Below are 47,818 nucleotides of genomic sequence, written 5' to 3' on the forward strand. Positions count from 1 at the left end.
ATAATGGCTTAGACAACCGCTTAGATTAAGAAGGAATTTACTATGACTACTGAAATCAAAAAAGTAACAAAAAGTGATTTGAATGCGGTTGTTCGTCGTTCAAACTTATTCCAAGGTTCATGGAACTTTGAACGTATGCAAGGCTTAGGTTTTGCTTACTCAATGGTACCGGTTATCAAACGTTTATATCCGGATCAAAACTCACAAGAACGTAAAGATGCGATTAAACGTCACTTAGAATTCTTCAATACTCAACCATTCGTTGCTGCACCGGTATTAGGTGTGACGATTGCGATGGAAGAAGAGCGTGCAAACGGTAAAGAGATCGACAATGCGGCAATCAACGGTATTAAAGTTGGTTTAATGGGACCGCTTGCCGGTGTGGGTGACCCAATCTTCTGGGGTACTGTACGTCCGGTATTTGCAGCGCTTGGTGCGGGTATCGCATTAAACGGTTCAATCCTTGGTCCGATTTTATTCTTCGTATTATTTAACCTTGTTCGTTTAGCGACCCGTTACTACGGTGTAACTTACGGTTATAAAAAAGGTTTAGACGTAGTACAAGATATGAGTGGCGGCTTGTTACAAAAATTAACTGAAGGCGCATCAATCCTTGGTTTATTTATCATGGGGGCATTAGTTCAGAAATGGACAAGCATCAATGTACCACTTGTAGTTTCTACGATTCAAATGCAAGACGGTACGGAACAAACCACTACCGTACAACAAATTCTTGATAGTTTAATGCCGGGTTTATTACCATTATTATTAACATTTGCTTGTATGTGGTTACTACGTAACCGTGTAAATGCACTTTGGATTATCGTAGGCTTCTTTGTTATCGGTATCTTAGGTGCAGCAACAGGTGCATTAGCTTAATATTGCTTTTCCACGGAAACCGATTTACTCTAATCATATAGATATAATTTGTGTTTCCGTGGTTTTATTTTACAAGCGGTAAAATTTGCGGATTTTTTACAAAAATTCAATAAATTTTGACCGCTTGTTTTTTTTGCGAACACCGTATTACTTAGTGGTAAATTTCAATGACAAACATTATTCTTTTTATTGGTATCGCAGCAGTGCTTGCTTTTGCAATTTACGATCAAGTGATTATGCCTAAACTGAAAGGTGAAACGAAATTGACCGTACAATTACAACGCCAAGTAAAAGGAGATGCGTGGATCTTAATTGGTTTGATTACGCTTACGATGGTTTATGGAGTACAAAATGGAATCGAATCGTTAACCATTTATTTATTGGCGTTTTCAATTATACTTTGTGTTTATGTCACTTTTTTACGTTCGCCACGTTTGTTATTAAAAGAACAAGGGTTCTTTTTTGCCAATGTCTTTTTTGAGTATGCTAATATTCATCAAATTAACTTAGCTCAATCACAAATTATTGTGATTGATTTAAAGAGCGGACGACGTTTACTAGTACGTATTCAAACGCCTGAAGATATAGAGAAAGTTGTAAACTTCTTTGGAGGATACAAAAAATGATTTTTAAATTAAAAGGCAAATTTCAACATTATGATTGGGGCGGTTCAACTTTTATCCCTCATTTTTTGAAGTTGGATGCGCCCGAACAAAAACCGTATGCGGAATATTGGTTAGGAACCCATCCCTCGGCGCCCTCGGATATTTTATTTGAACAAAAATGGCTCCCCTTGGATCAAGTTATTCAAGTCGCTCCTGAATTATTAGGTGAGAAAAGCCGAAGCCAATTTGGTGATAATCTTCCTTATTTATTGAAAATTTTAGATATAAAACAACCGCTTTCTATTCAAATTCATCCTACTAAAGCCGAAGCTGAACATGGTTTTGCCTTAGAAAATCAGCAAGGTATTCCTCTTACCGCTCCTCAACGTGTTTATAAAGATCGCAACCATAAACCGGAAATGATGATCGCACTTTCTGACTTTTGGGGATTACATGGCTTCAAACCGATCGCTGATATTAAAGCGAGTTTAGAACAGCATGATTCACTTAAACCGATTGCCAAAGCTTTAGATGAAAAGGGGTTACCTTTGGTTTATGCCGATATTATGCAGGCGGACAAGCAACAAATTGCCGAGTGGTTGTTACCGATTATTGAAGAAAAATTTGAAGAATACCAAGCCGGAAAACTGAAACCGGATAATCCGGATTATTGGATATGCTACATTTCTGATGCGATGAATTCACCATTACACAGTTTAGACGGTGGTATTATTTGTTTTTATTTCTTTAATATTGTTTATCTCAAAAAAGGTGAAGGCTTATATCAAGGTGCGGGCTTACCGCACGCTTATTTGCGCGGACAAAATATTGAATTAATGGCAAATTCGGATAACGTTATTCGGGGTGGATTAACACCTAAACACATTGATATTCCCGCTTTACTGCATTCGATTGACTATCGTCCGGTTACACCTAAAATTATTCCAGCTTATCGGGAAACCGATGGCTTTATTCACCTTTACCCAACACCGGAAGCCAAAGATTTTGCCTTACAGCATCTTGAATTTAAACCTTTTGATGAAGAAAACTTTACCGCAGATTGCGCAAGTATTCTGTTAGTTATGAAAGGTAGCTTATACATTGATTTAGGCAAAGAGGCGATTCATCTACAGCAAGGCGAGTCAATTTTTATCGCAGCGGAAAGCCAAGTGGATATTATTGCGGAAACAGACGGCTATGCAGTGATTGCAACCTTGCCGTAAATTTGACAATATATATTTTAATTTATATGGCTAAAGGTTTTTAGCCCTAGCTATTGAGGTAAATTATGAAATACTCAACATTACTTACAAGTATGGCAATGTCTATGCTTTTAGCAGTGAATACTTATGCGCAAGGTAATCAAATTCAACCGACAGTCGAGCATAAAACCGTGACCAAAAATGCACCGCTCTCAGCCAAAGAGGCAAATCAAAAGCGTTTTAATGATAGCGTTTCGTTACGTTTCTTTGGTTATGAGCTGGCACAAGATCCGCAAGGTCAACCAATGCTCAGTTTCAAATATAGTATTGAGAATAAAACAAAGCGTAATATTCGTATTGTGCAATGGGCGGTAAATTATATCCATGATGGTAAAATTATTCTGACACAGGATACGCCGGTCACGTTTAAAGATAATTTAAAACGTAGAACAACAGCTGAATTAGTGTTCTCTGTGCCGGTGGCAGAATTACCGGCTGAAGCGCAAGCTGTGTTCCAAGATCCTCAAGCGAAACTCAATGCACAATTTGATGCTCGCCAAATTGTCTTCTCAAACGGCGCAAAAATTATTGTAGCTAAATAATTTTTTTAGATAAAAAAGCGGTCGGATTTCACTAAAATTTTGTAAAAAATCAGTGAAATCCGACCGCTTATTTTTTTATTTTACTTCTATGTTTGATGGAAGAAGAGGATGTTTTTAAATTTCAATCAAATCTTATGTTTTGTGAGCTGCTTCACGGTATTTTTTGCTTATTTATTGTAAATTAATATTGAAAAGCGAATGTGATAAGCACAGTTCGTGATGTTTTGTTGGTTTACACTCAAATAAGGTTTTGATTATGAAATTTGGAAAACTTTCTTTAGCGATTTCAACCGCATTACTTGGTGCAGGCTTAATGTTTAGTTTGGCAGCTCAAGCAAAAGGGCGTTTAGTGATTTACTGTAGCGCAACTAATGTGATGTGCGAGAATGCGGCAAAAACATTTGAAGAAAAATATGATGTAAAAACCTCTTTTATTCGTAATGGTTCCGGCAGTACATTTGCGAAAATTGAAGCGGAAAAAAATAATCCGCAAGCGGATGTTTGGTACGGCGGGACTTTAGATCCGCAATCGCAAGCGGGTGAATTAGGTTTATTAGAAGCATATCGTTCGCCGAATATCGACCAAATTATGCCGAAATTCCAAGATCCGGCGAAAGTAAAAGGAAACCTAAGTTCTGCGGTGTATATCGGTATTTTAGGTTTTGCGGTAAATACCGAACGTTTGAAAAAATTAGGCATTGAGAAGATTCCGCAATGCTGGAATGATTTAACTGATCCGAAATTAAAAGGTGAAATTCAAATCGCCGATCCGCAAAGTTCAGGCACAGCCTATACCGCTATCGCAACTTTCGCTCAACTTTGGGGCGAAGATAAAGCGTTCGATTACTTTAAACATCTTCATCCGAATATTTCTCAATATACCAAATCCGGTATCACACCAGCACGTAATGCCGCTCGTGGCGAAACCACAGTCGGTATCGGTTTCTTACATGACTATGCGTTAGAAAAAGAGCAGGGTGCGCCACTTGAAATGGTTGTGCCGTGTGAAGGTACCGGCTACGAGTTAGGCGGCGTAAGTATCTTAAAAGGTGCAAGAAACTTAGATAACGCTAAATTATTTGTAGATTTCGCTCTTTCAAAAGAAGGTCAGGAAACCGCATGGAAAAAAGGCCAAGCGTTACAAACGCTAACCAATACCACGGCTGAGCAATCGCCACTTGCGTTTGATCTCACCAAACTGAAATTGATTGATTACAATTTTGAAAAATACGGTGCAAGTGATGAACGTAAACGCTTAATCAATAAATGGGTTGATGAAGTGAAATTAGCGAAATAATCGCCTTTTATAAGCGGTCGTTTTTCGTAAAAATTTTGCAAATAAATCTACGAAAAACGACCGCTTGTTTTTCGATATTTTTTATTAGTTGTTGTGAGGCTATATGGATTCTTCTATTACAAATAAAAGATCGCTGTTTGAATCTAGCCACTTTTGGGTTCTGCTCTCACTTGTTGCATTTATGGTTCTACCTTCTAAGGCGCTTAATTACGGCTTATTGGAAAGTACCGCTGATGAATTTTTAGATGCGATGGGTTGGTCTTCAGTTAATCTAACTATTCTGTGGTTTTTACCTTTAGTAGGTTTTTGGTTACTTCCTTTCTTTAAACTGTCAAACGAAACACAGGCAAAACTAGAACTGGCATTGGTGAGCTTTATTTTGCTGTTTGCATTTATTTCGGCAACGATTTACCAAGTCAGCATGGGCTATTCAGTGATGGTGCTGATTGCGAGCCTAACCGCACTTGCCACTTTTGCCTTCGCTAAGTTAAAAATGATGCAAGGCGATAAATTTATTATTGCGGCATTACTCAGTATTATCTTGCTGATTTTCTTCTTTATCGTTTATCCGACTGTTGCGATTTTTATTTCGATGTTTTATGACGGTGAAACGTTCGCACCGGAACAAGTCGTCAGAATCTTAGGGCAGGGTTATATCGTTCGAGTCATCGGTAACTCTTTGTTTCTTTCTGGCTTTGTTGGCATTGTTTCAACCGTTTTCGGTTTAGCCTTTGCGCTTTATACTACTCGTATCGCTCGCCGTACCGCCTTTATCGGGAAAATTTTCTCAATCCTACCGATTGTGACTCCGCCATTTGTGGTGGGGCTTGGCGTGACCTTAATGCTTGGTCGTTCAGGTTACGTAACCGAATTTTTAGATACTTACTTCGGCTTTAAAGATCATAACTGGCTGTATGGTTTTAACGGGATTGCGATCGCACAGATTCTCGCTTTTGCACCGATTTCATTTATGATTTTAGACGGTGCGTTGAAATCCATTCACCCTTCGATTGAAGAAGCATCTTATACGTTACGAGCCAATCGTTATCAAACGTTCTATAACATTATTTTCCCGTTATTACGTCCGGCATTAGCAAATTCGTTTTTAATCGTGTTTATCCAATCGCTCGCCGATTTCAGTAATCCGTTGGTTTTAGGCGGTAGCTTTGACGTAATCGCCACCCAAATTTATTTCTATATTGCCGGCTCACAATTAGATTATGCTTCAGCAAGTACATTAGGCTCGATGTTGCTGATTTTCTCATTGCTGATCTTTATCATTCAATATATGTGGATTGGTAACCGTTCTTATGTCACTGTTTCAGGTAAATCTTATCGTGGCGATGTGCAAGATTTACCAAGCGGTTTGAAAGCCACGATTATTGCGATGTTAGGTTTCTGGGTCGTGTTTAACTTTGCATTATACGGCAGTATTTTCTACGGCAGTTTCACGGTAAACTGGGGGGTAGATTACACCTTAACGCTAAATAACTATGCAATGTTATTCGGACAAGGTTTAAGTGACGGGGCGTGGCCGTCTTTAATCAATACCATGATCTACGCCGGTATTGCCGCACCGTTAACAGCGTTATTCGGCTTACTCATCGCCTATATTGTGGTGCGTAAAGATTTCCAAGGTAAGAAAACTCTTGAGTTCTTAACTATGCTGTGCTTTGCCGTACCGGGTACGGTTGCCGGTGTGTCTTACATTCTCGCCTTTAATGATGCGCCAGTGTATATTACCGGCACCGGTATCATCATTATTATTTCAATGGTGATGCGAGATTTGCCGATCGGTATGCGTGCGGCGATTGCCGGACTTGGTCAGTTGGATAAATCGTTGGATGAAGCCTCATTATCATTGAAAGGCAGTTCACTAAAAACCATTTGGTTTATCGTCTTCCCGCTACTCAAACCGGCATTGTTATCCGCATTAGTTACCAGTTTCGTACGTGCGATGACAACCGTGAGTGCGATTGTTTTCCTCGTAACTGCAGATACCCGTGTCGCAACCGCTTATATTTTAAATCGTGTTGAAGACGGCGAATACGGGGTGGCTATCGCATACGGTTCAATCTTAATTGTTGTGATGATGGCGATTATTTTATTCTTCGACTGGATTGTCGGAGACACTCGTATCGCAAAATCAAAAGCGAAAAAAGCAGATTAATTCGTCCACGGGCGGTATATGTGCTGCCCGTATATAAAAGGCAAAATATTATGAATAATGATTTCTTAGTACTGAAAAATATTACCAAATCTTTTGGTAAAGCAACGGTAATTGATAATTTAGATTTAGTGATTAAGCGTGGCACGATGGTAACCTTATTAGGCCCTTCCGGCTGCGGTAAAACCACCGTATTACGCTTAGTGGCAGGGCTTGAGAACCCGACAAGCGGTCAAATTTTTATTGATGGCGAAGATGTAACTAAATCTTCGATTCAAAACCGAGATATTTGTATCGTGTTCCAGTCATACGCACTATTCCCACATATGTCGATTGGCGATAATGTCGGTTATGGTTTACGTATGCAAGGCGTGAGTAATGAAGAACGTAAGCAACGGGTTAAAGAAGCCTTAGAGTTAGTAGATTTAGCTGGCTTTGAAGATCGTTTTGTTGATCAAATTTCCGGTGGTCAGCAACAACGTGTTGCATTAGCCCGTGCCTTAGTGTTAAAACCGAAGGTGTTACTATTCGATGAACCGTTAAGTAACTTAGATGCGAACTTACGCCGTTCCATGCGTGAAAAAATTCGTGAATTACAACAGCGTTTAGGCATTACCTCACTGTATGTAACGCATGATCAAACCGAAGCGTTTGCCGTGTCCGATGAAGTGATCGTGATGAATAAAGGCAAAATTATGCAAAAAGCACCGGCAAAAGATCTTTATTTACGTCCAAATTCTTTATTCCTTGCCAACTTTATGGGTGAATCAACCATTTTTGACGGTAACTTAAATCAAGGTACCGTAACAATCGGAGCTTATCGTTTCCCGCTTCATAATGCCGCTGATTTCGGTATTACAGACGGCGAATGTTTGGTCGGCGTGCGTCCAGAAGCTATCCAGCTTACTGCCACGGGTGAAGCTAGCCAACGTTGCCAAATCAAGAGTGCGGTTTATATGGGGAATCACTGGGAAATCGTGGCGAATTGGAGTGATAAAGACGTCTTAATTAATGCAAATCCGGATCAATTTGATCCCGAATTAAGAGAAGCATTTATCCATTTCACCGAGCAAGGTATTTTTTTACTTAAAAAATAATAAACCATAGAAAGTAGTAAGCGGTCATTTTTGCTAAATTTTTTGCAAAATGACCGCTTATTTTTATGTTTGCATACCTATTTATAGTATTTATATATTACATAATGTAACGCTTTGTTTGTAAATTTTTGAATAAATATTGCATAAGGCTATGTTTTCTTTACATAATGTCGTTCTGATAAATGTAAGTTATGGTCGAATACAATTTTCATTCATAAGAGGGCGCTATGCTTAAACAAATTATATTGTTTGCACTCAAGTTGATAAAGAATAACACAAATCGCTTTAACAAATGGCTATTCCGTACCAAACAGACGTATGAAGATTGGTTAATTTTAGCTGATATTCTAAATAGTGAGATTTACTTACAAAAGTACGGATTAGAGAATTTCTATCAGCTACTTGAGTGCCAGCCACAATTAATACGGTACGTGAGGATAAAAGAGGAATATAACTTAAATAGTAAGTTTCTCGTTTATGAGCGAGATATGCTACTTCCAGACGAATTTGAATACTATATGCTTAAAATTGCTAAAAATCTGAAAGAAAGTTTATTTTTTCGTGAGTTAAGTTATGTTCAATTGGATAGTATTACTCAAGAAACGGCTTTTAGTTACGATTTAGAAACAGCTTTTAAATTTATTGAGGAGAAAGGCGATAGGCTCAATATTATTTTCATTAATGATAATGTGGTTTACGTTTGTGCTACTTAATATAAAAATCATATTTTTTAATATTATTGATAGCTTTCATAAAGCGAGCATCGTTTAATAACTTATTTACCCCATTTAATTAGGAATATGTAATAAAAAAGGAAGCTTTAAGCTTCCTTTTTTATTTTGAACGGATTTATTTAACTGTTACACGGGCAAATTTACGTTTACCGACTTGGTAAACAAAAGTACCTTGTTGTGCGTTTTGGCGAACGTTTTCTACTTTTTCGCCATCAATTTTTACGCCACCTTGTTGTGCAGAACGGATAGCTTCTGAAGTTGATGCGACTAAACCGGCTTCTTTTAACAAGGTTGCTAAACCGATTTCACCTTCAAAAGTAAATTCTAGCATTTCATCTGGAATTGCGCCTTTTTGGAAGCGATTGATGAATTCTTGTTCTGCTGCATTTGCTGCTACTTGATCGTGGAAGCGTGCAATTAACTCTTTCGCTAATAAAACTTTCACATCGCGTGGGTTTTTACCTGCTGCAACATCCGCTTTTAATTGTGCGATTTCATCTAATGGGCGGAATGAAAGTAGATTATACCAATCCCACATTAATTCGTCCGAAATCGACATCACTTTACCAAACATATCGCTTGGTGCGTCTGTCACACCAATGTAGTTGCCAAGTGATTTGGACATTTTTTTCTCACCGTCTAGGCCGACAAGTAGTGGTAATGTCATTGCAACCTGCGGTTTTTGACCTGCTGATTTTTGTAATTCACGACCGACTAATAAGTTAAAGGTTTGGTCGGTACCACCTAACTCAATGTCCGCTTCTAAAGCGACTGAGTCGTGGCCTTGTAGTAACGGGTAAATAAATTCGTGAATTGCGATAGATTGGTTATTGGCAAAACGTTTTTTGAAATCGTCACGCTCAAGCATACGTGCAACTGTGTAATTTGATGCAAGGCGAATCATACCTTCCGTACCTAATTCACCTAACCATTCAGAGTTGAATACCACACGAGTTTTATTCGGATCTAAGATCTTGAATAATTGTTGTTTGTAAGTTTCCGCATTACGTAATACGTCTTCGCGCGTTAACGGTGGGCGAGTTGAGTTTTTACCTGAAGGGTCGCCTACCATACCGGTAAAATCACCAATTAAGAAAATCACTTCATGACCAAGCTGTTGGAATTGGCGGAGTTTATTTAAAACAACGGTATGACCTAAGTGAATATCGGGTGCTGTTGGGTCTGCGCCTAATTTAACGCGTAACGGACGATTTTCTTTTAACTTTTCAATTAAATCTTCTTCAGAATAAATATTTTCAACACCGCGTTTCAGTTCGGCTAATGTTGCTTCAATAGATTGAGCCATTTGCTTGATTCCTTATATCTTGTTTTAAATATGAAAATAAAATCTATTATAACGAGATACGTTGTGATTGATAAGGCTTAATCAACGGTAGGCAAAAAAAAACGCCTCATTTTGTGGGGGAATGAGGCGTAAGAGTTGGAGTGATTACCTATTATTTTTGAAGTGAGTTAATGATAATAATTCTCAAATAGTTAAGCAAGAGGCTTTACAAATTCTTACAAATGAGAATCTTTATCATTTAACTTTGGTGATAATAGAATTTTTTAAATGTTGATTCAAGCTAAAAACAAACTAACATGGATCCAAAAGTTACAAGTATTTGCGTAATGAAACTTTTACTGATGTTTAGCTTTCTCGACAATTTAGCCAAGGCACTCGAACACCATTGATATTGCGATAATAAGCAGAACTTTGCTCACGAGCGATTAACTCAACATAGCTGCCTTGAATCGGATTGTATGAGCGATAAGTCACTTCAAAACGAGAGCCTCGTGCATTGAGCGTTTTATTTTCAATATGATCAAACGGCTCAATTTTTCCGCCGTCCAATTGGAAGTAGAAACCAAAGTTATCTTTCATACGACTTTCTCTTGAAAGCGGAAAGTAGCTGGATAAGTAAGAACTTGTGCCGGTTTCAAAATTGCTGCAAAGATAATGATAGCGCTTATAGTTAGCTCGATTTGCTAATTCGATTTGACTAATATTATCCTTTAAATAACCTGTTCTCGCTTTTTTAGTTGGCGAAGGGGAGCAAGCAAATAAAGTTGTCAGTGTTGAAATTAAAAAAATAAGTTTAAGTTTTTTCATGTAAATAAGTTCCGATAAAAATAGCCTAGTTTCGGCTAGGCTATGATAGTTCAAATTTTAGCGCTGACAAGCGGTGGAATTTGTAAAAAATTTTGCAAAATTGACCGCTTATTCGTTATTTCTTATGTTTAGCTGCTGATTTCTTAGCTTTTTTTGCGGTTTTACGAGCAGCTTTTTCCTTTTTTGGTTTCGCTTTTGTCACTTTGATGGTTTTAGGTTCTTTGAAAACCGGTTTGTCGCCTGCATTTTTCTTCGCTTTCTGCTTCGCTGTTTTGCCCACAGCAATGCCTTTACGGAGATTATTAATTAATGCAAAATCGATTTTCTTATCATCTAAACTCACATTGATTACTTTCACTTTAACCGGATCACCTAAGCGATAAATAATACCGCTACCGCCAACTAAACGTTGTCTGCCCGCATCATAATGATAGTAATCATTATCCAATGTTGAAATATGCACTAAGCCGTCAATCAATAACTCATTGATTTTGACGAATAACCCGAAACCGGTCACGCTTGAAATCACCCCTTCGAAGGTTTCACCGAGATGATCTTGCATAAACTCACATTTCAGCCAATCTGCCACTTCACGGGTTGCTTCGTCCGCACGGCGTTCAGTTGCCGAGCATTTGTCGCCGAATTGGTCGATGTCGTCCAATTTATAGTGGTAGCCACCACCGTCCGTATAATTGCGAGTATTACCTTTTTCTTTTTCAATCAAATACTTAATTGCACGGTGTAACAGTAAATCCGGATAACGACGAATCGGCGAAGTAAAGTGCGCATACTCGGTTAACGCTAAACCAAAATGCCCCACATTATCCGCCGCATACACAGCCTGTTTAAGTGAACGGAGCAACATGGTTTGAATTAACTCACGATCCGGACGATCAGCAAGCTGTTCAATCAGCTCGGCATAGTCTTTTGGTTCGGGATCCAAACCTACATTCCACGTTAGTCCACATTCTTTAATAAAGGATTTAAAACTCGTCAGTTTCTCTTCGCTTGGTTTATCGTGAATACGGAATAGTGCCGGCTCATTTACTTTTTCGACAAAACGGGCTGAAGCGATATTCGCTAAAATCATACATTCTTCGATAATTTTATGTGCATCGTTACGAATCAGCGGTTCGATTCGTTCAATTCTGCCTTGCGGATTGAAAATAAATTGGTTTTCCACCGTTTCAAATTCGATTGCGCCACGGTTTTGACGAGCTTTTACCAGTACTTGGAACATTTCGTTCAAGGTTTCCAAATGCGGCACAAGTGGCGCATAACGCTCACGTAATGCTTCATCGCCTTCTAACATTTTCCAAACTTTGGTATAAGTTAAACGGGCGTGTGAGTTCATTACCGCTTCATAAAATTTATAGCCGGTCAGTTCGCCTTTTTTGGATACGCTCATTTCCGCTACTAAACATAAGCGGTCAACTTGTGGATTCAATGAACATAAACCGTTTGATAAAATCTCTGGTAGCATCGGAATGACTCGATTCGGGAAGTAAACCGAGTTACCACGATTTGCCGCTTCTAAATCAAGCGCAGTTTTTGGGCGGACGTAATAGCTTACATCGGCAATCGCTACCCATAAACGCCAACCGTCAGCTTCTTTTTTGGCAAAAATGGCATCGTCAAAATCTCGTGCGCTTTCTCCGTCAATCGTAACTAAAGGTAAATCACGTAAATCAACCCGTCCGAATTTGGCTTCTTCCGGTACTTCTTCATTAAATTGGCGAATCTGTTTTTCTACGCCTTCCGGCCAAACGTGCGGAATATCGTGATTACGCAATGCGATTTCGATTTCCATGCCTGGTGCGAGGTTATCGCCTAAGATTTCAGTAATAAAACCCACTGGACGATTGAAGCTAGCCTTACGTTCTTGCAGTTCCACTACAACCACTTTCCCCATTCTTGCGCCCATACGCTGATCGTCAGGAATTAAAATATCTTGAGTGAAACGGCTGTCGTCCGGCACGACAAAACCGATACCGCTTTCAAGGAAGAAACGACCGACAATTTGTTTTTTACGTGCTTCTAAAACACGGACAATGCGCACTTCACGACGACCTCGGCGATCGGTTCCGTTTGGCTGAGCAAGTACAAAATCACCGTGCATTACACGGGTCATTTGGTTATTCGGGATAAACCAGTCATCACCTTTTTCTCCGCTTTCTACTTGTAGGAAGCCGTAGCCGTCACGGTGACCGACAACCGTACCTTTAACCAAGTCCATTTTTTCCGGCAGGGCATAACGTTTACGTTTGGTAAAAATTAATTGCCCGTCATTTTCCATCGCACGTAAGCGGCGACGAACCCCTTCGATACGCTCTTCGTCATGAATATGAAAAGCTTCGAGCAGCTCTTCACGGCTCATCGGCGCATCAAATTCTCGAATAGTATTTAAAATAAACTCCCGACTCGGCACGGGATTCTCGTATTTCTCAAGTTCTTGTTGGTAATTTGGATCGACTATCATAATGTTCTCTATATGCTAAAGCGGTCTGATTTGCAGAAAAATTGACAAATCAGACCGCTTGAATTTTAAGTTAGGCTACTCAGCCATAAACGGGCTTTAAGCCCCCAATAGCTTGTCAGCCCTGTTGTGTGCTGTACGACCTTACCGTCTTTAATGATTAAAATCGTTGGTGTGGCTTGGATGTTCCAGCTTTTTGATATTTCGCCATCAGGATCATTGATGACAGGGAAGTGGTAATTTTCTTGGTTAAGATAATCTACAACCTGTTGCGGACTGCCGGATTTGAGTGCAACACTTAGCACTGCTACGTTATCGCCCATCAATTGTTGAACCACAGGTGAAGTGAATTTACAGTAGTTACACCAACTGCCCCAAAAGTAGAGCAACATCGGTTTTTGATGGCTTAATTGTGCAATTACTTTCGGCTGTTGCTGCAAATCGTAGAAAATTTGTTGAGCAAACGTATTCGGCTCGCTGGATTTGCGATACCAATCAACTGCAATACTTAGCGCGATAAACATTAGCCCGTAAACGAGCAAATTTTTACCGAAACGGAAAAGCATAGCGTTTTTGTTTTGCATTATTGGTGATCCTTTGTATGGCTATAAGTGTAAGAAGCCGCACCACGAGTAAGCATTCTGAGCTGCATAATCACTCGTTTTTTCAGTTTTTCACGCTCTTGCGTGTTCATATCAAGCGCATAAGCGCCGGCAGTAAACACAATCGTCATCAGCCCTTCCGCCTGGATATGCGCAATTTCACGGCTACTGTTGACATCTTTACTCATAATATAGTCGGTCAATTCCGCAATAAAATGCTGAATTTCTCTTGATGCTGCCGTACGGAATGCCTGTGATGTACCGGAACTTTCACGGAGTAACAAACGGAAAACGTTTGGTCGGTCTGTAATAAATTCAAAGAACGTTTCGGTTGAAACCGCAACCACGCTGCCGCCGTTTTCAATACGTTTACGAGCTTGGCGCATGAGCTGACGAAGCAATAAACCCGATTCGTCCACCATAGCTAAGCCTAATTCGTCCATATCTTTAAAATGGCGATAGAACGAAGTCGGTGCAATACCGGCTTCTCTTGCGACTTCTCGTAAACTGAGATTAGAAAAACTTTTCTCTGCGCTTAATTGGTTAAATGCTGCATCGACTAATGCTCGACGGGTTTTTTCTTTTTGCTGTGCGCGAATACCGATGTTACTCATTGATGTTCTCTTGCTTCATAATATTAGCAACTTCTTTTGCAAGACGTTCATAGCGAAGGCGTAATGGTGAGCCTGGGCGATAAATTAGTCCCACAGAACGATATGGTTTCGGAGCGTTAAAGGCGAGGTATTTTAAGCCTTCACAAGATTTAGCCGCTAATTCCGGAATCAGTGAAATACCGGCATTTGCCGCCACCATATTACGTAATGTTTCTAGATTGGTCGCTTTAAAGTGCGTACTTTCTTTTGCGCCGACCGATAAACAGTAATCTAAAGTTTGGGTACGTAAGCAGTGACCGTCATCTAAGAACAGCAATTCTTTGTCTTTTAGCGCGCTAATATCTAAGCTTTTTTGACTCGCCCATTCATGTTGTTGTGATACGGCTAATAACATTTGTTCGTTAAAAATAGGTACTTCAATAAACGGTTCGCTTTCTTTTACAAACGCTAAGATACCGCAGTCTAGTTGACCGGACTCAAGTTGATCTACCAATTGTGAAGTTTGTAGCTCGTAAATATAAAGTTCTAGTTCGGGAAACGCCGATTTTAACGCTGGCAATACAAATGGTAAAAGATACGGGCCGAGCGTTGGGATAATGCCGACATGAAGTGGGCCGGACATTTCTTTACCTTGGTTACTCGCCATCTCTTTTAGCACTTTTACTTCACGTAATACGGCTTTAGCTTGCTCAACTAAGGTTAAACCTGCTTGCGTAAATAAGACTTTACGACTGGTACGCTCAAGTAAAACTGTACCTAATTCGTCTTCTAATTTGCGAATTTGACCGCTTAATGTCGGCTGGCTCACATTACAGGCATCAGCCGCACGGCGGAAGTGTTTATAATCTGCTAAGGCAATTAAATATTCTAAATCTCTAATATTCACAGGAACTCCCAGTTAGCGAAGAATGACCATTTTTCCTATTAATCAAATAGGCTGAATTATGGCATATTTAGGTGTAGAATGCGTACAGTTTTTGAAAACATTATGTAAAACAGGAGAATTTTTTATGTCATTTAAAGATATGACTGGGCAAAAAGTGCCTAACGTAACCTTCCCAACTCGTAAAGGTGGCGAATGGGTTAATGTAACTACTGCAGATTTATTCGATAACAAAACTGTTGTAGTTTTCTCTTTACCGGGTGCATTCACGCCAACTTGTTCATCAACTCACTTACCACGCTACAATGAATTAGCGGGCGAGTTCAAAAAATTAGGTGATCTGTATCTCTGTAAATGATACTTTCGTAATGAACGCATGGGCGAAAGACCAAGATGCGGAAAGTGTGATCTTATTAGCAGACGGTAACGGTGAATTTACTGAAGGTATGGGGCGTTTAGTTGATAAAGCGAACTTAGGCTTTGGTAAACGTTCTTGGCGTTATTCTATGCTCGTGAAAAACGGCGAAGTAGTGAAAATGTTTGATGAGCCGGAAAAAGATGGCGACCCGTTTGAAGTATCTGATGCGGAAACCATGATCAAATTCTTAAACCCAGAGTGGAAAGACCAAGATCCAATCGTGGTATTCAGCAAAACAGATTGCCCATTCTGTGCAAAAGCGAAAGCATTATTAGCTGAAAAAGGCTTACGCTTTGAAGAAATCGTGTTAGACAATGATTCACAACGCGGTAAAGTGATTCGTGCGGTTGCTGGTAGCCAAACAGTTCCACAAATCTTTATCGGCGGTAAATTAATCGGCGGTAGCGATGCTTTAGAAGCGTATTTTGCAAAATAATAAGCAAATTTAACCGCTTATATAAAAAACCGAGCGTTTAAAAGCGTTCGGTTTTTTTGTTTTTATTAGGACTATTCTGCAAATTCTTGCATAAATTTGACCGCTTGTTGCACCATTGAGGTTGAGCCGACAAAGAACGGTACACGTTGATGCAGTTCAGTTGGTTTAATATCTAAAACCGGATTAAAACCGTCTGTTGCCATACCGCCCGCTTGTTCGGCTAAGAACGCCATTGGATTGCCTTCATATAATAAACGTAGCTTACCTTTCGGATAGACGGTTGAGGTTGGGTAGATATAGATTCCGCCTTTTAACAGATTGCGGTGGAAATCCGATACTAATGAACCGATATAACGCGATGAATACGGACGTTTAGTCGCTTCGTCACTTTCTTGGCAATATTTGATGAATTTTTTCACGCCCACCGGGAAGGTGACGTACTGTCCTTCGTTAATTGAGTAATATTTTCCTTCAAACGGCATTTTCATATCCGGATGAGACAGAATAAATAAACCGAGGGACGGGTCATAAGTAAAGCCGTTGACACCATTACCGGTGGTATAAACCAACATCGTCGATGAGCCGTAAGTGACATAACCCGATGCCACTTGTTTACGCCCTTCTTGTAAGAAGTCTTCAATCGTAACCGGCGTACCAATCGGTGAAACACGTTTATAAATTGAGAAAATCGTGCCGACCGAAACGTTTACATCAATATTTGAAGAACCGTCTAAAGGGTCGGTCATTAAAATATATTTTGCATTTCTGCCTCTTTCGTTGTCAAAAGCAACGAAGTTATCATCTTCTTCAGAGGCAAAACCTGCTACATCTTCACGTGCAATTAATGCTTTTTTCATCGTTTCATTGGCAAACACATCTAATTTCATTTGTGCTTCGCCTTGAATGTTTTCAGATCCGGCAACGCCTAAAATATCTTGGCTTAAACCGGCACGGTTAATTTCACGATGAATAATTTTAGCCGCAAGGCGAATAGACGATAAAATACCGCTTAATTCACCTTTCGCTTCCGGGTACTCTGCTTGTTTTTCAATAATAAATTCGCCGAGTGTTTTCATAATTTCTCCTTGGGGTATGCTAAAATAGCAGCGGTATTATAGAAAGAAATTAAAGCTCCCCCTAACGGGGTATAACAAGTTTGTGACATTGATCACAAAATTTTTACATTAAAGGCTAATTTATGACGCAAAAACACATTCACATTCTTGGTATTTGTGGCACTTTTATGGGCGGTGTGGCGATGATCGCACGAGAACTGGGCTATAAAGTGACAGGCTCGGATACCAATGTTTATCCGCCGATGAGTACATTTTTAGAAAATCACGGCATCGAAATCATCCCTAATTATGATGTGGCACAGCTTCAGTCTGCACCGGATTTAGTGGTTATCGGTAATGCAATGAGCCGTGGTAATCCTTGCGTAGAATATGTATTGGATAATCAACTAAATTATACTTCAGGCCCGCAATGGCTACATGATCATCTGTTAAAAGATCGTTGGGTTCTGGCAGTATCTGGCACGCACGGCAAAACCACGACTACCGGTATGTTAGCGTGGATTTTAGATCAAAATCAGATTGATACCGGCTTTTTAATCGGAGGGGTTGCCGGTAATTTCGGTATTTCGGCGCGTGCCGGTTCAAGCAAATTCTTTGTGATTGAAGCGGACGAGTATGATTCGGCATTCTTTGATAAACGTTCTAAGTTTGTGCATTACACACCGAAAACGCTAATTATCAACAATATTGAATTTGACCATGCGGATATTTTTGATGATTTAAAAGCGATTCAACGCCAGTTCCATCACTTAGTACGTACTATGCCGAGTAGCGGTTGTATTCTTTCGGCGGCAGCGGATGAAAATGTACAAAATACGCTAAAAATGGGCAGTTACAGCGAGTTGCAATTTATCGGTGAAGATAAACAGTGGTTTGCAAAACCGATTTCAGCAGATTGTTCACATTTTGAAGTATTCCACAAAGGTGAAAAAGCCGGTGAGGTAAAATGGAATATTATCGGTGCACATAATATGCACAATGCCCTGATGGCGATTGCGGCGGCACATCACGCAGGCGTATCAGTAACTGGCGCTTGTGAAGCACTTGGTTCATTTATTAATGCGAACCGCCGTTTAGAAGTGAAAGGTGAAGTGAATGGCATTACCGTTTATGATGACTTTGCCCATCACCCAACCGCAATAGCGGCAACAATTGACGCTTTACGTGGCAAAGTGGGCAAAGAACAACGTATTTTAGTGGTGCTTGAACCTCGTTCTAATACAATGAAAATGGGCGTGCATAAAGAAGAAATCGCGCCAAGTTTAGCCAATGCTAATGCGGTATTTGTTTACCAACCGGACACAATTCCGTGGGCGGTTTCAGTGATTACCGATTCACTCTCACAACCGGCTGCATGGTCGGCAAATCTTGATGAGTTGGTGGCGTTAGTGGTAAAAGAAGCGAAGCCGAACGATCATATTTTAGTGATGAGCAACGGTGCATTTGGTGGCATTCACAATAAACTCTTAAATGCACTAAAAAGCTAGTTTTTCTGTCTATGTAAAAATACCGCCTAGAGAGCTAGGCGGTATATTCTTTTATATATTTCCCTAATACTTCTTTAAGTTCCCTCATATTAATATATCTCGCCGAACGCCAAATTTCTTTGCCGTCCGCAAAGAAAAGTACCGCCGGTGCGGTGAGTACGTGAAAACGACTGGCAATCATCGGTACCGTTGCAATATTGGTTTCAATGCCTGCAATTTCAGGTAATTCCGCCACGACTTCGGCAACCTGTTTTCTAAATACCGTACACACACCGCAATTCGGTGCTTGTACATAAAGTAGCACTAGGCGATTTTCAGTAAGATATTGCTCGATAGTCGCAAGATCGTGAGCGTTATGCATATTTTCCTCCTATTTAAAAATGACAAGCGGTCAGATTTTTGTAACATTTTGGTATTATGTAGCAGTTGCACAAAACTCAACACATAATCTTAACCGCTCTTTTACCAGAGTTACTATAATCCCAATACAAAAAAATGTTGGCTCAATTTTGCCAAAAAGTAGTTAAATTTAAGCTAAAAAACATAAAAATGGCTTTAATTTTGTTTTTTTTGGGTTATAATTTTGCAAAATTTATTTATTTATGAGGTTTTTTATAAATTTATGGCTAGTGTGATAAATGAAATGTTTATTGATGTAGTAAATGATGCTCTTACTGGGAAAAAAGATAGTCTTGTGATGAGATTGAAAGTAATAGCTAAAAGGTTAAAGCAAGAACAGCCTGACTTAGCAAGGGAATTGGAATCTTTAATTTCCACTTCAAACACTAATGCAGTCGCAAGAGGACGATCATTAACACCTCAATTTTCTCCTGTTGATGCAGATACCAGACAAAAATTACTAATTGAAACATATCCAGTAATTATGGATACAGTTCCTATATGGTCAGAAAAAGTAAATACTCAGTTAAATCGCTTTATAGCTGAGTGGGAAATGAAAGAATCCTTATTACATGAAGGTGGGCTACATCCATCTACATCTTTGCTTATAAGTGGTCCACCAGGAGTAGGTAAAACATTATCTGCCAAATGGATTGCTCATAAACTTGATATACCTCTTCTAACTTTAGATCTCGCTAGTGTAATGAGTAGTTATTTAGGTAAAACCGGCAATAATATTAAAGCTGTACTCAATTATACCTCATCTTTTCCATGTGTATTATTACTTGATGAGTTTGACTCAATAGCTAAAAAGAGAGACGATACAACTGATGTCGGTGAATTAAAAAGATTAGTAACTGTTATTCTCCAAGCTATTGATGAATGGCCTAAGCAATCTGTCCTGATAGCAGCAACTAATCATTCAGAACTTCTAGATCCTGCTGTTTGGCGACGGTTTGACAGTATTATTGATTTTGAGCTCCCAGATCAAGAGTTAATTAAAAAGTATTTGATATCTAAAGATATTAGTAAGAATTTATCAGATTATATATCAACTAAATTACACGATATTTCTTATGCCATAATAGAAAGATCCATCAATCAGGCTAAAAAAAATTCTATCATAGAAAAAAAACCATTCAGTGCAACATTAATTAATGAATTATTAGGTGATAATGTTTTACTGGAAAATGTTATTGAAACGATGTTAGCAACAAATATTTCTCAACGAAAAATTGCACAAGACTTAGGAATTTCAAGATCTCAAATACAAAAATTTGTGAAAGAACAAGGATTACAATAATGAATAATAAAAATCTGCTTCTTGGTTATGGAGAAACGCTTACTAGACCAGTAAAATTAAATACAGGCGGAGGACCTAAAAATAAGCCGTATACATATGAAGAAAACAAGCCTGTTATTGTAGCGCAGCTAAATAAAGTCATTTCTGAAATTAACAATACACTACCGCTTGCAATGCCAGAGGGGAAAGCAGTAGTAAAATTCGTTCTTCATCCAACTTTTTTAGCTAAAAGTTATTTTCCTGTTAGACTATTAAATAAATTTTCGCTTCAAAGTATAGGCAGTAAGTCCGTTAGTATTAAGCCTAGAAAAGATATTAAAAAGAAAGGCAGGAGAGAAGAATATACAACAGCCTGTATTTATGTGTCCGGTAAAAAAGAAAATTTTCAGGACTTTCTTGATACGTTAAATGAAGACAAACTAAATCAAAGCTTAAAAGATGATTTGATTACGTTAGAAAATATATCTACATTAACTACCTCAGATAAAATAAAAAGTTTTAATAATGATGAGATTGTAGCTGTTGAAATAGCTTTACATACACCCAATACCCCTTCAGGGATTGTTGATGCTTTTGAGGTATTTGCAGAACAAAATGGTGTTTTCGTAGATAAAGAAAGAAGTATAAGCGTAAAAGGATTAACATTCATACCGGCTAAAGCCAGTAAAAATATGGCATTGAGACTCGCAGAATTCTCTTTTCTGCGGACCTTAAGAGAATTACCCCAATTACGGGGTAATGAACCTGTGATATTACGTTCATCTACCAATGGCACCACTCTTAGTCTTCCTTCAGAAGGAGCTATAAATCCTGATTTAAAAGTCGCAATATTTGATGGGGGACTAGGAATTAATAATTTTGCTCCTTGGGTTAAAGAATATATATGGAGTAATGGTAATACCAGTGCGCAATTACTTTCTCATGGGCAAGATGTTACATCCCCTGTTCTTTTTGGTATTGTGAATAATGATACTAAAAAGCTTAGCGTACCTTATTGTAATATAGATCATTATAGGGTGTTAGACTCGGATATTAATAATACTGATATAGATTTATTTGATGTTCTTATCCGTATAAAAACGGTATTAGAACAAACAAGATATGATTATATAAACCTAAGTTTAGGTCCAAGGCTCCCAATTGACGACGATGATGTTCATGTATGGACTTCGACCCTTGAAGAAATTCTTGCTAAAAGCGGAGCACTTTGCACCGTTGCCGTTGGCAATGACGGACATTTGCCAGAATCGCTGAACCGAATTCAACCTCCTTCTGATTTAGTTAATGGACTATCCGTTGGTGCGGCGACTTCCTTATCAGATGATTGGGAAAGATGTTTATATAGCTGCATTGGTCCAGGTAGAAGCCCTGGATATATAAAACCAGATGGTGTTGCTTTTGGTGGACATGCTGAAGAACCATTTCAAACATATAGTCCGAATGGAATTGTAAGCACTGCCGGTACCAGTTTTGCTGCTCCGTTAGTATTACGACAGGCAATAGCCTTAAGTACATCCTTACAATATAATATCACGCCGTTAACAGCTAAAGCTCTTCTCGTACATCATGCAGAGTCTAAGGGTTTTCCTCGTCATGAAATTGGATGGGGACGTTTTCCTAATGATATTAATGACATTATCTATTGTAGTGATGATGAAGTAAAAGTTATTTATCAAGGAATACTCAAACCATCACAATATATGAGAGCCTTAATTCCAATTCCAAACATACCTATACGAGGGAGTGTAACTTTAAGGGCAACATTCTGTTTCTCAACTTCAGTAGATCCAGAACATTCCCTTAATTATACAAGAAGCGGACTTGAAGTTATTATGCGAAAAAGTACTGATGATACTCCAGGATTTACATTTCCATTTTTTAATCAGAAGCGTATTTATATGGATGAAAGTGAACAACGCAATGCCCATAAGTGGGAAAACACAATAAGAAGTGAACACAAGTTTAAAGCTAACGAGCTAACAACCCCATGTTTTGACATAATTTATTATGGAAGAGATTGCGGTATGCCTGTTCATATAGATGAACTGGAAGATTTACCTTACGTTTTGGTTGTAACATTATCTGCAGAGGAAATGCCTGAGCTATATAACCTGATAAGACAGAGATATCAAACACTCCAACCAATTCAGGTACAACAACAAATTGTATTACAACACACTTAATACAATATCATATACATGATAAAAAGCTGAAGATCACTATTCAGCTCAGACCGCTGACAAATCTTTAAAGCAATGTGAGCAAGGTTTAGGGGCAGCGGTCTGATAGCGGAGAATACCGCTATTTTCTTATGTTCCAATCTCTTTTAACTTCCATGTAATCTTCTTAATGCGTGAGAAAATGCAATAACAATCGAGTGGAAATCAAATTTATCAGGTGTATAGCCTTCCAACTCAAAAGCCTTAATCATAATCTCGTTTGTTGGCAATAAATTCATTAGGGCGATAAGTGTAAGATTTAGATTTTTTGCCACGCTGTTTCGTTGCTAATGAAAATGGCTCACTATTTAATGCTATCAAGGCTTGCTGTAACGTAGTAATATGCTGTTTAGCTACCTCGATACATTTTTCGAAATAGGTAACGTCTCGTGTTAATTTAACGATTTTCTGCTGAATAGCATTTGTATCCCTTGCTTTTATCATAAATAAAAATCCTTGTAGTTAGTAAAACTCACAGGAATTGTAGTAAAATTTAGTTAGGCGGCCTTTGTACAACTGCTACAGAATACCGAAGTTTTGCAAGAATTCGACCGCTTGTTATTAGTCTTAAGTTAGTAAAAACTTTATCTTCTCAACGCTTGAGATTGCCACCATTGGTCATTTTGGAAATGTTCTGGTTGATATTTTTCGCCCATTTTCGGCACATCCAATACAATGCCTTTTTCCGCTGCGGTTTTAACGCTAGTGTCAATTGATTGATACCAAGGATTACGTCCTAAGCTAAATACGCCCCAATGAATCGGTAACATTCGTTTCGCCTTAAGATCTTGGGCGGCTTGCACCGCTTGCTCTGGGAACATATGCGTTTTTGGCCAGCCTGCATTGGCGGCATCAATCTCAACAAAAGCAAAATCAAATTCGCCATATTTCTGTCCAATTTCCGCTAAATGTTTACTGTAGCCGGTGTCTCCGCTCCAAAAGAGGCGTTGTCCGTTTGCTTCCAAGACAAAAGAAGCCCACAGCGTTTTATTACGATCGGTTGTCCAGCGAGAAGTATAGTGTTGAGCAGTTTCTGCGGTCAGTTTTATCTCACCGAGCATACTGCTATCACCCCAACCCAATTCGGTAATGTTTTCCGCCGGCACGCCCCAAGATTGTAATCTCGCTCCCACACCTAATGGTGCAATAAAGCGATCAACTTTATCCGCTAAATGGCGAATCGTATCCGCTTCCAAATGATCATAGTGATCGTGCGTCAGTAGCACCGCATCGAGCTTTGGTAAGTTTTTCAGTTCAATTGGCGCTTCTTGAAAGCGAGGGGCAATCAACGGAAAATTGAGCGGATTCGCATTGCCGAAAACCGGATCGATTAAAATACGCTGACCGCTTAACTCTAAAATTGCCGAAGAATGTCCTAACCAGTAGTAAGCGAATTGTTCTGCTTGTCCAAAGCTGTTCTGATCTAACATCGCCATCGGTAAAGGTGCTTTCGGTGTATAACCGTCATAACGAATAAAGCCACCTTTGCCGGTTGCCTGTTCTGGATAGTAAGGCAATTCCGGTTCATACAAATTGGTAAATTGTCCGTTTTTGTAATACGGCAGATCACGAAAGCGACTTTCGTCTGGTAAGCCGCCAATATTACGGTAGAGCATTACCCCCAATATAGCGACCACCAACAGTAATCCAGCAAGTAAATACACTAAACCTTTTAAGTATTTCTTCACATTATGCTCCCACGCCGATTAACGCTTTTGCGTGAAATGCGATATGTTTTTCGATAAAACTGGCGATAAAGAAATAGCTGTGATCATAGCCTTCGTGCAAATTTAGTGTGACATCAAAGCCCAATTTTTGTGCTTTTTCGGTAAACATTTCCGGCTGTAATTGGGTTGGATAGAAGCTATCGGCAAGCCCTTGCTCAATCAAAATAGGGCGAGCCGGTGATACCTTATCTAATAACGCAAAGCTGTCATATTCCGCCCAAGCGGTCTGATCTTCGCCTAAATAAGCGGTGAAGGCTTTTTGTCCCCACGGTACTTGGCTTGGGGTAACGATCGGCGAGAAAGCCGAGATCGCACAGTAACGATCCGGATTCTTTAAGCCGATTTGGATCGCACCGTGTCCGCCCATACTGTGACCTGAAATTGAACGTTTATCACTAACTGGGAAGTTTGCTTCAATAAGTGCCGGTAGCTCTTGCACAATGTAATCGTACATTCTGAAATGTGCAGCCCACGGTTGTTGGGTGGCATTCAGGTAGAAACCGGCACCTTGACCTAAATCATAGCCTTCATCATTTGCAACGGATTCGCCACGTGGTGAGGTATCCGGCATCACAATCGCAATACCGTGCTGTGCGGCAAATTGTTGGGCGCCGGCTTTGGTCGCAAAGTTCTCATCGGTACAAGTCAGCCCCGAAAGCCAATAAAGCACCGGCACTTTTTGCCCTTGTTCCACTTGCGGTGGTAAGTAGATAGCAAAGGTCATCTCACAATGGGTGCTGTTCGAATAATGTGTATAACGTTCGTGATAGCCGCCAAACATTTTATAGCGGGCAATTTGAGTAAGTGCGGTCATTTTTCTCCCTTTTTTACGACTTAATTGAGCGATATTCTTTTGCTAAGGCACGAACCACAGCCGGACGATTCGCAATCTGTTCCGCCCAACGCATCAGATGCGGATATTCGTGTACCGCTAAAAATTCAGCAGCATCATACACACGATTTAACACGATTTGTCCATACCAGCCCCAAATTGCAATATCGGCAATACTGTAATGTTCACCACAAATATAGTTTTTGTCGGCAAGCTGTTTATTTAACAAGTCTAACTGGCGTTTCGTTTCAAGGGTAAAACGGTTAATCGGATATTCTTGCTTAGTCGGTGCATATTTGTAGAAATGCCCGAAACCGCCGCCCACGTAAGGTGCACTTGCCATTTGCCAAAATAACCAAGACAAACATTCGGTACGCTCGCTGAAATCGCTTGGTAAGAACGCGTTAAATTTTTCAGCTAAATAAAGCAAAATCGCACCGCTTTCAAATACCGGCTGCGGTTTTTCACGGCTGTAATCGAGTAACGCTGGAATTTTTGAATTTGGGTTAATCGCCACAAAATCCGAACCGAATTGATCACCTTGTCTAATATCGATCAGAAACAGATCATAAGCGGCTTTTTCGATGCCAAGTTCTAATAATTCCTCAAGCAGAACGGTAACTTTTACGCCGTTTGGTGTACCGAGAGAATAAAGTTGTAAATCGTGTTCGCCTTTCGGTAAATGCTGTTCAAATAAAGCACCTGAAGTCGGGCGATTGATATTAGCAAATTGTCCACTGTTTGGCGCTTCCCATTGCCATACTTTTGGCGGTTGATATTCGGTTGTCATTGCTTTTCTCCATTGAATTTGCAAAAAATTGTGTAAATTTTACCGCTTGTTAAGTTATAAACGCTAATCACTTTTTCTGATGTTTAATATAAAACGGATTGATGTCTGGTTATATAGAGCGAAGATAAAAATAGGCAGAGGTTCTGCCTATTTTGTGATGAGAATGTGATTACTCTTGGAACGGATTAAACACTCGCACGCCGGTTTTTGCAAAATCCGCCACATTGCGAGTGACTAAAATCAGATTGTGTTGAATTGCAGTCGCTGTAATCCACGCATCATTTTCAGGAGCATGATCGGGAATATGTAATTTGGCACAAATGCGGGCAGTTTCTTCATCAATATTAAGGATTTTGCCTCTAAAAGTGGTTTTAATATCATTTTCAAACCAGTTTCTTAGCATTGTTCCTTGTTTGGGATCTTTACGTTCCATCGCTAAGATGCCTCGTTCAAGTTCCATTAAGACAACTGCATTAGTATAAATTTGAAATGCTGGAATAGTCGCAAGCCACGCAACAACACCTTGATTAGCCTTTCCTTTTTCAATCTTACGAGTTTCACTAATTAAATTTGTATCCAGTAAATACATTAGTTCCTCCTAGAACTCTACTGGACGGCGTTGTCCACGACTACGAGGTTGCAATTCAAGTTCTATATCCGCCACATTTGGATCGCTTGGTGTTAAGGCTTCTAATGCACTCCTGAATACAGGAGCCGTTTGGCGTTCATATTCAGTATAGTTCATCAACACAAACGCTGGCTCGCCTCGGTTGGTGATAATTACAGGGGCGGTAAGTGCCGCCTTTTGAGCTTTGCCAAGGTTTTGATTAAATTCACGGCTGGTTATAATTTTCATATTAATTTCTCCTTTTGTAGCTAAGTTGCTACAAAAATAATAGTCTATTTTATATACATTAGCAAGCTCGTTGCAAAATGACAGGAAGATTTTAGAGAAGAAGCTCGGTAGGAAAACAAAAGGGGCTTACGCCCCTTATATTATTAAATTAGAAATGAATCACCGTGCGGATTGATTTACCTTCGTGCATTAAATCAAAGGCTTTGTTGATGTCTTCCAACGGCATAGTGTGAGTGATGAAATCACGCAATTTAAATTCGCCTTTCATAAATTGGTCTATAATGCCCGGTAATTCGGTGCGTCCTTTCACACCACCGAATGCTGAACCACGCCATACACGACCTGTCACTAATTGGAACGGACGCGTACGGATTTCCGCACCTGCCGGTGCTACGCCGATAATAATGCTTTCACCCCAACCTTTGTGACAACATTCCAACGCAGAACGCATTAAATCTACATTGCCCACACATTCAAATGAGAAATCTACGCCGCCGTCAGTCATCTCGATAATTACATTTTGAATTGGCTTATCGTAATCTTTCAGGTTGATACAATCCGTTACGCCAAGCTCTTTGGCTTTCTCAAATTTAGCCGGATTAATGTCGATCGCAATAATACGACCTGTGCTCACCATTCTTGCACCGATAATTGCTGCTAAGCCGATACCGCCTAAGCCGAAAATCGCGACTGTATCGCCTTTTTTCACTTTTGCAGTATGCGTTACCGCACCGATACCGGTGGTTACGCCACAACCAAGCAAGCACACTTCATCAAGCGGTGCATTTTCCTGAATTTTTGCTAATGAGTATTCGGAAACAACCGTATGTTCGGAGAAGGTTGAAGTGCCCATATAGTGGAAAATCGATTACGCCTTCACCGACTGCTTCTACGATCTCTGCACCTTCGTGACCAAGTACACATGGAAACACACCTTCGCTATCTTGACCGGAAAGAGTATAAGCATCAGTATGACACACACCGGTTGCCACTAAACGGGCTAATACTTCGCCTTTTTGCGGCGGCATTAAATCCAATTCTTCAATTTTTAATGGTTCATTCGGCGCCCAAGCGACCGCCGCACGGGTTTTAATAAATTCCATTGCTTTCCTTCTTTTTATAGATTGCAGTAAAAAACTCTATAAATTTTACCGCTTGTTTTAATATAAATGCTAATCACTTTTCGTAATAAGAGATATAAATAGAATTGATGTCTTAACCTGTGTATCTGGTACTGAAAAACCCCCTTTTCGCCTGAGAAAAAATGACATACAATCCGGACAGTTTTTACCCATACACAGAAGGAAAACATTATGACAACAGAATTTAAACAAGTAGGTTGGATTGGCTTAGGTCAAATGGGTGTACCAATGGTAAATCGTTTATTAGCACACGATATTGAAGTCGGTGTGTTTAATCGAAATATCGCTAAATGCAGCGAATTTGCTGAAAAAGGTGCGAAAGTGTATGGTTCTGCTGCTGAACTTGTGCGTGCTTACGAAGCGGTTATTTTGATGGTGTCTGATTTTGCTGCGGCAAAAGATATTCTCAATGAGGAAGTTTGCGCCAATTTAAACGGCAAAATTATTGTGAATATGAGTACTGTTTCACCTACTGAAAATAATCAGTTAAAAGTGATTGTTGAACAACACGGCGGACGTTTTGCCGAAGCACCGGTTTCAGGTTCTATTGTGCCGGCGACCAACGGTACGTTATTAATTTTATTTGGTGGCGATGAGGCTGTGCTTAATCCGTTGCGTAATGTTTTCAGCATCTTAGGACAACGCACTTTCCATTTTGGTGATGTGGGTAAAGGCTCAGGTGCGAAATTAGTATTGAATTCATTGCTCGGTATTTTCGGTGAAGCCTATGCGGAAGCAATGTTAATGGGCGAACAATTCGGCATCGACTTAAATGAATTAGCGGAAGCGCTTGGTGACTCGGCAATGAACTCACCGATGTTCCAAACTAAAAAGCCATTGTTACTCGCAAAAGAATTCCCTGCAGCATTTATGCTCAAACACGCAAGTAAAGATCTCAATCTCGCTTGCGGTGAGCTGGAAAAAGCAAATCTAGATCTACCCACAGTAAAAACTGTAGCCGAACAATATCGCAATGCTGTTGCCGCCGATCTCGGCGAGCAAGACGTTTCAGGCATTTATTTGCAGTTGGCGAAATAGTCCTCCTTATTTGAAAAGAAACGCTGTCAGACAAAGCCTGACGGCGTTTTTTATATTCTGAAGAAAGCTGAAATTAGTGTAATATATACTTATCTCAATAAATACAGGAAAACAGCAATGACGGCTCGCTATAACGAAAAAACCAGAGTTCAAATTCCCGCAGTAGCACATTTAGGGCGTTTGGGATATCAATACCTTTCGCTAAAAACAGCGCAATGGGATGTTAGCAATAACATTTTTGGTGAGATTTTTAAGTCGGCGATTGCAAAAATTAACCCAAATTTGACTACTTTTGATCTTGAACGAGAGTTGAAAGATGTGGCGATGTTGCTCAAAAATGAAGATTTAGGGCAAGCGTTTTATAAGCGTTTACTGCAAGTTGGCACAGCTCGCCTGATTGATTTTGACTGTATTGAGAACAACCAATTTCACGTTGTTGCCGAACTAACTTGTGGTGACAAAGACGGTGACAATTTCCGTCCGGATATTACCCTACTGATTAACGGTTTACCGTTAGTGTTTTTAGAAGTGAAAAAGCCGAATGCCCAAAATGGATTGCAATCGGAGTTTGAGCGTATGCAATATCGCTGTAAAAAGCCAGCTTTCCGTCCTTACATCAACGCCACTCAGTTGATGATTTTTTCCAATAATCAGGAATATCAAGCTGCTGATCGCTATAAAACTCAGGGGGCATTTTATGCGACGACAGGTTTTCATGGTGTACAGTTTAATTATTTCCGTGATGAGGGAGAAATTGCCGAAGAACAAGCGGTCAAATTAAACGAAAATCTTGCAATTTTACCAGAGGCGGAATTAAACCGTATTTTGTTAGACTTTAATGAGCCGATGTTGAAAAACGATGCGGAATTTCGTACCAATCTTGATCCAAATTCACCGACTAATCGTCTTTGTACTGCATTATTGCATAAAGAACGTTTGTTATTTCTGTTGAAATACGGCATTGCCTATGTAGAAGAGCAAGGTAGCGTGGAAAAACACGTAATGCGTTATCCACAACTGTTTGCGACTAAGGCGATCAGCCGCCATTTAGCAGCAGGTAAAAAGAAAGGCATTATTTGGCACACTCAAGGCAGTGGTAAAACGGCGCTGGCGTATTACAACGTACGAGTACTCACTGATTTTTATCAACGCCAAAATGTGATTCCTAAATTCTATTTCATTGTGGACAGACTTGATTTACGCAATCAGGCAATATCGGAATTTAGCCATCGTGGATTACAAGTAAATAGTATTAACAGCCGTGAAGAATTTGCTCAAGAAATGCGGAAAGCTGCTGCATTGAGTAACTGTAGCGGTGATCCTGAAATTACGGTGATCAATATCCAAAAATTCCAAAATAGTAATGTAGCGGAATTTATTCCTGATTACGACATCAGTGTGCAGCGTATCTTTTTTATTGATGAAGCACACCGCAGTTTTGGTAATCAAGCACAAACCGTGAGCCAATTTTTAGCTAGCCTAATCCAAGCAGACCCAAGTGCGGTACATATTGGCTTGACGGGCACACCATTGCTCGGAGGCGGTAAAAACCGAGTTGGCTCAACGGCAATTTTTGGTGATTACATTCATAAGTATTACTACAATCAATCCATTGCAGACGGTTACACGCTCCGCCTGATTCGTGAAGAAATCGAAAGCAATTACAAAGCGGAACTTAGCCAAATTTTGGCGGACTTGCAAATTCAACAAGGCAGTATTAAAAGCCGAGCCATTACCAGTCGCCGCCGTTTTGTTGAGCCAATGCTAGACTACATCGTGCAGGATTTTGAAAAATTCAGACGACAAAAAGCCGACAATTCGCTCGGGGCGATGGTGATTTGCGACAGTAGCGATCAAGCCCGAATGATGCACTTTCTATTCAACCAAAAATATGCAGAAAATCCGCAAGATTTGACCGCTTACCGTGAAAAACTGGCTGAAAATGATCCGCACTTTTTTGATGAATTACCGAAAGTTGCCGAGCCAACTGCAACTTATAACCTAGCTAAACGTACGGTAACATCTGCAAGTTTGATTTTATCGGACGAAGGCGATAAAACTTACCGTAAAGACCTTGTGGACGATTACAAAGCCGGCAAAACCGATTTACTGTTTGTTTACAATATGTTGCTCACAGGTTTTGACGCAAAACGTCTGAAAAAGCTCTATTTAGGGCGAGTAATCAAAGAACATAACCTATTGCAAGCTCTCACAAGGGTGAACCGTACCTATAAGGACTATGAATTTGGTTATGTGGTAGATTTTGCTGATATTCAGGCGGAATTTGATAAAACCAATGCTGCCTACCAAGCGGAATTACAACTTGAATTAGGCGATGAAGCGGAACATTATTCCCAACTTTTCAAATCGCAAGCGGAAATCGATCAAGACATCGCTCAAATCAAAGAGGTACTTTTTGATTTTGAAACTGAAAATGCCGAAATTTTCCGCCAACAGCTTGATGAAATTGACGACAAACAAAAATTACTCGAATTAAAACGCACGTTGGAATTGGCAAGAAGCCTGTATAACCAGCTCAAAGTGGACGAAAAATCAGGCTTAGAACGCCTTGATTTTGAGCAATACAACGTGCTTTACCGCCAAGTGCTAGACCGTCTGTTCCAAGTAAATACTATGGAACGAGTGGATTCGGGCGATTTGCAAGGCGTGTTAAACGAGGCATTGGAAAATATCTACTTCACATTCCACAAAAAAAGTGAGGCAGAATTAAAATTAGCCGACAGTTTACAAGACCAAATGCGGAAAACTCGTGAAGCTTTCGCTCGCAACATAGACCAAAAAGATCCTGAATTTGTCCGTTTACTAGACGAATTGAAACATCTGTTTGAAAAACGTAACGTGCAATCTGTAAGCCAAGCGGAAATGCAAATGCACATTGATGAATTCGCCAAACTAGAACGCCAAATTGGTAAATTAAATGCCGAAAATGACCGCTTGTCGCTCAAATTTTCAGGCGATGCTAAATTTGTCCGCATTTTCAAACGTGGCGTACAAGATTTTGGCTTGCAACAAAACCGTAGCCATTTTATGGAAGGCTTACAGCAGATTAAATTTAGCAACGACCAATTTGTGCTAAATCAGGGTGATTTACTCCAAAGCTCTTCGAGCTATTTTGAAAAAGAGAGTTTACGTACGGTGACGAAACTCAAAAGCGAGTTCCAATTGCCGCTCGATAACAAAGCCTTAATGAACTTAAATAAATTGATTGTGAGTGAGTATATAGGGGCGTAGTATGAAAAACTGGAATGATATTGAGCAAATGCTACTTTCTGGCAATTTTCAGGCAGAAATAGGGGTGGAGTACAAAGAAGCCAAAAATGATGTCCCCAAATCTTTTTGGGAAAGTTATTCTGCTTTTGCTAATCAATCAGGTGGCTTTATTTTGTTAGGCGTTGCCGAGAAAGAAAAAAATAAATTTGAGATTTCTGGAGTCAATAAGCCAGAACAAATTAAAGACCTTATTTTTTCACAATCTCAAAGTCAAAAAGTCAGTGTTTCGCTACTCAATGATGATGACGTTAAAGTATTTGAGATTCAGGGAAAACAGGTTATTGCAACCTATATTCGCCGAGCAGAAATCAATGAAAGACCCGTGCATTTAAATCAAGATTATCGACTTTCTTACATTCGGCTAAATACTGGCGATCATAAATTAACGGACAGTGAATTACGCTCTTTTCTTTCTAGTTATTCCAAAAAAGATGAAGATGGACGTATTTTGCCTTTTGCTACATTAGCACATCTCAATTTAGGCACGTTAAATAAATATCGAAATTTATTGAAAGCACATAATCCAAATTCATCACTTTTAACGCTTTCGGATCAAGATTTGATCGAGCGAATTGGTGTATTTAATTATGACGTATCAGCTAATCAATCAGGGATTACCTATGCAGGCTTGCTTTTATTTGGTAAAGGCAATGTCATTAAATCGGTGTTTAAGCATTTTTTCTTTGAGTATTACGAAAAAAGCGAGCAAAACAACCGCTATGATTTACGTATTACCGATTTTGATCTTGATGACGGCAATCTTTTTGAGTTTTATCTCAAAGTGTCGCCACTTATTACCGCACTTGGCAAGGACAGCCATTTTAAATTAGATAATCTCACTCGTACGGAAGAAAATGAAATTACCGATGCCTTACGAGAAGCCTTAGTTAATGCCATTGCTCACGCAGATTATTTTAATGACGTGCGACATTTAAAAATCATAAAAACGCAAAATCAAATCAGTTTTGAAAATGCAGGGGTAATGTTGGTTGATGTAGGACAAGCGATTCAAGGCAATCGTTCTGAATGTCGTAATGGTACGTTACACAACATCTTGCGTAGAATTGGGCTTTGTGAACGCCAAGGACAAGGAGTGAGGGATATTTTTGAGCATTGGCAAGGGCGTTATTTCACGCCACCTAAACTTGAGAGTCAAATTGATTACACGAAACTCACGCTTACTTTCCACGATGGCGAAATTGCAAATTGGGCAGAAAATTTGACCGCTTGTTTTGGTACAACCTTTACGAAATTGAAGAGTGTACCGAAAGATTGTTTATTATTTATTGCGGTAAATGGGCAACAAGCAAGCCATAAACAAATTGTAGAAGGTATTCCGCAATACACAGGGCGAGAAATTACCCTTGCCTTAGCCCAACTCAAAAATAAAGGTTTTTTAACGGTAACAGGCGAAAAACGTGTAGATAGAATTTACTTGCTCACGGAGTTAGTCAAAACAAAATCAAATTTTGATTATGATCGGATAAAAACCACAACGGACCACAATGAACCCTTAAATCATCAGGGAGAAGGCGTGGTGGGCTATTCACACAGCTTAGGCAAAGTCCAAGTAAATGACCAAGTTACCCCCCTAGCTACCCCCCTAGCTACTCCCCTAGCTAGATTAGTGCAGGTGTTGGGTAATGATGAAAAAGGTATTGTGCAATTAGCGGAAGATTTATCCATAACAGATAAAAAGCATATTCGGAAAACTTACATAGCACCAGCATTGAAACAAGCGTTAATTGAGATGACGATTCCTGATAAAACAACGAGTCCTAACCAAAAATATCGCTTAACCGAAAAAGGCAAACAACATTTAATGAAGAGTAACCCAAAATGACCGAACAACGTTTTCAACAAAAAACCAAAGAATTGATCGACAGCTTAAAAGCCATTTGTGCGAGTTATGGGCTGGGGAATGATGGCAATGAATTTAAAATCATCACTCAAGTGTTTTTGTATAAATTTCTCAACGATAAATTTGCTTTTGAAATCAAGCAGATTGAGCCGTCTTTGGCGGAGTGTGAAAGCTGGGAGCAGGCGTTGAGCGAGATGTCCGTTGATGATTTTGACTTTTTAACAATGCAGATGAATGGCGACACCGCCATTTTGCGACCAAATCAATTTATCAGCCATTTGTTCAACCAATCGAACATCGCCAACTTTGCCAATCTGTTTGATGAAACCCTAATGGACATTGCCGCCCACAATGCGGATATTTTCTCGGTGAAAACTGAAGGCGGGGCGAAAATCAACTTGTTTGAGCGTGTTAGCCAATACATTGCCGACCCAAGCAAGCGAGACGCCTTCTGCCGTGCGGTGATTAACAAATTGGTGGAATTTAGTTTTGAGCATATTTTCAACCAAAAATTTGATTTTTACGCCACGATTTTTGAGTATCTCATCAAAGATTACAACACCAACTCGGGCGGAAAATATGCCGAATACTACACGCCACACGCGGTGGCTCGTATTATGGCGGCAATTCTCGTGCCTGAAAACGTGCGCGGGCAGTTACAAAATGTCAGCTGTTACGACCCGTCCGCAGGCTCTGGCACTTTGTTGATGAACATCGCCCACGCCATTGGCGAAGAAAAATGTACCATTTACACACAGGATATTTCGCAAAAATCGTCAAACTTGTTGCGATTAAACCTGATCTTGAACAATCTTGTCGCCAGCATTCCTAATGTGGTGCAAGGCAACACGATGACGCACCCTTACCACAAATCGGGCGATCAACTCCGCCAGTTTGATTACATCGTGTCTAACCCACCGTTCAAAATGGATTTCAGCGAAGTGCGAGAAGAATTAGCCACGCCCGCCCACAAGGATCGCTTTTTTGCTGGCGTGCCAAACGTGCCAAAAGCCAAAAAAGAGGGAATGGCGATTTATCAGCTTTTTGTTCAGCACATCATTCACTCGCTCAAGGCAGACGGCAAGGCTGCGGTGGTGTTGCCAACGGGCTTTATTACCGCACAATCGGGTATTGATAAAAAAATCCGAGAATTTCTGGTGAGCGAAAAAATGTTAGCGGGCGTGGTATCAATGCCGTCTAACATTTTCGCTACCACTGGCACGAATGTCTCTATTCTCTTTCTCGACCGAGCTAACAAAGAGAATGTGGTGTTGATTGACGCCAGCAACTTGGGCGAAAAAATCAAAGAGGGCAAAAACCAAAAAACTGTGCTTTCCGCCGAAGAAGAACAACGCATTATTGACGTGTTCAACCAGAAAAAAGCGGAAGACGATTTCTCGGTGGTGGTCTCTTATGCCGACATTGCAGCCAAAAATCATAGCCTATCCGCAGGGCAGTATTTTGACGTGAAAATCGACCATATCGACATCACCGCAGCCGAGTTTGAGCAGAAAATGGCAGATTTTCAACAAAATTTGATCGCACTTTTTGCCGAAAGCAAGACGTTAGAAAGCCAAATTCAGCAACAAATGGCAACGTTAAAATTTAACGCACAAGCGGTGGAAATTAGGGGAAGTTTGCGAGATGAATAAATTGGTATCTTGTCAATTAGGGGATTTAATTGAGTTTCAACGGGGGTATGATTTACCACGTTCGGAATTTGTAGAAGGAGAATATCCTGTTCAATCATCAAATGGGGTTTTAGGCTACCACAATGAATATAAAGTGGAAGCTCCCGGAATTACTATTGGGCGAAGTGGAACAGTTGGTATTCCTCATTTATTGAGAAAGAATTTTTTTCCACATAATACTGCGTTATTCGTTAAGGATTTTAAAGGGAATGATGTTGAATATATCTATTATCTTTTACATTATTTAGATTTAGGAAATCAAAAGTCAGGTTCAGGTGTTCCTACAATGAACCGAAACCATTTACACCCATTAAAAATAAAGGCATATACTGATTTAGAAACCCAACAAAAAATCGCCCAAGTGCTTTCCACATTGGATCGCAAAATTGCCCTAAATCAACAAATTAACGCCGAACTAGAAAAAATGGCGAAAACGCTCTACGACTACTGGTTTGTGCAATTCGACTTCCCCGATGAAAACGGCAACCCCTACAAATCATCAGGCGGCGAAATGGTTTACCACCCCGAACTAAAACGAGAAGTGCCGAAGGGGTGGGGAAAATCAACTATTGGCGAAATTGAAAATAATATCGTAACGGGTAAAACACCCTTAAAAGAAAAGCCTGAATATTTTAATGGAGATATTCCATTTATTACGATTGGCGATATTCGTGGAAATACATTTATCGTAAAAACAGAAGAAAAATTGACCGTACTTGGAGCTGATACTCAGAAAAATAAATACTTACCTGAAAATGCTATTTGTGTAACTTGTATTGCAACGGTAGGATTAGTTGGTTTTGTAACTGAATTGTCACAAACTAATCAACAAATAAATTCAATTATTTGTGAAAATGAATTTAATCGTTATTACCTTTATTTTGCTTTATTGGATTATTTTTCTGTTGCTGGTGCAAAAACAGGAAACACATTTGCAAATATGAATAAGAATGATTTTGCTAATATCATGATGCTCGAACCAAATAATAAAATTCTGGAAAAATATTTTGTTGCTGTAAATCCAATTTTTGAAAAAATCAAAACCAACGCCAAAGAAACCCAAAAACTCACCCAACTCCGGGATTTTCTTTTGCCAATGTTAATGAATGGGCAGGTTGAGGTGGTGTAGGGTGGAAAATAGGACGCACGCAGTGCGTCCCTACCATGACTACCGAATTTGGTATTAAAGGAGAAGCGAATTGCACAACACAATGCCTAAAATCTACATCGGTACCGGCGGTTATAGCGACACGGATTTGGTTGGGACGCTATATCCGCATGGTACGGCAAAAAGTGATTTTTTAACGATTTATAGTTGTCATTACGATACGGTTGAAATCAATAGTTCTTTTCATGCGCCTATTGGTGAAAAGGCATTACAAGGCATGGTGGAAAAGGCGGAGAAGCGGTTAAAATTTTCAGTAAAATTGCATCAAGATTTTAGCCATAACCGTACCGCTACTGCTGAGCAAGCTCGTTATTTTTTGGATGCTTTGCAGCCGCTTATCGAGCAAAATTGTTTGGCTAATTTGTTTGTGCAATTTCCGCATACTTTTGACCGTACGCCGGCGAACCGTCTTTATCTTGCCCAACTTTGTCACTGGTTTGCCGATTTTCCGTTGGCGGTGGAATTTCGCCATGTTAGTTGGCATATTCCTCCGGTGTTTCAAACCTTTGCTAAACAGCCTAATTTGATTTGGTGTAATGTTGATTACCCGCAGAATATCGGTTTGCCGGCGTTTCATTTTCAGAGTTTTCAGAAGACGGCTTATTTACGTTTACACGGACATAACCCCAATTGGTGGGAAGCGGATTTCGCCGCAGAACGGCATGATTATCGCTATCGCGATGATGAGTTAAAACAACTGGCAAATTTACTTTTTCAACAACGCAATGCATTTGATGTGCTTTATCTTTACTTCCAAAACACGACGAAGAGCCATTCTTTCTATAATATCGCAACACTTAAAGGCTATTTAGCCGAGTTAGGATTTGAGGTAAAAACCGAGGTAGATGAACGTAGTGGAGAGCAAGCGAGTTTGTTTTAGCCAATTCAGGTGAATAAGAGTTTGGTCGCTAGAAATAAGAAACCCGCACTTCAAGATAGAAACTTGAAGTGCGGGTAATATGAAAGGTTTTACATCATCGCCGCAATGTATTTTAACATTACACCGGCTGCAATAGCAGAGCCGATTACACCGGCTACGTTTGGCCCCATTGCGTGCATTAATAAGAAGTTTTGTTTGTCATATTCCAAACCGACTTTATTTGATACACGAGCCGCCATTGGCACGGCAGAGACACCGGCAGAACCGATAAGCGGGTTAATTTTGTTTTTGCTGAATTTATTCATCAATTTCGCCATTAATACACCGCTCGCTGTGCCGATACAGAACGCCACGATACCTAATAATAAGATACCGAGAGTTTGTGGTTGTAAGAATTTATCCGCCACTAATTTTGCACCGACCGATAAGCCAAGGAAAATTGTTACTATATTGATCAGCGCGTTTTGTGCCGTATCATTCAAACGTTCCACCACGCCACTGACGCGCATTAAGTTACCGAAACAGAACATACCGAGTAACGGTGCTGCATCCGGCAGTAATAATGCTACTAATAAGAGTAAGATAATCGGGAACAGAATTTTTTCTCGATTGCTTACTGTGCGTAATTGCACCATACGGATTTTACGTTCGGCATCTGTAGTTAACGCTTTCATAATCGGCGGCTGGATCAACGGCACTAGCGCCATATAAGAGTAAGCCGCTACTGCAATCGCACCGAGTAATTCAGGCGCAAGTTTACTTGCCAGATAGATTGCGGTCGGACCGTCAGCACCACCGATAATCCCAATCGCTGCGGCTTGCGGTAGAGTAAAGTCAATAATACCTAACCAGTTCAAACCTAAAGCGCCAAGTACGGTTGCGAAAATACCGAATTGTGCCGCTGCACCTAATAAGAGTGTACGAGGGTTTGCTAGTAACGGGCCAAAGTCCGTCATTGCGCCTACGCCCATAAAGATAATGAGTGGTGCAACCCCATAACCAATCGCCACTTTATAGAATAGCGCTAACACACCGGCGGTATAGCCCATATCTCCGGCAATCACTTCTAGCTCGTTTTGTACCGAAGGAGCAACTAGTGCAATCGCTTCTTTAATGCTATGTACATCCAAACTTGTGCTATTTACTTTCGCCGCAATAATCGCTAGCTGTTCGGTTGTGCCGTGATGTAACAGGTTATCTAAAGCGGTCATTGCCAAACCGGCTTCCGGAATATTGGATAACAAACCGCCAAAGCCGATTGGTAAGAGAAGGAGCGGTTCAAAGCCACGGGCAATTGCAAGCCAGAGCAATAGCAGACTTACCGCAATCATAATGGCTTGTCCTAGCTCCATATGCATAATGCCCATGCCCTGAAACAGAGCGATAATACTTTCCATATCAACTCCTTATCGTTTAAGCAAGATTCATTAATACTTGATCAACTGCAACGACATCACCTTGTTTTGCCGCAATACCTTGGACTTTACCGGCTTTTGGTGCGCAAATTTGAGTTTCCATTTTCATTGCTTCAAGAATTAATAACACATCACCTTCCGCAACTTGTTGACCTTCGGTTACTTCAACTTTAAGAATGTTACCTGCCATCGGTGCTTTGACTGGTTCAGCATTTGCACTGGTTGCTGCAGGAGCTGCAACTTGTGGTGCTGTCGGTGCAATATTTGTAATATCACCACCTTCACTGACTTTCACCACAAAGGCTTTGCCTTCAAGTTCAACCGTATAAACGGCTGGTTCGCCTGCTTTTGCTGTGTGAGAAGCGGTCGGTTCTGCCGCTTCTTTTGCAACTTCTGCGGTCGGAGCCGGTTCGAAGGCAGTCGGATTATTACGATTTTCTAAGAATTTCCAACCGACTTGTTGGAATAATGCCACGATTAACACGTCATCAATCGTATTTTCTGAAAGCGTGATGCCTTTCTCTTTAGCCTGTGCAGTAACTTCCGCCACTAATTTATCGATTTCCGGTGCGATATGGTTTGCCGGACGATCGGTAATCGGCGCAGCACCTTCAAGCACACGTTCTTGTAACGCTTTATTAACCGGCGCAGGCGTACGACCGTATTCGCCTTTTAAAATACCGGCGGTTTCTTTGGCGATGGTTTTGTAGCGCTCGCCCATTAACACGTTCATTACTGCTTGGGTGCCGACAATTTGAGATGTTGGCGTAACAAGCGGAATATTACCGAGATCTTCACGTACGCGAGGGATTTCTTGTAATACAAGATCAAGTTTGTCACTTGCATTTTGTTGTTTTAACTGGCTTTCAAGGTTAGTTAGCATACCGCCCGGCACTTGTGCAACTAAAATACGGCTGTCTACACCACGTAATTGCCCTTCAAACTTCGCATATTTTTTACGAACGTCACGGAAGTAAGCTGAGATTTTTTCAAGTTGAGGAATGTTCAAACCGGTGTCGTAAGGCGTGCCTTGAAGTGTTGCGACAATAGATTCAGTTGCCGGATGACCATAAGTGCCGGACATTGAAGAAATAGAGGTATCTACACCGTCAACACCCGCTTCAATCGCTTTTAATAATGCCATTTCCGCCATACCGGTGGTTGAGTGGCAGTGTAAGTGAAGTTCTACGTCATAACGTTTTTTAATTTCACTGACTAACTCGTACGCAGCCATTGGGGTTAAGATACCTGACATATCTTTGATAACGAGAGAATCTACCCCGATTTCCAATAATTGTTCGGTCACATCTAACCACGTTTGTAAGGTGTGTACCGGACTGGTGGTATAACTTAACGTACCTTGTGCATGACCGCCGTGTTTTTTGACCGCTTGTAATGCCGCTTGCATATTGCGAGGGTCATTTAACGCATCGAACACACGGAACACATCCATTCCGTTTGTGATGCAACGTTCTACAAAGCGATCTACCACATCATCAGCGTAATGGCGGTAGCCTAATAAATTTTGTCCGCGTAATAACATTTGCAGTGGTGTATTTGGAATCGCTTTTTTCAACTCACGCAAACGTACCCAAGGATCTTCGCCTAAAAAACGGATACAGCTATCAAATGTTGCTCCGCCCCATGCCTCTAAAGACCAATAGCCGATTTTATCTAATTCAGCTGCAATCGGTAACATATCGTCTAAACGTAGGCGTGTCGCAAACAAAGATTGATGTGCATCACGTAAAACAACATCAGTAATCGCAATTTTTTTGTTTTGAATAGTCATGATAAAAATCCTCTATTATTTTAATCCTTGTTGGCGACGGTGATGAGCGATAGCGGCTACAATCACAGGTCGTAAACGTTCTAAATCATTGATTGGAGTGCTGCTTGATACAGGTTTTGCTACGGGGGCAGGGATAGGTTCAGGAAAGTATTTATTAATTAGCGTAGAAATGAAACTAATCGCATAAATTAACACGATAAGGAAAAGTAACACGAAGCCCATTCCTGAAATCATCAAATTTATACCTTCACCAAAAAGTTCTGCATTTGTCATAAATATATCCTTATTTGTGTGATGTCTTTTAAAGATAGGCAAGATAATGCTTTTCTGCAAATGGTTTAGCTCAGAAATGCGGAGCAGTTCACAAATTTTTTCTTCATTTGATTAAGAAGCGGTTGAAATTGGAGAATATTTTGCAAGTTTTACTCCAAATTTAACCGCTTATTTATATTTTTTTATGGAAAAAAGGGGAAGAAAATAGGAAGTAAAATTAAACTTACAATCGTAGAGACGATAATGAGTGGTAAGCCTGCTTTAACATAATCCATAAATTTATAACCGCCAATTGATAACACCATAGTATTAGCAGGCATACCGATTGGTGTTGCATAAGCACAAGAACTGCCAATAACAGTTGCCATTAGTACTGCACGAGGATCTGCTTCCAATGAGCTGGCGATTGATAAACAAATTGGTGCGAGTAATGCTACGGTTGCAGTATTTGACATAAAATTAGTCAGTACACAGCTAATGATAAAGACGGTAGCCAATAATGCAAATGGACTTGGATTTGAACCTAATAAACTAATGACAAAATTGGCAATATCTTTACCTGCGCCAGTATTGTTTAATGCTGTCGCAAGCGCTAAGGTGCCACCGAATAAGAAAATGACTTGGCTATCAATAGATGCATAGGCTTGTTTTTCACTCATTACTCCTGCAACAACAGTAATAATGCACCTACGCAAGCTGAAACATAGAGTTTTATGCCTATTACATCTTCAAGTACCATTGCTAATAAAGTACCGACTAAGATGACAAGTGAAAGCCATTGTTTCCAAGTAGGGATATCAGTTATTTCTTTTTTATTATAAATTGAATTTTCGATACTTAAATTTTCGGTATTCGGTAAAAAGCGGTAACCAATCAAAACGAAGTAAATAATGCCGACGATAAGAATAGGTAAGCCAATTTGGGCATATTCAAAAAAACCAAATCTGAGATTTACTTGTTCTAAAATACCCTGTGCAATTAGGTTACCGGGTGCACCGATAAGAGATAAATTACCGCCCATTGCTGCTGCAAAAACTAACGGCATTAGCAGACGTGAACGAGCAAATCCTGATTTGGTGGCAATGCCCACTACGACGGGAATTAGAATAGCTGCTGTGCCAGTGTTAGATAATACACCTGACATCAGTCCTGTAGTAAGCATTAAGACAATAGTGAGTTGTCGCTCGGTTTTGGCGAATTTTGAAACTAAACCGCCGATTTTATTTGCCATACCTGTTTCAAACAATGCACCACCAATAACGAACATTCCAACGAATAAAATCACGTTACTGTCCACAAAACCTAAAAAAGCTTCTTTAGGACTAAGTACACCGGTTAAAATTAAACCGATACACACAATCATCGCGGTGACTGCGAGGGGTAATTTTTCCCATACAAACATTACGACAGCGAAAAGTAAAAAGAGTAGCGTTATCGTACTTGTAGCCATAATTGCCTCCAAGATTGAATTTTTGAATTTTGGGTATAAGAATCCCCATACACACAAGTGTATGTATGGGGCTATGTTAATAGACGTTAATCATTATTTAATAAAATCAACGTGTTTACAGATTTTTTCGATTGCTTTGTCTTTACGTTGATTGAAGATGACCTTATTCTCTTCAAAAATGTTGCGACCATGAGTGTCGATGGACACAATTAACGGTCCAAACTCTTTTACTTTGCATACCCAAAGCGTTTCAGGCATACCAAGGTCTTTCCATTGGGCATCAACGATTTCTTCTACACATTCTGCCGCTAGTACTGCACAGCCAGCGGGGAACACACAATGAAGCGCTTTATAATCACGGCAACCCTCCATTGTACCCTGTCCCATCCCACCTTTACCGACAATCACTTTCACGCCGGTTTGCTTGATAAATTCTTTCTCAAATTTTTCCATTCGCATTGAGGTCGTTGGTCCGACCGAAACCATTTCATATTTTGCATCACCAAGCGGCCGAATAATCGGACCTGCATGGAAGATTGCACCGCCATTAATATCTACTGGCAATTTCCGTCCATGATTAATCAAACGGCGGTGTGCTACATCACGACAAGTGACGATATAACCATTTAAGTAAATGATGTCACCAATGTTAATATCTTCAAGATCTTCTGCTTTGATTGGCGTGGTTAAGATTTTTTTGTCGCTCATAATGTTACCCCTGAATGTGAAGTAATAGTGTAGTTGAGGTCTTTATCGAAAATAATATGTCCTTTGCGATGTGCCCAGCAGCCCACGTTTACACTTACGCCGATAACAGAAGGATGACGAGCGGTGTTTTCAATGTTTACTCCTAACACTGACATTCTGCCCATTAAGCCTTGTGGACCTAGACCGATACTATTGATTCCGTCTTCTAACAGTTGCTCCATATAAGCCGCTTTTTCATTTGGGTTACGTTCACCTAATGGGCGGAATAATGCTTTTTTCGATTGCACTGCTGCGGTTTCAACGGAAGTTGCGATCCCTACACCAACCAGTAATGGTGGACACGCATTTAAACCATAACTGGTCATCACATCTAATACGAATTTAGTTACACCTTCGTAGCCTTCGCCTGGCATCAATACTTTTGCTTGACCCGGTAATGAACAGCCACCACCTGCCATATAAGTATCTAATTCCAGTTTGTCACTGTCCGGTACAATTTCCCAAAATACACTTGGTGTGCCTTTACCTACGTTCAAACCAGTATTGTATTCATCAAAGGTTTCTACACTATTGTGACGAAGAGGCGCTTCTTTAGTTGCTTGAATAACCGATTCTTTTAATAAAGCTTCAAGTTCGCCAATATAAGGGAAATTCGCTCCACATTTTACAAAGAATTGAATCACACCAGTGTCTTGACAGCTGGGACGATTTAATTTTTTTGCTAGACGTTGGTTATCAAACATTGCACCGTAAATAATTTTCGGTAATTGCTCTTCCTCTTTTTTACGTAACTCTTCTAATTTTGCCATTACATCGTCCGGTAAAACTTTACCTGTAAAACCGACAAATTTCGCAATGGTATCAGTGAGATAACGTATTCTCTCTTCTTTTGTTATCATAGATCACTCCATTATAGATTTGATTTGTTTAGCCTTTCGACTTCCCACTAAATTAAACAAAACTTTAATGTGGTGAATAATACTGAAGAGATATAAAATAAGTCCAATACGATTTTTTACATACTAAGTATAGGTAAAAATCTATAATGTATCAGATAGTTGAGTTTACTGGATTTTTTGCAAAAATTTTATGAATTTCGACCGCTTATAAGGTAAAAAATGAGGAGAAAAGATGGAATTTCGGCAATTTAAATACGTATTAAAAGTAGCGGAAGAGCGAAATTTTTCCAATGCGGCAAAAAAATTATTTATTTCCCAACCGTCATTGAGCCAATTTATTCAAAAAGTGGAAGAAGAGGTAGGTTCACCATTGTTTGATCGTAGTGTATCTCCATTGAAATTGACCTATGTCGGTGAACTTTATGTGGAAAATGCCAAATCAATAATGAATCTTCAACGTCAATTTGAACAGAAAGTGGATGATATTTTGAATGTCAAACGTGGAAGAGTAACGATCGGTAGTACGCCATTTCGTAGTGCTTACCTACTTTCGAGAGTGCTACCGCTTTTCAGTCAGAAATATCCCAAAATTGATGTACTTTTAAAAGAAGATAGTACTCGTAATTTAGAGGAAATGGTTACGCATGGATATGCTGATTGTGCCATTTCATTATTGCCGGTTAACGAAAAATATTTTGATTATGAAGTTTTGTTTGAAGAAAGAATGCTATTGGCAATTCCTCCGGAGCATAAAATTGCTAAAAAACTAGGTTTAAAAGCAGGAGATCATTCATTTAGTCAAAGAGTATCTTTAGATCAATTTAAACAGAGCCGTTTTATTAAAATGAATAAAAACCATAAGTTACATGAGATGCTCATTCAGCAATGCGAGTTAGCAGGTTATGTTCCTGAAATTGCATTAGAAACAGAAAGTATGACAACGGCTCAAGCATTGGCAGGTGCAGGATTAGGGATAGCATTATTACCTGAAACCTTAGTGTCGAAAAATCATTTTGATAAAGAACCATGTTACGGAGAGCTAGATATACGTCGTACAGTTGTGATTATTTATCGTAAAGATAGTTATTTATCACGTGCAGCTCGAGCATTTATTCAGACACTGCGTGAGATGACCCAATGTCCGTTCTCATCCGAAAAAATGTGGCAAAACGCGGTTTCCCCTGTTCGGTCAGTCCTCGATATTTATAAGTAATTAAACTCCCAATGGGTGGTGGATTTTCACGATCTTTATCTTTAAAACCGGATCCGATACGGAAACGTCCACGCTGGTTTTCACAAGTGATTGCGCCCAGTTTATCGCGATATTTCCCTTTGCCGTTATGGTGAGCAATGACGGTACATTCTTCATCTAATACGGGTTTTAATTTGAGAATTTGTGCAGAACGTCCTTTTATGTAAGCAGTATTCGGGTTACGTACCACAACGCCTTCGCCGTGTTGAGCAAGTACTTGCTGGTAAAATTGCATTAAATGGGCTTTGTCTTGAATCGGAATCTGTTCAATGATTTGAATATAAGGGGTAGGATGCTGTGAAAGATAATTTTTCAATTTAGTTAATCTTTCAAACAAATTGCCATCGGCATTCGGTACATCAAAAACATAAAGTTTCAACTTATACCAGCCTTTAGGCTCACTGGCTCTGACTGTACTTGAGATTTCCTCAAATTTCCCTCTTTCGCTAAAAAGTTCTCCGTCAATTGCAAACGGTGGGAAATCTTTAATAAAGTAGTCCGGAGGCGCAAGTGGATTACCTTGGCGGCTGATAAGTTGCTTGCCGTCCCAATAGCCCCGTACACCATCCAGTTTTTCGCTCATTACCCAGCCATTTATTTCTTGATCTCGGTATTGATCTAGTAACATTAAATTCGGAGTTTTGGCAAATAATGATGTACTGAAGCATAAAAGTATAAAAAGGAGAGTTTTCATATTCGTTACCTATTAAGAGAAGAGGTAAACCAATATATAGAGGATCAAGCAAGCAGTCTGATTTTTAGTAAATTTTTCCGATCAGGATCGCAAAATTTTTACCAAAATAGACCGCTTATATAGAAAAAGATTGATTAGCGTACAGTTTGAACTAATGCTGAGATGTCTGCTGGAAATTGTTCCGAGCTAGCCATTTCTCCAATTTGCTCATTTGAGTATTGTTTAGCATTGTAAACCACCACAATACTTGTATCGCCAACTTGAAGGAAGTTGGCTTCACCAAATTCAGTATAGCGAGTAGCCCCAATACTGATTATGGCTTTTGCCGGATAGTTTGCTTGCTTAAGTAATTCGGCAATATGATTCATCGGTCCTTGGTTCGGTTGGTTATTCATCTTATCTACAATCCAATTCAATAGTTTCTGATGAAAATAACTATAACTTACAGCAGGGCTATCTTCGCCATATACATTAAGTTTACCGTCACGTTTATGGAAACAAGCGATATTGTAAGTATCTAAAATACCACCTTGTGCAAAATGATCTAACGGAATCAATGTTTCAGAGATCCCTTTTGACGCATTGCCCCAGTTTTTCTTTTCACAAATTTTACGTGCATTCGGACGGCGAATAGAGCAGTCATTATAAGCGGCAAAATGAGTAGGCTTGAGGGCAATGACTTGATTGTTTTGATATTCAATTTCGCAAATCAATGCAACTTCCGGTTCAATTTGCAGATTGTCAGCATCATTTGGAAAAGTAATCGTATCGTGAGATAGGGGATAAGTTGCGAGGAATTGTTCCGTTGGGTTTAAAGTTTGGCTTGGGACATAGAAAGGAAAAATCGCTTTCGGTTGAATCGCTTCTTCCGTCTTTACTTGCAAGAAATCAGCCGCTTCACCCGCTTGTTCTAAATGACCGGCAAAATTTCCCGCTACGCCTAAACCAATAAAATGTTCTTTTTGCATAATATCTACCTCTATATAAATAAACTATACGGAATGTAGCGATTAATTTTAGAAAAAGAAAGTGAATTTTTAGGAAAAGTAAGAATGCGCTATTTGCCGTTTAAAGATGGGGTTTGTTACTTTTTTAACAGATAAAGTAATAAAAAATATTCGAATTGTATCAAATATGTTCTTTTAATCACTTTTTCAAGATTTTTTTGCAAAAAGTACTTGCAAGGATTTCATATTTCTCTATAATGCATGCCACACAACGACGCACTGTTGTGAGAAATTAGATTTAATGCAGTGCGTCGTTGTTTTTTGTTCTTTAACAATTTATCAGACAATCTGTGTGGGCACTTGTTGATTGACTTAATTAAAAAATATTTTTGATTTTGAAGTCTTAATAGGTGCTTAAACTAGAAATTCATTTTTACTTTAGAAGTAGAATGTAAACTTAGCTAAGCAGTTTATTGAGCGATTAAACTTTTTGAATTGAAGAG

General features: G+C 39.7%; 40 protein-coding genes and 3 pseudogenes (1 of these 43 running past the window's edge). 20 read left to right on the forward strand and 23 right to left on the reverse strand.

Annotated elements, in window-relative coordinates:
- From C228_RS0109400 to C228_RS0109440, 9 genes are all read left to right on the forward strand, one after another.
- Window positions 1–29, forward strand: partial view of a PTS mannose/fructose/sorbose transporter subunit IIC gene (locus tag C228_RS0109400; protein ID WP_018652371.1) — the 3' end only. Its footprint begins 796 nt before the window's first position; the window shows 29 of its 825 coding nt (coding positions 797–825); the start codon falls outside the window, past its left edge; its stop codon occupies window positions 27–29.
- A 13-nt stretch (window positions 30–42) separates the two neighbouring features.
- Complete coding sequence (locus C228_RS0109405; protein ID WP_018652372.1) at window positions 43–879, forward strand: PTS mannose transporter subunit IID; 837 nt, start codon at window positions 43–45, stop codon at window positions 877–879.
- 167 nt (window positions 880–1,046) lie between these two features.
- A complete protein-coding gene (locus C228_RS0109410; RefSeq protein WP_018652373.1) occupies window positions 1,047–1,505 on the forward strand; it encodes a DUF986 family protein in 459 nt (152 codons plus the stop codon).
- A complete protein-coding gene (gene manA / locus C228_RS0109415) occupies window positions 1,502–2,707 on the forward strand; it encodes a mannose-6-phosphate isomerase, class I (RefSeq protein ID WP_018652374.1) in 1,206 nt (401 codons plus the stop codon). The genes C228_RS0109410 and manA overlap by 4 nt, the downstream gene beginning before the upstream one ends.
- Window positions 2,708–2,772: 65 nt before the next feature.
- Window positions 2,773–3,288 (forward strand): hypothetical protein, encoded by a 516-nt coding sequence (locus C228_RS0109420; RefSeq protein WP_018652375.1) that lies wholly within the window; start codon window positions 2,773–2,775, stop codon window positions 3,286–3,288.
- Window positions 3,289–3,544: 256 nt separating this feature from the next.
- The gene (locus C228_RS0109425; RefSeq protein WP_018652376.1) at window positions 3,545–4,585 is read left to right on the forward strand and encodes an ABC transporter substrate-binding protein; all 1,041 of its coding nucleotides are present in this window, start codon (window positions 3,545–3,547) and stop codon (window positions 4,583–4,585) included.
- A gap of 103 nt (window positions 4,586–4,688) precedes the next feature.
- A complete protein-coding gene (locus tag C228_RS0109430) occupies window positions 4,689–6,755 on the forward strand; it encodes an ABC transporter permease (protein ID WP_018652377.1) in 2,067 nt (688 codons plus the stop codon).
- Between the two features lie 50 nt (window positions 6,756–6,805).
- Window positions 6,806–7,849: a ferric ABC transporter ATP-binding protein gene (gene fbpC / locus C228_RS0109435; protein WP_018652378.1), complete on the forward strand. Its 1,044-nt coding sequence runs from the start codon at window positions 6,806–6,808 to the stop codon at window positions 7,847–7,849.
- Window positions 7,850–8,076: 227 nt separating this feature from the next.
- Window positions 8,077–8,562, forward strand: a complete 486-nt coding sequence (locus C228_RS0109440; protein ID WP_018652379.1) for a hypothetical protein — start codon at window positions 8,077–8,079, stop codon at window positions 8,560–8,562.
- A 136-nt stretch (window positions 8,563–8,698) separates the two neighbouring features.
- On the opposite strand, the gene tyrS is transcribed toward C228_RS0109440, so the two are convergent.
- The 6 genes from tyrS to oxyR all read right to left on the reverse strand — a co-directional run bounded on the left by tyrS (window position 8,699) and on the right by oxyR (window position 15,274).
- The gene (gene tyrS / locus C228_RS0109445; RefSeq protein WP_018652380.1) at window positions 8,699–9,889 is read right to left on the reverse strand and encodes a tyrosine--tRNA ligase; all 1,191 of its coding nucleotides are present in this window, start codon (window positions 9,887–9,889) and stop codon (window positions 8,699–8,701) included.
- Window positions 9,890–10,234: 345 nt separating this feature from the next.
- Window positions 10,235–10,696: a hypothetical protein gene (locus C228_RS0109450; RefSeq protein WP_018652381.1), complete on the reverse strand. Its 462-nt coding sequence runs from the start codon at window positions 10,694–10,696 to the stop codon at window positions 10,235–10,237.
- A 115-nt stretch (window positions 10,697–10,811) separates the two neighbouring features.
- A complete protein-coding gene (gene rnr, locus C228_RS0109455; RefSeq protein WP_018652382.1) occupies window positions 10,812–13,175 on the reverse strand; it encodes a ribonuclease R in 2,364 nt (787 codons plus the stop codon).
- Window positions 13,176–13,240: 65 nt separating this feature from the next.
- Entirely contained in the window at window positions 13,241–13,756 is a 516-nt protein-coding gene (locus tag C228_RS0109460; RefSeq protein ID WP_018652383.1) for a protein disulfide oxidoreductase, read from the reverse strand.
- Window positions 13,756–14,388 (reverse strand): HTH-type transcriptional repressor FabR, encoded by a 633-nt coding sequence (gene fabR, locus C228_RS0109465; RefSeq protein WP_015674437.1) that lies wholly within the window; start codon window positions 14,386–14,388, stop codon window positions 13,756–13,758. The genes C228_RS0109460 and fabR overlap by 1 nt, the downstream gene beginning before the upstream one ends.
- Entirely contained in the window at window positions 14,381–15,274 is an 894-nt protein-coding gene (gene oxyR / locus C228_RS0109470) for a DNA-binding transcriptional regulator OxyR (RefSeq protein WP_018652384.1), read from the reverse strand. The genes fabR and oxyR overlap by 8 nt, the downstream gene beginning before the upstream one ends.
- Before the next feature lie 124 nt (window positions 15,275–15,398).
- Between oxyR and C228_RS13585 the strand changes: the two are divergent.
- Window positions 15,399–16,125: pseudogene (locus C228_RS13585) on the forward strand (glutathione peroxidase).
- A gap of 71 nt (window positions 16,126–16,196) precedes the next feature.
- On the opposite strand, the gene fbp reads toward C228_RS13585, so the two are convergent.
- Window positions 16,197–17,201: a class 1 fructose-bisphosphatase gene (gene fbp, locus C228_RS0109485; protein WP_018652385.1), complete on the reverse strand. Its 1,005-nt coding sequence runs from the start codon at window positions 17,199–17,201 to the stop codon at window positions 16,197–16,199.
- A 122-nt stretch (window positions 17,202–17,323) separates the two neighbouring features.
- On the opposite strand from fbp, the gene mpl reads away from it, so the two are divergent.
- Entirely contained in the window at window positions 17,324–18,688 is a 1,365-nt protein-coding gene (gene mpl, locus C228_RS0109490; protein ID WP_018652386.1) for a UDP-N-acetylmuramate:L-alanyl-gamma-D-glutamyl-meso-diaminopimelate ligase, read from the forward strand.
- A gap of 34 nt (window positions 18,689–18,722) precedes the next feature.
- Here the strand turns inward: mpl and C228_RS0109495 are convergent, their stop codons facing one another.
- Window positions 18,723–19,049 carry a thioredoxin family protein gene (locus C228_RS0109495; RefSeq protein ID WP_018652387.1) on the reverse strand — a complete coding sequence of 109 codons (327 nt, stop codon included), beginning with the start codon at window positions 19,047–19,049 and terminating at the stop codon, window positions 18,723–18,725.
- A 261-nt stretch (window positions 19,050–19,310) separates the two neighbouring features.
- Here C228_RS0109495 and C228_RS0109500 point away from each other — a divergent pair, with 261 nt between their 5' ends.
- Both C228_RS0109500 and C228_RS0109505 read left to right on the forward strand, forming a co-directional pair.
- Entirely contained in the window at window positions 19,311–20,390 is a 1,080-nt protein-coding gene (locus C228_RS0109500; RefSeq protein WP_018652388.1) for an AAA family ATPase, read from the forward strand.
- Window positions 20,390–22,573 carry a S8 family peptidase gene (locus C228_RS0109505; protein ID WP_018652389.1) on the forward strand — a complete coding sequence of 728 codons (2,184 nt, stop codon included), beginning with the start codon at window positions 20,390–20,392 and terminating at the stop codon, window positions 22,571–22,573. The genes C228_RS0109500 and C228_RS0109505 overlap by 1 nt, the downstream gene beginning before the upstream one ends.
- A gap of 240 nt (window positions 22,574–22,813) precedes the next feature.
- Here C228_RS0109505 and C228_RS13590 read toward each other — a convergent pair whose 3' ends face one another.
- From C228_RS13590 to C228_RS13595, 7 genes and pseudogenes are all read right to left on the reverse strand, one after another.
- A complete protein-coding gene (locus tag C228_RS13590; RefSeq protein ID WP_018652390.1) occupies window positions 22,814–23,053 on the reverse strand; it encodes a hypothetical protein in 240 nt (79 codons plus the stop codon).
- 140 nt (window positions 23,054–23,193) lie between these two features.
- The gene (locus tag C228_RS0109515; RefSeq protein WP_018652391.1) at window positions 23,194–24,297 is read right to left on the reverse strand and encodes an MBL fold metallo-hydrolase; all 1,104 of its coding nucleotides are present in this window, start codon (window positions 24,295–24,297) and stop codon (window positions 23,194–23,196) included.
- A 1-nt stretch (window position 24,298) separates the two neighbouring features.
- Complete coding sequence (gene fghA, locus C228_RS0109520; RefSeq protein ID WP_018652392.1) at window positions 24,299–25,150, reverse strand: S-formylglutathione hydrolase; 852 nt, start codon at window positions 25,148–25,150, stop codon at window positions 24,299–24,301.
- A gap of 13 nt (window positions 25,151–25,163) precedes the next feature.
- On the reverse strand, window positions 25,164–25,958 hold the full coding sequence (gene yghU, locus C228_RS0109525) for a glutathione-dependent disulfide-bond oxidoreductase (protein ID WP_018652393.1): 795 nt from the start codon (window positions 25,956–25,958) through the stop codon (window positions 25,164–25,166).
- Window positions 25,959–26,127: 169 nt separating this feature from the next.
- The gene (locus C228_RS0109530) at window positions 26,128–26,547 is read right to left on the reverse strand and encodes a type II toxin-antitoxin system VapC family toxin (RefSeq protein WP_018652394.1); all 420 of its coding nucleotides are present in this window, start codon (window positions 26,545–26,547) and stop codon (window positions 26,128–26,130) included.
- Between the two features lie 9 nt (window positions 26,548–26,556).
- Window positions 26,557–26,814, reverse strand: a complete 258-nt coding sequence (locus C228_RS0109535) for a type II toxin-antitoxin system Phd/YefM family antitoxin (RefSeq protein ID WP_005598164.1) — start codon at window positions 26,812–26,814, stop codon at window positions 26,557–26,559.
- A 148-nt stretch (window positions 26,815–26,962) separates the two neighbouring features.
- Window positions 26,963–27,917: pseudogene (locus tag C228_RS13595) on the reverse strand (zinc-binding dehydrogenase).
- A 210-nt stretch (window positions 27,918–28,127) separates the two neighbouring features.
- Between C228_RS13595 and C228_RS0109545 the strand changes: the two are divergent.
- The 6 genes from C228_RS0109545 (at window position 28,128) to C228_RS0109570 (ending at window position 37,885) form a co-directional block, all read left to right on the forward strand.
- On the forward strand, window positions 28,128–28,994 hold the full coding sequence (locus C228_RS0109545) for an NAD(P)-dependent oxidoreductase (protein WP_018652395.1): 867 nt from the start codon (window positions 28,128–28,130) through the stop codon (window positions 28,992–28,994).
- 117 nt (window positions 28,995–29,111) lie between these two features.
- On the forward strand, window positions 29,112–32,246 hold the full coding sequence (locus tag C228_RS0109550; RefSeq protein ID WP_018652396.1) for a type I restriction endonuclease subunit R: 3,135 nt from the start codon (window positions 29,112–29,114) through the stop codon (window positions 32,244–32,246).
- A 1-nt stretch (window position 32,247) separates the two neighbouring features.
- On the forward strand, window positions 32,248–34,128 hold the full coding sequence (locus C228_RS0109555) for a Fic family protein (protein WP_018652397.1): 1,881 nt from the start codon (window positions 32,248–32,250) through the stop codon (window positions 34,126–34,128).
- Window positions 34,125–35,798: an HsdM family class I SAM-dependent methyltransferase gene (locus C228_RS0109560; protein WP_018652398.1), complete on the forward strand. Its 1,674-nt coding sequence runs from the start codon at window positions 34,125–34,127 to the stop codon at window positions 35,796–35,798. Before C228_RS0109555 ends, C228_RS0109560 begins: the two co-directional genes overlap by 4 nt.
- Window positions 35,791–36,966 carry a restriction endonuclease subunit S gene (locus C228_RS0109565; RefSeq protein ID WP_018652399.1) on the forward strand — a complete coding sequence of 392 codons (1,176 nt, stop codon included), beginning with the start codon at window positions 35,791–35,793 and terminating at the stop codon, window positions 36,964–36,966. The genes C228_RS0109560 and C228_RS0109565 overlap by 8 nt, the downstream gene beginning before the upstream one ends.
- An 82-nt stretch (window positions 36,967–37,048) precedes the next feature.
- Window positions 37,049–37,885 (forward strand): DUF72 domain-containing protein, encoded by an 837-nt coding sequence (locus C228_RS0109570; RefSeq protein ID WP_018652400.1) that lies wholly within the window; start codon window positions 37,049–37,051, stop codon window positions 37,883–37,885.
- An 89-nt stretch (window positions 37,886–37,974) separates the two neighbouring features.
- Here the strand turns inward: C228_RS0109570 and C228_RS0109575 are convergent, their stop codons facing one another.
- The 6 genes and pseudogenes from C228_RS0109575 to ttdA form a co-directional block, all read right to left on the reverse strand.
- On the reverse strand, window positions 37,975–39,282 hold the full coding sequence (locus C228_RS0109575; RefSeq protein ID WP_018652401.1) for an oxaloacetate decarboxylase subunit beta: 1,308 nt from the start codon (window positions 39,280–39,282) through the stop codon (window positions 37,975–37,977).
- Between the two features lie 16 nt (window positions 39,283–39,298).
- On the reverse strand, window positions 39,299–41,092 hold the full coding sequence (gene oadA / locus C228_RS0109580; RefSeq protein ID WP_018652402.1) for a sodium-extruding oxaloacetate decarboxylase subunit alpha: 1,794 nt from the start codon (window positions 41,090–41,092) through the stop codon (window positions 39,299–39,301).
- Window positions 41,093–41,107: 15 nt separating this feature from the next.
- A complete protein-coding gene (locus C228_RS0109585) occupies window positions 41,108–41,365 on the reverse strand; it encodes an oxaloacetate decarboxylase subunit gamma (RefSeq protein ID WP_018652403.1) in 258 nt (85 codons plus the stop codon).
- A 182-nt stretch (window positions 41,366–41,547) separates the two neighbouring features.
- Window positions 41,548–42,815, reverse strand: a pseudogene (locus C228_RS13600) (SLC13 family permease).
- Window positions 42,816–42,908: 93 nt separating this feature from the next.
- Window positions 42,909–43,523 carry a L(+)-tartrate dehydratase subunit beta gene (gene ttdB / locus C228_RS0109595; RefSeq protein ID WP_018652404.1) on the reverse strand — a complete coding sequence of 205 codons (615 nt, stop codon included), beginning with the start codon at window positions 43,521–43,523 and terminating at the stop codon, window positions 42,909–42,911.
- Window positions 43,520–44,422, reverse strand: a complete 903-nt coding sequence (gene ttdA, locus C228_RS0109600; protein ID WP_018652405.1) for a L(+)-tartrate dehydratase subunit alpha — start codon at window positions 44,420–44,422, stop codon at window positions 43,520–43,522. The genes ttdB and ttdA overlap by 4 nt, the downstream gene beginning before the upstream one ends.
- 232 nt (window positions 44,423–44,654) lie before the next feature.
- Here ttdA and C228_RS13605 point away from each other — a divergent pair, with 232 nt between their 5' ends.
- Window positions 44,655–45,635, forward strand: coding sequence for a LysR family transcriptional regulator (locus C228_RS13605; protein WP_018652406.1), 981 nt, complete (start codon window positions 44,655–44,657; stop codon window positions 45,633–45,635).
- Here the strand turns inward: C228_RS13605 and C228_RS0109610 are convergent.
- Complete coding sequence (locus tag C228_RS0109610; RefSeq protein ID WP_018652407.1) at window positions 45,532–46,368, reverse strand: DNA ligase; 837 nt, start codon at window positions 46,366–46,368, stop codon at window positions 45,532–45,534. The genes C228_RS13605 and C228_RS0109610 overlap by 104 nt on opposite strands.
- A 134-nt stretch (window positions 46,369–46,502) precedes the next feature.
- The gene (locus C228_RS0109615; protein WP_018652408.1) at window positions 46,503–47,336 is read right to left on the reverse strand and encodes a DUF5718 family protein; all 834 of its coding nucleotides are present in this window, start codon (window positions 47,334–47,336) and stop codon (window positions 46,503–46,505) included.
- Between the last annotated feature and the right edge of the window lie 482 nt (window positions 47,337–47,818).

Origin of the sequence: Actinobacillus capsulatus DSM 19761 (assembly GCF_000374285.1) — a bacterium.
Lineage (GTDB): Bacteria > Pseudomonadota > Gammaproteobacteria > Enterobacterales > Pasteurellaceae > Actinobacillus > Actinobacillus capsulatus.

Bases quoted from the DNA above. Each gene is read 5' to 3' on its own strand.
- C228_RS0109405 (WP_018652372.1), top strand. From the start codon at position 43: ATGACTACTGAAATCAAAAAAGTAACAAAAAGTGATTTGAATGCGGTT.
- C228_RS0109410 (WP_018652373.1), top strand. From the start codon at position 1,047: ATGACAAACATTATTCTTTTTATTGGTATCGCAGCAGTGCTTGCTTTT.
- manA (WP_018652374.1), top strand. From the start codon at position 1,502: ATGATTTTTAAATTAAAAGGCAAATTTCAACATTATGATTGGGGCGGT.
- C228_RS0109420 (WP_018652375.1), top strand. From the start codon at position 2,773: ATGAAATACTCAACATTACTTACAAGTATGGCAATGTCTATGCTTTTA.
- C228_RS0109425 (WP_018652376.1), top strand. From the start codon at position 3,545: ATGAAATTTGGAAAACTTTCTTTAGCGATTTCAACCGCATTACTTGGT.
- C228_RS0109430 (WP_018652377.1), top strand. From the start codon at position 4,689: ATGGATTCTTCTATTACAAATAAAAGATCGCTGTTTGAATCTAGCCAC.
- fbpC (WP_018652378.1), top strand. From the start codon at position 6,806: ATGAATAATGATTTCTTAGTACTGAAAAATATTACCAAATCTTTTGGT.
- C228_RS0109440 (WP_018652379.1), top strand. From the start codon at position 8,077: ATGCTTAAACAAATTATATTGTTTGCACTCAAGTTGATAAAGAATAAC.
- tyrS (WP_018652380.1), bottom strand. From the start codon at position 9,889: ATGGCTCAATCTATTGAAGCAACATTAGCCGAACTGAAACGCGGTGTT.
- C228_RS0109450 (WP_018652381.1), bottom strand. From the start codon at position 10,696: ATGAAAAAACTTAAACTTATTTTTTTAATTTCAACACTGACAACTTTA.
- rnr (WP_018652382.1), bottom strand. From the start codon at position 13,175: ATGATAGTCGATCCAAATTACCAACAAGAACTTGAGAAATACGAGAAT.
- C228_RS0109460 (WP_018652383.1), bottom strand. From the start codon at position 13,756: ATGCAAAACAAAAACGCTATGCTTTTCCGTTTCGGTAAAAATTTGCTC.
- fabR (WP_015674437.1), bottom strand. From the start codon at position 14,388: ATGAGTAACATCGGTATTCGCGCACAGCAAAAAGAAAAAACCCGTCGA.
- fbp (WP_018652385.1), bottom strand. From the start codon at position 17,201: ATGAAAACACTCGGCGAATTTATTATTGAAAAACAAGCAGAGTACCCG.
- mpl (WP_018652386.1), top strand. From the start codon at position 17,324: ATGACGCAAAAACACATTCACATTCTTGGTATTTGTGGCACTTTTATG.
- C228_RS0109495 (WP_018652387.1), bottom strand. From the start codon at position 19,049: ATGCATAACGCTCACGATCTTGCGACTATCGAGCAATATCTTACTGAA.
- C228_RS0109500 (WP_018652388.1), top strand. From the start codon at position 19,311: ATGGCTAGTGTGATAAATGAAATGTTTATTGATGTAGTAAATGATGCT.
- C228_RS0109505 (WP_018652389.1), top strand. From the start codon at position 20,390: ATGAATAATAAAAATCTGCTTCTTGGTTATGGAGAAACGCTTACTAGA.
- C228_RS13590 (WP_018652390.1), bottom strand. From the start codon at position 23,053: ATGATAAAAGCAAGGGATACAAATGCTATTCAGCAGAAAATCGTTAAA.
- fghA (WP_018652392.1), bottom strand. From the start codon at position 25,150: ATGACCGCACTTACTCAAATTGCCCGCTATAAAATGTTTGGCGGCTAT.
- yghU (WP_018652393.1), bottom strand. From the start codon at position 25,958: ATGACAACCGAATATCAACCGCCAAAAGTATGGCAATGGGAAGCGCCA.
- C228_RS0109530 (WP_018652394.1), bottom strand. From the start codon at position 26,547: ATGTATTTACTGGATACAAATTTAATTAGTGAAACTCGTAAGATTGAA.
- C228_RS0109535 (WP_005598164.1), bottom strand. From the start codon at position 26,814: ATGAAAATTATAACCAGCCGTGAATTTAATCAAAACCTTGGCAAAGCT.
- C228_RS0109545 (WP_018652395.1), top strand. From the start codon at position 28,128: ATGACAACAGAATTTAAACAAGTAGGTTGGATTGGCTTAGGTCAAATG.
- C228_RS0109550 (WP_018652396.1), top strand. From the start codon at position 29,112: ATGACGGCTCGCTATAACGAAAAAACCAGAGTTCAAATTCCCGCAGTA.
- C228_RS0109555 (WP_018652397.1), top strand. From the start codon at position 32,248: ATGAAAAACTGGAATGATATTGAGCAAATGCTACTTTCTGGCAATTTT.
- C228_RS0109560 (WP_018652398.1), top strand. From the start codon at position 34,125: ATGACCGAACAACGTTTTCAACAAAAAACCAAAGAATTGATCGACAGC.
- C228_RS0109565 (WP_018652399.1), top strand. From the start codon at position 35,791: ATGAATAAATTGGTATCTTGTCAATTAGGGGATTTAATTGAGTTTCAA.
- C228_RS0109570 (WP_018652400.1), top strand. From the start codon at position 37,049: ATGCCTAAAATCTACATCGGTACCGGCGGTTATAGCGACACGGATTTG.
- C228_RS0109575 (WP_018652401.1), bottom strand. From the start codon at position 39,282: ATGGAAAGTATTATCGCTCTGTTTCAGGGCATGGGCATTATGCATATG.
- oadA (WP_018652402.1), bottom strand. From the start codon at position 41,092: ATGACTATTCAAAACAAAAAAATTGCGATTACTGATGTTGTTTTACGT.
- C228_RS0109585 (WP_018652403.1), bottom strand. From the start codon at position 41,365: ATGACAAATGCAGAACTTTTTGGTGAAGGTATAAATTTGATGATTTCA.
- ttdB (WP_018652404.1), bottom strand. From the start codon at position 43,523: ATGAGCGACAAAAAAATCTTAACCACGCCAATCAAAGCAGAAGATCTT.
- ttdA (WP_018652405.1), bottom strand. From the start codon at position 44,422: ATGATAACAAAAGAAGAGAGAATACGTTATCTCACTGATACCATTGCG.
- C228_RS13605 (WP_018652406.1), top strand. From the start codon at position 44,655: ATGGAATTTCGGCAATTTAAATACGTATTAAAAGTAGCGGAAGAGCGA.
- C228_RS0109610 (WP_018652407.1), bottom strand. From the start codon at position 46,368: ATGAAAACTCTCCTTTTTATACTTTTATGCTTCAGTACATCATTATTT.
- C228_RS0109615 (WP_018652408.1), bottom strand. From the start codon at position 47,336: ATGCAAAAAGAACATTTTATTGGTTTAGGCGTAGCGGGAAATTTTGCC.